Consider the following 57,128-nt stretch of genomic DNA (forward strand, 5'->3'; position numbering starts at 1 on the left):
GCGCCGAGACCGGCGGTGGGGCCGGTCGCCTCGGGGCGGGCGGGGTGCCGGCACTGCCGGGCCCGGGTGGCGGTGGCGCGGACCGGGGCGGCACGGACGGCGGTGGCGGCGCACCGGATCCGGGCTGGGCCGCCGACCGGAGCCGGGTGGTCGAGCAACTGGTCTACACGCTGATCGAGACCGGCCGCTTCGACCGCGCCCGCACGCTGGCCGAGGGCCTGCCGATGGCCGGCCCCGGCGCGCTCGGCCCGGCCCGCACCGCCGCCCTGCACACCCGGCTCGCCTGGGCCGCCGTCACCGCCCTGCGCTTCGAGGACGCCGCCGCCCAGGTCGGCTACGTGCGCCGGCTGCTGGGCCGGTTCGACTCGGCCGCGCACACCCCGGCAATCGACGTGGTCGAGGCCCACCTGGTGCTGGCCGCCAGCGGGCCCACCGGACTGGAACGCACCGCCGAGGCCGAGCAGTTGCTGCGCCGGGCCGCGGACACCGCCGAGCGCGCCCAGCTGCCCGAAATAGCCTGCCAGGCCTGGCAGATGCTCGCCCTGCTGGAGCGCCGGCACGGCTTCGACCGGGCCGACGCCTGCCTGGAGCGCGGCCTGGCGCTGGCCACCGAGCACCGGCTGACCACCTGGCAGGTCAGCACCCTGGTGCGGCTGGGCGCCAACGACTTCCTGCGCAGCGGCGCCTCGGCCCGTCTGGAACGCGCCCACCAGGCCGCGCTCGCGCTGGGCGCCCTGGTGCTGATGCACACCGCCGAGGCGTCGATGGCGATGCAGGCGGTGCTGCGCGGCGAGTACCCCACCGCCCGCGAGCTCACCGACCGCAGCGTGCAGGCCACCGCCCGGCTGCGCAACGTCGACAACCACCAGGCCGTCCTGCTGGCCCGGGCCGCGCTCGCCGCGCACCAGGGGCGGCGCCGGGAGATGGAGCAGGAGCTGGCCGAGTTCCGGCGCTGGGACGGTGACCGGTCGCTGCAGCTGCCGGTGGTCTTCGGCAACCGGGCGGTCTGCGCGCTGCTGGAGGAGGCCCGCGAGGAGGCCCTGGAGGAGCTCGACCAGGCGGTCGGCTGGGAGCAGCAGAACCCCACCGTCTTCTACCTCAACGGCCGCTACGGGCTGCGCCCGCTGCTGCGCGCGCTGGCCGGCCACGGCGACCTCGCCGAGCACGAGGGGGTGGCCGCCGACGACGCGGCCCAACTCCCCTGGAACCGGCAGTTCGAACGCCTGGGGTACGCCGTCCACCAGGGACGGGCCGGCCGGGTGGCCCAGGCGCTGGACGCGGTGGCGGCGGCCCAGGAGGCGGCCGGGCCCTTCCTGATGGCCCGCCACCTGGGGCTGCGGCTGGTCGCCGAGGCGGCGCTGGCGGACGGCTGGGGCGACCCGGTGAGCTGGCTGCGGACCGCCGAGGAGTACTTCCACGGCGCCGCCGTGCCCGCGGTGGCCAGCGCCTGCCGGGACCTGCTGCGGCGCGCCGGGGCGAGCGTGCCGCAGCGCCGCACCGGTTCCGCGGCGGTGCCCGCCGAACTGCGCCGCCAGGGGCTGACGGTCCGCGAGTACGAGGTCTTCCTGCTGCTGGTGGCCCGGCTGGGCAACCAGGAGATCGCCGAACGGCTCTTCATCTCCCCGCGCACGGTGGAGAAGCACGTGGCGAGCCTGCTGGCCAAGACCGGGCGGGCGCACCGCGCGGCGCTGTGCGACTACGCGGCCGAGTCGACCGCGTAGTCGCGAGCGCCGTGCGGGCTCAGCCCTGCGGGAGGGCGGCGAGCTGGGCGGTGATCCGGACGATGTCGGCCTCGGCGGCCTGCTGACGGGCCCGGATCTTGACCACCACGTCGTCCGGCGCCTTGGCCAGGAAGCCCTCGTTGCCGAGCTTGGCGGCGGTCTGCGTCTTCTCCTTCTCGGCCACCGCGAGGTCCTTCTGCAGCCGCTTGCGCTCGGCGCCCACGTCGATGGTCCCGGACAGGTCCAGGGCCACCACGGCGCCGGCCACCGGCAGCGAGGCGGTGGGCGCGAAGCCCTCCTCGGGCAGCGTCAGGCGCAGCAGCGAGCGGATCGCGTCCTCGTGCGCCGCCAGCACGGTGGCGCCCAGCTCCAGGCTCGCCGGGACCTTCTGGCCGGGCTTGAGGCCCTGGTCGTTGCGGAACCGGCGGACCTCGGTGACCACCTGCTGGAGGGTGGCGATCTCGGCCTCGGCCGCCGCGTCGCGGAAGCCGCTGTCGGCCGGCCAGGCGGCGATCACCACGGACTCGGCGCCGGTCAGCGCCGTCCACAGCGCCTCGGTGACGAACGGGACCACCGGGTGCAGCAGACGCAGCGTCACGTCCAGCACCTCGCCGAGCACCCGGCGCGCGGCGTCGGCCTGCGCGCCGCCCTTGGCCAGCGTGGTCTTGGAGAGCTCGACGTACCAGTCGAAGACCTCGTCCCAGGCGAAGTGGAAGAGCGCGTCGGCGACCTTGGCGAACTGGTAGTCGTCGTAGAGCGCGTCGACCTCGGCCACGGTCGCGTTCAGCCGCGACAGGATCCAGCGGTCGGCCGCGGTGAGCTCCTCGGGCGCGGGCACCGGGCCGTCGACGGTGGCGCCGTTCATCAGCGCGAACCGGGTGGCGTTCCAGATCTTGTTGCAGAAGTTGCGCGAGCCCTGCACCCAGTCCTCGCCGATCGGCACGTCGGCGCCCGGGTTGGCACCGCGGGCCAGCGTGAAGCGCACCGCGTCCGCGCCGTAGGCGTCCATCCAGTCCAGCGGGTTGACCGCGTTGCCGAAGGACTTGGACATCTTCTTGCCGAACTGGTCACGGACCATGCCGTGCAGGGCGATGGTGTGGAACGGCGGGGTGCCGTCCATCGCGTACAGGCCGAACATCATCATCCGGGCGACCCAGAAGAAGAGGATGTCGTAGCCGGTGACCAGCACGGACGTCGGGTAGAACTTCTCCAGCGCGGCGGTCTGCTGCGGCCAGCCGAGCGTGGAGAAGGGCCACAGGCCCGAGGAGAACCAGGTGTCGAGGACGTCGTTGTCCTGGTGCCAGCCCTCGCCGGTCGGCGCCTGGTCGTCGGGACCGACGCAGACGACCTCGCCGTTGGGGCCGTACCAGACCGGGATGCGGTGGCCCCACCAGAGCTGGCGCGAGATGCACCAGTCGTGCAGGTTGTCGACCCAGCCGAAGTAGCGCGGCTCCATCTCCTTGGGGTGGATCGCCACCCGGCCGTCGCGCACCGCGTCACCGGCCGCCTGGGCGAGCGGGGCGACCTTGACCCACCACTGCAGCGAGAGGCGGGGCTCGATGGTGGTCTTGCAGCGCGAGCAGTGACCCACCGAGTGGGTGTACGGGCGCTTCTCGGCGACGATCCGGCCCTCGGCGCGCAGCGCGCCGACGATGGCCGAGCGGGCCTCGAGGCGGTCCAGGCCCTGGAAGGGGCCGTGCGCGGTGATCACCGCGTGCTCGTCCAGGACGGTGATGCTCGGCAGGTCGTGCCGCTGGCCGATCTCGAAGTCGTTGGGGTCGTGCGCCGGCGTCACCTTGACGGCGCCGGTGCCGAACTCCGGGTCGACGTGCGCGTCGGCGACGATCGGGATCCGGCGGCCGGTCAGCGGCAGCTCGATCTCGGTGCCGACCAGGTGCGCGTACCGCTCGTCCTCGGGGTGGACGGCGACGGCGGTGTCACCGAGCATCGTCTCGGCGCGCGTGGTGGCGACCACGATGGAGTTCTCGCCCTCGCCGTAGCGGATCGAGACCAGCTCGCCGTCGTCGTCGGAGTACTCCACCTCGATGTCGGAGATCGCGGTCAGGCAGCGCGGGCACCAGTTGATGATGCGCTCGGCGCGGTAGATCAGGCCCTCGTCGAAGAGCTTCTTGAAGATGGTCTGGACGGCCTGCGAGAGGCCCTCGTCCATGGTGAACCGCTCGCGCGACCAGTCCACGCCGTCGCCCAGGCGGCGCATCTGGCCGGAGATCTGGCCCCCCGACTCGGCCTTCCACTGCCAGACCCGCTCGACGAACTCGGTGCGGCCCAGGTCGTGGCGGGACTTGCCCTCCTTGGCGAGCTCGCGCTCGACCACGTTCTGGGTGGCGATGCCGGCGTGGTCCATGCCGGGCTGCCAGAGCACCTCGTAACCCTGCATCCGCTTACGGCGCGTCAGCGAGTCGATCAGGGTGTGCTCGAAGGCGTGGCCCAGGTGCAGGCTGCCGGTCACGTTCGGCGGGGGGATGACGATGGTGTACGGCGGCTTGTCGCTCTTCTCGTCGGCCGAGAAGTAGCCGCGCTCCACCCAGCGCTCGTACAGCTCACCCTCTACCTCGCCCGGGACGTAGGCGGTGGGAAGGGCGGCCACGTTGTCCCCGGACGCTCGGTCGTCGGTGGGGCGCTGGTTCGTCATGTCGGTCACGACACACAGTTTACGGAACGCCGGGCCCCACTCCTGACGTCCGCGGCGTACGGTAGCGTGCCGGATGCTCGTACGCACGGTCGGACGGGCCCGCCGGTCAGGCCGGCACCGACAACGGTTCGACGGGCCGCGCGCACGCGGCGGGGGAGCGACAGCAGATGTACGGCCAGAACCAGCCGCAGTATCCGCCGCAGGACGGTCCGGGGCCCTACGGCCAGCCCCCGCAGGCCCCGGCGTACGGCGCCCCGCAGCCCCCACAGTACGGCTACCCGCAGCAGGCCCCGGCACCCCAGTACGGCGCACCGCAGTACGGCGCGCCCCAGCAGCAGGGCTACGGCCAGCAGCCGCAGCCGGCGTACGGCGCCCCGCAGCCCGCGTACGGCCAGCAGCCCTACCCGCAGCAGGGCTACCCCCAGCAGCCCGCGCCGCAGCAGCCGTACGGCGGCTTCCAGCCGGCCCCGCGCAAGGGCAAGGGCGGCCTGGTGGCCGGCCTGGTGATCGGCGCCCTGGTGCTGGGCGGCGGCGGCTTCGCGGCCTGGAAGCTCATGGGCGGCGCCGCGGCCGGCAGCTACAAGTTGGCCGCCCCGCAGAGCCTGCCCGGCGGCTACACCCAGAAGAGCGTGAAGACCGCGCCGGTGGACGCCTCGAAGGCGAAGGACGCCGGCACCGACATCACCGCGCTGGCCGCCAGCTACGCGAACGGCACGGACGTGGGCGACACCCTGTCGGTCGGCGGCCACTACGGCAGTCTCAACAACCCCGGCAAGGCGATCGACGACTACGCCGCGCAGGTGACCGCCTCCGGCGCCTCCTGGACCACCCCGCTGACCGCCTACTCCGGCGGCAGCAACAAGGACGGCGCGACCCTCAAGTGCGGCGTCATGGGGATCAAGCTGGCGGGCATCCCGGACACCGCCGGCACGACCGTCTGCGTCTGGTCCAGCTCCTCGACCTTCGCCTCGGTCAGCTTCAGCAAGCTCAGCGGGACCAAGACGGTCGCCGTCCCGCCCGCCGAGGCCGCCAAGCAGGCCGAGGCGATCCACGACGCCATGGTGGTGGCGAAGTAGCCGGTGCTCCGGCCCCCGGCGGCGGTGGGCAGCAGCACCGCAGTTGTCGCGACGCGGTCGTCGTCGCGCGGTAGCAGTTCCGGAAAGGAACACCGATGTCCGAGCAGAACCCCTACAGCACCCCTCAGCAACCCATACCCTCCCCGGACCACGGCCAGGTCCCGCCGCAGAACGCCTTCGGCGCGCCGGGCGAGGTCCCGCCGCAGGAGGCGTTCGCCGCGCCGGGCCAGGTCCCGCCGCCCGGCTACGGCTACCCCGGCCAGCCGGCGCAGCCCGGCCAGCCCTGGCCCGGCGCCGCGTACGGCTACCCCGGCCCGCCGCCGAAGAAGTCCCGCAAGGGCCTGTGGATCACGCTCGGCTGCGTGGTCGGCGCCATCGTGATCGCCGGCGGCGTGCTGACGTACTACGTCGCCGACGTCGCCTCCAAGACCGGCACCCACAAGGTCGTCCTGCCGCAGACCTTCGAGCAGATGACGATGGACACCGACAACTCGGTCGCCAAGCAGCTGCAGGACGGCATGGAGCAGAGCTTCTCCAGCGGCGCCCACCCGTGGAAGGCCACCCCGGTCAGCGCGGTCTACCTGAACGACGACTCGGGCCGGATCGCCGTGGTCTTCGGCGCCTACGGTGACGTGGTGCTGCCCTCGACGCAGCTGAACGCGTTCTGGGACAGCTTCGAGAGCAGCGCCAAGTCGCAGGGCTCCACCTTCGAGGGCCGCGCGAGCTTCCCGGCCGGCCCGCTCGGCGGCTCGATGAGCTGCGAGCGGATGCACGCCAGCAGCGGCGAGGTCGACACCATCTGCGCCTGGGCGGACGGCAGTTCGCTGGTCGCCGTGATGGAGACCAACAAGAACGGCGGCGACGGCGACCTGTCCAAGGCCGCCTCCGACGCACTGGACATGCGCGCCGCCGCCGAGCTCCCCAAGTAGTCGACCCGACGGCAACGCGCAGGGGCCCCGCACCAGTTCCCGGTGCGGGGCCCCTGCGCGTGGCTCGGTCAGGCGCTCTTGTCGCGCCGCTCGCGCTTGATCATGTCGCGCGGCACCAGGGTCGGGATCGCGTGCTTGGAGACCACGTCACCGGTGACCACCACGCGGGCGACGTCCTGACGCGAGGGGACCTCGTACATCACCGACATCAGCACCTCCTCCATGATGGCCCGCAGTCCACGCGCGCCGGTGCCCCGCAGGATCGCCTGGTCGGCGATGGCCTCCAGCGCGTCCCGGCTGAACTCCAGCTCGACGCCGTCCAGTTCGAAGAGCTTGCGGTACTGCTTGACCAGCGCGTTCTTCGGCTCGGTGAGGATCTGCAGGAGCGCCTCACGGTCCAGGTTGTGCACGCTGGTGATCACCGGCAGCCGGCCGATGAACTCGGGGATCATCCCGAACTTGACCAGGTCCTCCGGCATCACCTGGCGGAAGTGGTCGCTGGCGTCCATCTCGCGCTTGGAGCGGATGGTCGCGCCGAAGCCGATGCCCTTGGCGCCCGAGCGCCCCTCGATGATCCGCTCCAGGCCGGAGAAGGCACCGCCCACGATGAACAGCACGTTCGTGGTGTCGATCTGGATGAACTCCTGGTGCGGGTGCTTGCGGCCGCCCTGCGGGGGGACCGAGGCGGTGGTGCCCTCCAGGATCTTCAGCAGGGCCTGCTGCACACCCTCGCCGGAGACGTCGCGGGTGATCGACGGGTTCTCGCTCTTGCGGGCGACCTTGTCGATCTCGTCGATGTAGATGATCCCCGTCTCGGCCTTCTTGACGTCGTAGTCGGCCGCCTGGATCAGCTTGAGCAGGATGTTCTCGACGTCCTCGCCGACGTAGCCGGCCTCGGTCAGCGCGGTGGCGTCCGCGATCGCGAAGGGGACGTTGAGCATCCGGGCCAGGGTCTGTGCGAGGAGCGTCTTGCCGGAGCCGGTCGGCCCGAGCAGCAGGATGTTGGACTTGGCCAGCTCGATGGCGTCCTCGCGGCCGTTGCCGCCGCTGCGCCCGGCCTCGCCGGCCTGAACCCGCTTGTAGTGGTTGTAGACGGCGACCGAGAGCGCCTTCTTGGCGGCGTCCTGGCCCACCACGTACTGGTCCAGGAACTCGTAGATCTCGCGCGGCTTCGGGAGCTCCTCGAAACGCACCTCGGAGGTCTCGGCGAGCTCCTCCTCGATGATCTCGTTGCAGAGGTCGATGCACTCGTCACAGATGTACACGCCTGGGCCGGCGATCAGCTTCTTCACCTGCTTCTGCGACTTGCCGCAGAACGAGCACTTGAGCAGGTCGCCACCGTCTCCGATGCGTGCCACGAGGTGCTTCCCCTTCGCCAGGGGCCCCGCGGGGGTCCGGGGCCTGGTGCTGTGGACCGCGGCCGCCACAGACGGCGGTCAGGTCCCGGTATCCGACGGTACTCTGCCAACCGGCAGATTCAGCCGACTTCGACAGCTCTGCCCTACGCCCTGGGCGAATTGATACCGAACAGAGGCCGTCGGTGGTTGGGCCGGAGCCCTCGGGCGGGGCGCACCCAACGGTACGCCCCGCCCGGATCGCAAGCGGACCTCAGTCGTTCAGCGAGGCCTTGCGCGAGGAGATGATCTGGTCGATCAGACCGTACTCCAGCGCCTCCTCGGCGGTGAGGATCTTGTCGCGCTCGATGTCGTCGCGGACCTGCTCGACCGGCTTCTTCGAGTGCTTGGAGAGCATCTCCTCGAGCTGCTCGCGCATCCGGAAGATCTCCTTGGCCTGGATCTCCAGGTCGGAGACCTGACCGCGGCCGGTCTCGGTGTAGGGCTGGTGGATCAGGATCCGGGCGTTCGGCAGCGCCATCCGCTTGCCGGGGGTGCCCGCGGCCAGCAGCACGGCGGCGGCCGAGGCGGCCTGGCCCATGCAGACCGTCTGGATGTCGGGCTTCACGAACTGCATGGTGTCGTAGATCGCGGTGAGCGCGGTGAACGAGCCACCGGGCGAGTTGATGTACATCTGGATCTCGCGGTCCGGGTCCATCGACTCGAGGCACAGCAGCTGCGCCATGATGTCGTTCGCCGAGACGTCGTCCACCTGGGAGCCCAGGAAGATGATCCGCTCCTCGAAGAGCTTGGCGTACGGGTCGTACTCGCGGATGCCCTGCGAGGTGCGCTCGACGAAGCGCGGGACGATGTAGCGGCCCTCGGCACGAGCGCCCTCGTACTCGCCGCGGGGGGTGGTGGAAAAGTTCATTGCGGTCTGTCCTCCGAAAGCGTGTGGCTGGGATGCGGGGTGCGGGCGCTCAGGCGCCGGTGCCGCCGCCGCCGGGGACGTCCGCGGCGCTGTGCATGATCGCGTCGATCAGGCCGTAGTCCTTGGCCTGCTCGGCGGTGAACCAGCGGTCCCGGTCGGAGTCCTTGGTGATCTGCTCGAAGGTCTGGCCGCTGTGGCTGGCGATCAGCTCGGACATCCGCTGCTTGGTGCGCAGCAGCTGCTCGGCCTGGATCCGGATGTCGGTGGCCGAGCCGCCGAGGCCGGCCGAGGGCTGGTGCATCAGGATGTTGGCGTTCGGCAGCGAGAACCGCTTGCCCGGGGTCCCGGCGGTGAGCAGGAACTGGCCCATCGAGGCCGCCATGCCCATCGCGATGGTGACCACGTCGTTCTTGATGTACTGCATGGTGTCGTAGATCGCCATGCCGGCCGTGATCGAGCCGCCCGGGGAGTTGATGTAGAGGTAGATGTCCTTGTCGGGCTCCGCGGCGAGCAGCAGCAGCTGTGCGGTGATCTTGTTGGCGATGTCGTCGTCGACCTGCTGGCCGAGGAAGATGATGCGCTCGTTGAGCAGCCGGTTGTAGACCTGGTCGCCCAGTCCCCCGAGCACGTCACCACCGGCGGCGCGCGGCGTCATCAGGCCAGGCATCTGCATCTGCGGGAACGTCACTTAGCCACCTGCTCAGTCGATTCGGACGGTCCGTCTTGTTCGACCGTCACTACGTCACATACGGGGCTCGGGCGGGCTTCCCGGGCTCGGCCCGCGTCGGGCCGCCCTGCCCGCGCTGTTGAAAGCTTGCTTTCGTTGACCCTAACGCGCAGGCCGGGCCCGACCATCCCCCACGCAGAACTGTTCGCTGTGAGCGCAGGGTGGCGCACGGTGCACCTGCACAGACGGGCGGGCCCGGGCGCCGCACTGGCGCCCGGGCCGCGGGGACCAGGACGGCGGGCAGCGCCGACACCGCCCCCCCCGGGCCCGCCCGGGATGCTGTTCCGACAGTCGCTCGGACCGCCGGGGTCGACCCGACCGGTCAGGCCTCGGTGGTCTCCGCGGCCTCGTCGGCGGCGGTCTCCTCGGCGGCGGCCTCGGCCGCGACCGTCTCGCCCGACTCGTCGGTCTCGTCCTCGTCGAAGTCGATGACCTCGCCGTTGGTGTCCTTGACCGTGGCGGCCTCGACGACGGCGGCCAGCGCCTTGCCGCGGGCCACCTCGCCGACCAGCAGCGGCACCTGGTTGCCCTGGACGATCTGCTGGGCGAACTGGTCCGGCGTCATGCCCGAGCCGGCGGCGCGGCGGATCAGGTGGTCGGTCAGCTCCTGCTGGTCGACGCCGATCTCCTCCTTGCCGACGATCTCGTCGAGCACGAACTGGGTCTTGATGCCCTTCTTGGCCTGCTCCTCGGTCTCCTTCTCGAAGTCCTCGACGGACTTGTCCTGGGAGGCGAGGTAGGTCTCGAGGGTCAGGCCGGCCGGCTCGAGCTGGTGGTGCTCGAGGTTGTGGCGACGGGTCTCGATCTCGTCCTTCAGCAGCTTCGCCGGGTACTCGATCTCGATCTTCGCCAGCAGGGCGTCCAGCACGCGCTCCTGGGCCTGGGTGGCCTGGTCGAACTCCTTCATGCGCTCGAGGCGCTTGCGGGAGTCGGCGCGCAGCTCGTCCAGGGTGTCGAACTCGCTGGCCAGCTGGGCGAACTCGTCGTCCAGCGCGGGCAGCTCCTTCTCCTGGACGGCGGTGACCGTGACGGTCACCTCGGAGCTCTTGCCGGCCTGGGTGCCGCCCTTGAGCTCGGTCTCGAAGGTCTTCGACTCGCCGGCCGACAGGCCGGTGACGGCCTCGTCGATGCCGTCGAGGAGGCGGCCGGAGCCGATCTCGTAGCTCACGCCGGACGCGGTGCCGTCCTCGGGGACCTCACCGTCGACCTTGGCCTCGAGGTCCACCACGACGATGTCGCCGGCGGCCGCGGCGCGCTCGACGTCCTTGACCGAGGAGAAGCGCTCGCGCAGCTGCTCCAGGGACTTGTCGATGTCGGCGTCCTCGACCACGATCGGGTCGACCTCGACCTCGATCTCGGCGAAGTCGGGCAGGGTGATCTCCGGGCGGATGTCGACCTCGGCGGTGAACTTGAGGTCACCACCGTCGGCGATCTTCTCGACACCCTCGATGTCGGTGATGTCGGGCTGGCCGAGGACCTCGATCTTGCCCTCGTCGACCGCCTGCGTGTAGAAGCGCGGCAGGGCGTCGTTCACGGCCTCTTCGAGCACCGCGGCACGGCCGAAGCGCTGGTCGATGACCTTGCTCGGGATCTTGCCCTTGCGGAAGCCCGGAACCGTGACCTGCTGGTTGATCTTCTTGTACGCCGCGTCGAGGCTGGGCTTGAGCTCCTCGAAGGGCACCTCGACGGTGAGTCGAACCCGGGTCGGGTTCAGAGTCTCGACGGCGCTCTTCACGGTTTGGTCTCCTATGGGGCTTGCGGTCGGCTTGTCTGACACCGGTCCACGTCCCTCGCGGGCCGCGGGCCGGGCAGACGGGTGATGAGCCACCTGATGCGGCATCTCCCGTAGTGGGGTGGACGGCGAGCGGCCCGTCCTCGACGGTGCGAGGCCGGGCGGGGGCTCTGTCACCCGGGCGATCGTCCTGTGTGTCGGCCTGTGTGCATGACACCGGGACCACCGCCAGCGGCCCATCCTACCGGTACCACGAAAGCCCTGATGGATATGGTCGGGGTGACCGGATTCGAACCGACGGCCTTCCGCTCCCAAAGCGGACGCGCTACCAAGCTGCGCCACACCCCGCACTTCGCGAGAGGAAGCGTACACGCCGCCCATCCCCGGCTCGCCGAAATTCGCCGGGACCCAAGCCATGTGCGAGGCGGGCACCCGACCAGGTACGCTGGTCCCCGTCCGCCCGGCCCGTGCCGGTCGGATCGCTGTTGCGGGCGTAGCTCAATGGTAGAGCCCTAGTCTTCCAAACTAGTCACGCGAGTTCGATTCTCGTCGCCCGCTCCGACGTCGTACGGCCCCGGCTCCCCGAGCCGGGGCCGTACGCGTGTCCGGCCCCGTGCCCGCCGACTGGCCCGGCGCCCGATCACCCCGATAACCTCGACAAACGTTCGAGGAGCGGTCGAGAAGCGGTCGAGCGAAGAGGGGAGGGGTCAGCGTGCGTTCGGAGCAGCGACTGGCGGTCATCCAGCGCGGCGTGGTCCGGGAAATGGCGCGTTACGGTCGGGAGTTCACCGTCGACGGCGCCGTCGTGCGCGGCCCCGGCAGCACCGCGGTGGCGGTCCGCGAGCACCCCGGCGAGGACGGCTCGGCCGGCCACGTGGACCTGGGCTTCGTGCTCGGGCTCGGCAGCGGCGACGCCCCGGTGCTCTGGGACTGCGCGGCGGGCCTGGGCACCACCGAGCAGGAGAAGCTCGACAGCGCGGTCCGGATGTGGGCCGACACCACCGCCGCGACCGTCTTCGAACTCCTCGAGCACCAGGGCCGCTACGGCGACCACCGCAGACCCGCGGGCCTGCCCGGCTGGCACGCGGTGCAGGGACCGGCCACCGTCTTCGGGCACGGCAGCGCGGAGCTCTCCGGCTGGTTGGCCCGCAACGAACTGCTGCCGGCGCTCTGCTCGGCACTGGCGACGGAGCTGGGCGATCCCCGCTTCAACGCCGTCAAGCTCTTCCTCGGCGGCCGGGCGGGCGACGAGGTGGCCGAGGTTCGGGTGAACGGCACGGTGGCGCCGGCCGCCTCCCGGGCGCTGGGCGCACTGGACTGGCCGCGCGGCGAACGGTTCTGCTGGGCGCGGCTGTTCGTGCTGCTGGCGGCCGACGGGAGCAGCCTGGAGGCCGCCAGGGCCGCGGAGCGCACACGGCCCGCGCCGGTGCCGGTGAGCACCACGGCGACCGCCTCGCCACTGCGGCGCGGAGCGCTCAGCCGGTGGTGGCAGGCCCGTCGGGCCGGTCACTGAGGCCGGCGGCGGCACGGGACGCGGGACGACGCCCCGACCGCTGCCCGGGCGTCAGTTGGTCAGGTTGGCCAGGGTCTTGGCCAACTGGGCGAGGAAGTCCTGGATCGGCTTGGCCGCGGTCGACTGGTTGAGCATGAAGCCGAAGAGCCCGGCCAGGATCGCGTGCGGGACCTTGATCTGCTTGTTGCGGATGAAGATGATCAGAATGATGCCGAACAGGACCAGCGCGGAGACGGAGAGTGCCACCCGGATTCACTTCCTCAAGTCATGGCGAAGCGGACCACGGCCTGCCCGACGGTCCCGAGGCGCAACCCGCCGACCACAGCGCAGCCGAGGAATCGTACGAACCGGCTTGCGAGAGCCTGCCGGTGTCGCACGCGACGTCCCCGTTCCCCCGAGTTCAGGCCAGTCCCGCCCCGACTCAGTGTGGTCGACCGTGCCGACTGCGTAAAGGACTTGCCGCTGACCCGTGCCGAACATCCTGCGATGTGAGACGAGTTTTCGCCGACCGAGACGATATCCCACCGGAGCTGACGGACCGTCGACGGGTTCGGCCCAGCGGGCCGTTCGTACACCGATCAGCAGTTGTCCGGGGCCGGTCGAAATGGCCGAAGATCGCCATCTCGCCTTGACAGGCGGCTACTCGCGCCAGAGCAGCAGGACCGCGCGGTCGTCGTTGATGTCCTTGGCCACCGTCTCGATCAGCCGCACCGCCGCTCCCCCGGTGCTGCTGCCGAGCTGGGCGCCGGCCACCAGCCGGTCGGCCTCGCCCATCAGCCGGTCCATCCCCTCCGAGAGGTCCCGGCCGGGCGCCTCGACCATGCCGTCGGTGCAGAGCAGCAGCACGTCCCCGCGGCCCAACCGGCCGCGCACGCCCTCGAACTTGGCGCCGTCGTAGAGTCCGAGCAGCGGCCCCTCGGTGGCCTCCTTGACCTCCCAGCGGCCCGCGCCGGCCAGCCGCTGCATGCCGGGCAGGTGACCGGCCGACAGCAGCTCGTACTCGCCGGTGTCCAGGTCGAGCGCGAGGTGCACGGCGCTGGCGAAGCCCTCGTCCCAGTCCTGGCGCAGCAGGTAGCCGTTGGCCGCGGGCAGGAACTCGTGCGGGGAGAGCGAGCCGAGCAGGCCACCGAAGGCCCCGGAGAGCAGCAGCGCCCGCGAGCCGGCGTCCATCCCCTTGCCCGAGACGTCGGCCAGCACGACTTCCAGCATCCGCCGGCCGGGACCGGTGCGGGCGGCCACCACGAAGTCGCCCGAGAACGACTGGCCGCCGGCCGGGCGCAGCGCCATGTCCGCGTGCCAGCCCTCGGGCAGCCGCGGCACCCGGCTCTGCACCTTGAGCCGCTCGCGCAGGTCGAAGAGCATCGAGCCGCCGCCGCGCCAGGGCACCCCGACCCGGCTGCGGAACTGGGCCAGCAGCAGCCCCGCCACGCCCACCGCGCCGACCACCAGGGCGGCGCCCGGGGTGACCCCGAAGACGTACTCCTCCGGGCGGGCGCTGGCCACCCGCTCGCCGGTGTGGATCACCGACTCGGTGGACAGGCCCAGCGCGGCGGTGGCGTAGAGCAGGACCAGCGAGACCGGGCGCAGCAGCAGCGAGCCCGCCAGGATCGGCAGGACCAGCGCGGTGGGCGGCACCCAGGCCGGGATCCACACGTTGAGCGCCACCAGCACGGGCACCAGCAGGAGCAGCACCGCGAAGGCGAGCCAGTCGGCGGCGTCCCCGCGGAAGTAGTCCACCCCGGTCCGGCGCAGCGTTCGGCGAGCCCGGTAGAGGCGCTTGCGCAACCGGGTCGTCAGGGGGTCCGCTGCCGCGCCGGCGGCGGTTCCCCTCGCAGTCGTCTGGGGCGGTGTGCCCGGCGTGCTGCCAGCCATGGGGCTTGACCCTATCCACCGGGAGCGGCCCGCGTCGACGGGCGTTCACCGACGCTCTGTGCGGTCGGCCGGTTTCGGCCGGGCGCCGGGCCCCTCCCGGGAGCGCTCGGAACGGTCGGTGAAGCGGGTCGCAGCGCATGCCGGGGGCGCACGCGGGGGGATCGGGCCGTGCGCCGGGGCGCACGGGCAGGGGCCGCGACCGGGCGCCACGATCGGCGCGCGGGCGGCGCGGGTGGTAGCTGTGGCGTATGACACAGAAGCGCCGCACCCCCGAGGCCCTCGCGCTGCGCGAGCTGGACGGCTCGCGGTGGGACGACTGGTACCGGACGCTGGAGGTCGCCTTCGGCGGCCAGGCCGGCTCGCCGGAGCGCCGGGAGCTGTGGCGGGCCCTGACCGAGGTGGACCGCTCGCTGGCGGTCTGGGACGGCACCGACCTGGTCGGCGCGGCCGGCGCCTTCTCGTTCGCGATGGCGGTGCCGGGCGGTGCGGTGCTGCCCACCGCCGGGGTGACCATGGTCGGGGTGCTGCCCACCCACCGGCGGCGGGGCGTGCTCACCGCCCTGATGCGCCACCAGCTGGACGAGATCCACGAACGCGGCGAGTCGCTCGCCGCGCTGACCGCCTCCGAGCCGGCCATCTACGGGCGCTACGGCTACGGGCTGGCCAGCTGGCGCCTGGCCGTGCGGATCGCCCGGGCCCGGGTGACGGTGGCCGCCCCGGCGCCGCAGGCCGCGCCGGCGGTGCGGCTGCGGCTGGCCGACCCGGCGGCGAGCCTGGCCGCCTGCGAGGAGCTGTACGCCGCCCGGGTGCCGCTGCGCCCCGGCATGCTGGCCCGGCGGCCGGGCTGGGAGCGGGCGGCACTGCTGGACCCGCCCGAGGAGCGCGAGGGCCACTCCGCGCTGCAGTGCGTGCTGGCCGAGGACCGGGCCGGCGGCGGGCTGCTGGGGTACGCGCGCTACGCGGTGCGGGTCGAGTGGCAGCACGCGGGGGCGGCGGGGGCGGTCAGGGTGCGGGAGGTGACGGCCGCCGACCCGCGGGCGCACGCGGCGCTCTGGGCCTTCCTGCTCGACCTGGACCTCACCGACACCGTGCGGGCCGAGAACCTGCCGGTGGACGACCCGCTGCTGCACCTGGTCTCCGACCCGCGCCGGCTGCGCCCGCACCTGCACGACGCGCTCTTCGTGCGGCTGGTGGAGGTCGGCGACGCGCTCAGCTCGCGCCGGTACGCGGCGCCGCTGGACGTGGTGCTGGAGGTGACGGACGCGTTCTGCCCGTGGAACGCCGGGCGCTGGCACCTGCGCAGCGCCGGCCGGGAGCTCGGCGCGCTGTGCGAGCCCACCGAGGCGCCGGCCGACCTCGCGCTCGACGTGCGGGAGCTGGGCTCGGCCTACCTGGGCGGGCGCTGGCGGCGCTGGCCGGGGCCGGGCTGGTGCGGGAGCTGCGCCCGGGGGCGCTGGCCGAGGCCTCGGCGGCCTTCGGCTGGGGCCTCGCGCCCTGGCTGCCGCACGGCTTCTGAGCCGCGGCCGGCAGGGCGCCGAGCCGGTGGACCGGCCGGGGGCCGGACCGGGAGGGTCAGGCCTGCTGCGGGTGGTGGGCCGGGATCGGCGGGAGCTCGCCGGTGGCCTCGTAGGCGCTGAGCATCTCGATCCGGCGGGTGTGCCGCGGCTCGCCGCTGTACGGGGTGGCGAGGAAGATCTCCACGAACTTCGTGGCCTCCTCCTCGGTGTGCAGCCGGCCGCCGATGCTGATCACGTTGGCGTTGTTGTGCTCGCGGCCCAGCGCGGCGGTCTGCTCGCTCCACGCCAGCGCGGCCCGCACGCCCTTGACCTTGTTGGCGGCGATCTGCTCGCCGTTGCCCGAGCCGCCGATCACGATGCCGAGCGCCTCGGCGTCGGCGGCGGTGCGCTCGGCGGCGCGCAGGCAGAACGGCGGGTAGTCGTCCTCGGCGTCGTAGATGTGCGGCCCACAGTCGACCGGCTCGTGGCCGGCCTCCTTCAGCCACTCGACGAGGTGGTTCTTCAGTTCGTATCCGGCATGGTCGGAGCCCAGGTAGACGCGCATGGACAGAAGTGTGGCACGCGTCTCCACCTGCGTCGTTGCAGGGCCCACGGGGCCGCGCCGGGTCACGGCCGGCGGGGCTCGCCGAGCAGCTTCCAGGCCAGCGGCAGGGCGCCGATCGCCAGCAGTGCCTTGAGGGCGTCGCCGAGCAGGTAGGGGTAGAGGCCCAGTTCGGCGGCGCGGGCCGGCGGGACGTGCAGCGCCAGGGCCAGGTAGGGCACGCCGACCGCGTAGATCGCCAGGTTGCCCACCACCATCGCCACCGCCGTGCGCAGCGGGCTGCGGTCGGCGCCGGCGCGGGCCAGGCGGCCGGTCAGCGCGGCGGCCAGCACCAGGCCGATCAGGTAGCCGAGGGTGGGCATCGCCCAGCCCGAGGCGCCGTCGGCGAACCAGGGCAGCCCGGCGGCGCCGGCGAGCAGGTACAGGCCGAGCGCGCCGGCCCCGCGGCGGGCGCCGAGCGCGGTGCCGACCAGCAGCGCGGCGAAGGTCTGGCCGGTGACCGGGACCGGCGAGCCGGGCACCGGGAGGGACAGCTGCGCGGCCAGCCCGGTCAGCGCGGCGTCGCCGGCCAGCAGCGCCAGCTCGCGGGCGACGGCGCCGGCCCGGCTGCCGGCGGCGGGCAGCAGGTCGGCCAGGACGGGGCGGGGCGCGGTCGGCGCGGCGAAGGCCATGGGGGCTCTCCAGAGTCGTCGGGACGTCGGTGGAACGTCGCCGGAACGGGAAGATCACGGACGTTCGTGAACCTACGCTTCCCGGCCACGGGTTTCGACGAGGTGATCGACAAAGCCTCTCCACCTTCGTTTGTGGGGTTCGACCGGCGGATTTCGGCCTAGAGCAGCGATCCGGTCACGGAACGTGGTCGGGCGGTCCGGATCGTGAGCCCGGCCGCCGATTCTTTGGCGTCTCGCCAGGTGACCCGGATAGTGAGACGGATAGTCCGCTGACCGAACGTCTGGATCCACCCATGGCCCCCACCACCGCTCCCTGGGCACCCTCGAAGCCCGTCGCGGGATCCGCCCCCGCGCCGGGCGCACCGCAGCTGGCGCACGGCCTCAAGCCGCGGCACCTGTCGATGATCGCGCTGGGCGGGGTGATCGGCGCCGGTCTCTTCGTCGGCTCGGGTGCCGGCATCGCCGCCGCCGGACCCGGCATCATCCTGGCCTTCACGCTCTCCGGCCTGCTGGTCATGCTGGTCATGCGGATGCTCGGCGAGATGTCCGCCGCGCACCCGGCCTCGGGCTCGTTCTCGGTGCACGCCGAGCGCGAGATCGGCCCGTGGGCCGGGGTGACGGCCGGCTGGATGTACTGGGTGATGCTCTGCTGCGGCGTGGCCGCCGAGGCCACCGCGGCCGGTTCGATCATGAACTCCTGGCTGCCCGGGGTGCCCGGCTGGGCCTGGGTCGGCGTCTTCATGGCGTTCTTCTGCGCCAGCAACCTGACCGCGGTGAAGAACTTCGGCGAGTTCGAGTTCTGGTTCGCCGCGATCAAGATCACCGCGATCGTCGCCTTCCTGGTCCTCGGCACGCTCGGCGTCTGCGGGGTGCTGGGTGCGGGCGGCGCCCCCGGCACCGGCAACCTGACCGGTCACGGCGGCTTCCTGCCGCACGGCGGCACCGGCCTGGTCGCCGGCCTGCTGGCCTCGGTCTTCGCCTACGGCGGCCTGGAGACGGTGACCATCGCCGCCGCCGAGTCCGCCGACCCGCGGCGCAACGTGGCCCGCGCGGTGCGCACCGCGGTCTGGCGGATCGCGCTCTTCTACATCGGCTCGATGGCGCTGGTGGTCACCCTGGTGCCGTGGAACGACGCCAGGGTGGTCACCGAGGGCCCGTACGTGACGGTCCTGCAGTACCTGAACGTGCCGGGCGCCGCCGTGGTGATGAAGGCCGTGGTGCTGATCGCCCTGCTGAGCGCGATGAACGCCAACATCTACGGCTCCTCCCGGATGGCCTTCTCGCTGGTCGCCCGCGGCCAGGGCCCGCGGGCGCTGGCCAAGGTCGGCGGCGGGGTGCCGCGCCGGGCGGTGCTGGCCTCCTGCGCCTTCGGCTTCGCCGCGGTGCTGGCCGGCTACTGGTGGCCGGACACCGTCTTCACCTGGCTGATGAACACCACCGGTGTCACCGTCCTGGTGGTCTGGCTCTTCATCGGCGCCGCCCAGCTGCGGATGCGCCGGCGCCTGGAGCGCGAGGCGCCCGAGCTGCTCACCGTGCGGATGTGGGCCTACCCGTACCTGACCTGGGTCGCGCTGGCCGGTGTGCTGGGCATCCTGGCGCTGATGACCACCACCGCCGGCGACCGCGAACAGCTGTACGCGGCCGGCGTGCTGGTCGCGCTGCTGAGCGCGGCCGGCTACTGGCACCAGCGCCGCGGCGCGGCGCGCGGCTGACCCCCCGCGCCCCGCCCGCCGGTCCGGGCGCGGGGGCACGCCCCGGGTACGGCTCGGGTACGACGGACCGGTACAGGTGTACGGGCCCGGCCCGGGGTGCGCGTGAAAGGATGCCCCGGGGCAGGACCTGCCCCCCACAGCACAGCACCGTGCGAGCCGGACAAAGGAGTACCGCAGTGCCGGGCAAGAACCTCAGCCGGGACGAAGCGCAACAGCGCGCCGGCATCCTCAGCGTCGACGGCTACGAGGTACACCTCGACGTCACCAGCGCTCCGGACGCCTCCGCGGCGACCTTCCGTTCCCTCACCACCATCCGCTTCCGCTGCGCCGAGGTGGGCGCCGCGAGCTTCGCGGACCTGGTGGCCCCCGCCGTGCGCGCCGTCACCCTGAACGGGCGGGCGCTGGACCCCGGCGCGGTCTTCGACGGCGCCCGGGTGCGCCTGGAGGACCTGGCCGCCGAGAACGTCCTGGTGGTGGACGCCGACTGCGCCTACAGCCGCACCGGCGAGGGCCTGCACCGCTTCGTCGACCCGGTGGACGGCGAGACCTACCTCTACACCCACTTCGAGCCCGCCGAGGCCCGCCGGGTGTTCGCCAACTTCGAGCAGCCGGACCTGAAGGCGCCCTACGTCTTCACCGTCACCGCCCCGGCCGCCTGGGACGTCTACGCCAACTCGGCCGCCGAGCGGGTCGAGGAGCAGGCCGGCGACGGCGCCGCCCGCACCTGGCACTTCCTGGCGACCCGGCCGATCTCCACCTACCTGACCGCGGTGGTGGCCGGCCCGTACCACGTCGAGCGCGACCACTGGAGCCGCGAACTGCCCGACGGCAGCACGCTGGAGATCCCGCTGGCCGCCACCTGCCGCAAGTCGCTGGCGCGGTACTTCGACGCCGCGGAGATCTTCACGGTCACCAAGCAGGGTCTGGACTTCTTCCACGAGGAGTTCGACTACCCGTACCCGTTCGGCAAGTACGACCAGTGCTTCGTGCCCGAGTACAACATCGGCGCGATGGAGAACCCGGGCTGCGTGACCTTCCGCGAGGAGTACGTCTTCCGCTCCAAGGTCACCGAGGCCGCCTACGAGGCCCGGGCCAACGTCATCCTGCACGAGATGGCGCACATGTGGTTCGGCGACCTGGTCACCATGAAGTGGTGGGACGACCTGTGGCTGAAGGAGTCGTTCGCCGACTTCATGGGCCACTTCGCCCAGCAGGAGGCGACCAAGTACCAGGCGTCCTGGGTGACCTTCGCCAACCAGCGCAAGGGCTGGGCGTACCGGCAGGACCAGTACCCCACCACCCACCCGATCACCGCGGACATCCGCGACGTCGAGGACGCCAAGCTCAACTTCGACGGCATCACGTACGCCAAGGGCGCCTCGGTGCTCAAGCAGCTGGTCGCCTACGCCGGCCGGGACGCCTTCTTCGAGGGCGCCCGCCGCTACTTCCAGCAGCACGCCTACGGCAACACCGTGCTCGGCGACCTGCTGGAGGTGCTCGCGGTCACCTCCGGGCGCGGCGAGCGGGCGATGGCCGACTGGTCGGCCGCCTGGCTGCAGACCGCCGGCGTCAACGCGCTCACCCCGCAGCTGACCGTCGACGCCGAGGGCCGGATCACCGAGTTCGCCGTGCTCCAGGACGCCGCCGAGGACCACCCCTCGCTGCGCCCGCACCGGATCGCGATCGGCCTCTACGACCGCGAGGCGGACGGCGCGCTGCTGCGCACCGCCCGCGTCGAGCTGGACGTCACCGGTGCGCGCACCGTGGTCGAGGAGCTCGCCGGCCGTCCGCGCCCGGCGCTGGTGCTGGTCAACGACGACGACCTGACGTACTGCAAGATCCGCTTCGACACCCACTCGCTGGTGACCCTGCGCACCGCGCTCGGCGAGATCCGCGAGCCGCTGGCCCGCGCGCTCACCTGGTCGGCCTGCTGGAACCTGACCCGCGACGGGCTGATGCCGGCGCGCGACTACGTCGCCCTGGTGCTGCGCTTCGCCGGCCAGGAGTCCGACATCGGCGTCCTGCAGTCACTGCACAGCCAGGCCAAGGTCGCCGTCGAGTCGCTCGCCGACCCGGCCTGGCGGGCCGAGGGCGGCCGACTGCTGGCCGAGGGGGCCCTGCACGAGCTGCGGCTGGCCGCCCCGGGCAGCGACCACCAGCTCGCCTGGGCCCGCTTCCTGGCCTCCACCGCCCGGGCCGAGGAGGAGCTGCGCCTGCTGGAGGGCCTGCTGGCCGGCAGCGCGCGGATCGACGGCCTGGAGGTGGACCAGGACCTGCGCTGGTCGCTGTGGATCGCGCTGGCCGCGGCCGGCCGGGCCACCGTGGAGCAGCTGGACGCCGAGCTCAAGCGCGACAACACCGCCAGCGGCCACCAGAAGGCCGTCCAGGCGATGGCCGCCCGGCCCACCGCCGAGGCCAAGGCGGCGGCCTGGTCGGCGGTGGTCGACTCCGACCAACTGCCCAACGCCATGGTCGGCGCGCAGACCGCGGGCTTCGCCCAGGCCGGCCAGCTGGAGCTGACCGCGCCCTACACCGCGCGCTACTTCGAGCAGTTGGAGCGCGTCTGGGCCGAGCGCAGCATCGAGATCGCGATGCGCTTCGTCGGCGGGTTCTTCCCGCGGCTGCACACCGACGAGGCGACGCTGGCGGCCACCGACGGCTGGCTGACCGGCCACCCGCAGGCCGCCCCGGCGCTGCGCCGGCTGGTGCTGGAGTGCCGCGACGAGCTGGCCCGCGCGCTGCGCGCCCAGGCCGCCGACCGGGCCTGACCGGCCCGCTCCATGCCGAAGGGGCGCGCGCCGCCGCAGCTGCGGCGGGCGCCCCTTCGGCATGGCGGGACGGCTACTTGAGGGTGGCCGAGGTGAGACCGGCCTGCACCTGCTTCTGGAAGGAGAGGTACACCACCAGCACCGGGAGCATGGCGATCGTCATACCGGCGAACAGGCCGGGGAAGTCGGCCGCGTAGTTCTGCGCCTGGGCGAGGTTCACCAGGCCCTGGGCGAGCATCGAGTGGTCCTTGTCGGTCCCGCTCTGCGGCTGCATCAGGGTGACCGGCAGGATGTACTGGTTCCACTGGCCCAGCACGTTGAAGATCCCGACGCTGACCAGGCCGGACTTGGCCATCGGCAGCATCACCTGGAAGAACGCCCGGGCGTGCGAGCAGCCGTCGATCATCGCGGCCTCGTGCACGGCGGTGGGCATGGTGCGGAAGAACGAGTAGAGGAAGAAGACGGTGAACGGCAGCGAGTACGCCACGTACACCAGGATCAGGCCGAGGTAGCTGTTCAGGCCCAGCAGCGGGGATATCTGGCCGAGGTTCTTGATCATGAAGAACAGCGGCACCAGCGCCAGGTAGACCGGGAACATCGCGCCGGCCACGAAGCTGAAGTAGATCACCCGGTTGCCGCGGAACTCGTAGCGGGCCAGGACGTAGGCCGCCATCGAGCCGAGCAGCATGGTCAGCGTGAGCGAACCCGCCAGCACGATCACGGTGTTGGTGAAGTAGTCGGCGATGCCCTTGTCCCAGGCCCGGCTGAAGGCGTCGAAGCTCCAGTGCGTCGGCCAGGACCAGGCGCTGGCGCCGATCTGGTTGTCGGTCTTGAAGGAGCCGAGGATGATCCAGCCGACCGGCAGGATGATCATGATCGCCCAGATCGCCAGGAACCCGTGCGAGAAGACGTTCAGCACGCCCCCGCCGTCGGCGAACCGTTGCTGCTTGGGGACGGGCCGCGCGGTGCGCTCGCTCGGCTGGGCGGGGATCTTCGCCACGGCGTCGGTCTTGGTGCTCATAACAGGCCTCAGTACTCGATCCGCTCGCGCCGGGTGACCCGCAGCGAGACGACGGACAGGACGAGGGTGATGAAGAAGATCACCACACCCATGGCGCAGGCGTAGCCGGCCTTGCCCAGCGGCAGGAAGTTGCGCATCAGATAGGTGGCGATCACCTCGCTGCGGTGGTTGGGGCCGCCACCGTAGAGCCCCGCGGGCGGGGTCATCGAGGAGACCAGCGCGAAGGCGTCCATCGCGGCGATGGCCAGGAAGACCCAGGCGGTCTGGATGGTCTCCCAGAGCAGCGGGATGGTGATCTTGAGGAAGGTCTGCGCCCGGCCGGAGCCGTCCAGCAGCGCCGCCTCGTAGATGTCCTTGGGGATCGACTGCATGGCCGCCGAGAAGAGCACCAGGTAGAAGCCGACGCCGGCCCAGATCAGCACCGCCAGGATGCACCAGAAGACGGTGTCCGGGTCGGAGAGCCACTCGATGGGGTGCTGCGGGTTCTCCAGGCCGAGCTTGACCAGCACGCCGTTGAGCAGGCCGCCGGGGTCGGAGCGGTAGACGCCCTCGAAGAGGACCACCAGGATCGCCACCGAGAAGACCTGCGGCAGGAAGAAGACCACCTTGTAGAAGGCGGCGCCGCGTACCCCCTGGATGCCGGTGGTCCCGCCGCGCCCGCCGACGTTGAGCATGAAGGCGAAGAAGAGCGCCAGCAGGATGGTGAGCGTGGGCAGCAGCACCAGCAGCAGCAGGTTGTGCCCGATCGCCGTCATGAAGACGTCGTCGTGCAGCAGGTCGGTGTAGTTCTTCAGCCCGACGAAGTTCATCGAGGGCGAGAAGCCGGACCAGTCGGTCAGTGAGTACCCGAAGGTCTGGAGGTAGGGCCAGATCACCAGCACCGCGTAGAGCAGTACCGGGACGAAGAGGAATCCGAAGATGAATCGGCTTTGACGATGACGCATAGCAGGAACTCCCTGTCCGCCACAGCCTGCGCGGGACAGGCCTGGTCTTGCGGTCGCGTCCCACCCGGGCGGGACGCTCGGGCACCGGAGCCCGCGGTGCGGGCTCCGGTGTCCGGTTGACTACTGCCGTCTGCCGATCAGGCGGGCTTGACCTTCGCGGCCGCGGCCTTGACGGTCTTGATCCAGCCGGCCGGGTCGGTCCGCTTGGCGCACAGGTCGGCCGTGGCGGCCTCCAGCGCGGTCTCGAAGTCCGTCTGCAGGTCCTGGATCGTGTAGTAGAAGGTGTTGCTGCCCGCGGCGGTGAGCGCCGTGGAGGAGGACTTGGTGCCCGGCTTGAGCACCACGTCGGCGCCGACGCCGTCCTTCAGCACGCTCAGCGAGTTGGCCGCGGCGGCGAACTTGCCGGAGGCCTCCTTGGTGAGCATGATCCGCAGGAACTCCAGGCCACCGGCGGCGTTCTTCGCCTTGGCCGGCACGATGAACGGCTCACCGGCGCCCGCGCGCAGGGCGGTGGCCGGCATCTTGTCGCCCGGCAGCGAGGGGATCGGCAGGAAGGCCATGTCGAAGTCGGCCGGGGTCACCTTCAGCATCTCGTTCTCCAGCCAGGAGCCGGAGGGGATGAAGGCGGCCTTGCCGTTGCACCAGGCGGTCTGCGACTCGGTGTGGGTCATGCCGTTGGTACCCGGGAGCAGGTAGTCCTTGTCCATGATCTGGTAGAACGCGTTGACGCCGGCCAGCACCGCCGGGTCGTCGTAGGCGGTGGGGTCACAGTTGTTCAGCTTGGTGAACAGGTCCGTGCCGCCCTGCTTGGCGATCAGGTCGAAGAGCACGTAGTTCGCGTAGTAGGGGTACTTGCCCTGGTGCGCGAAGGGGGCGATCCCGGCGGCCTTGATGGTGCCGCACAGGGTGATGAAGTCGTCCCAGGTCTTCGGCGGGGTCCAGCCCTTGTCCTTGAAGAGCTTCGCCGAGTACCACAGGCCGTAGACGGTGTAGACGTAGTTCAGCGACCACACCTTGCCGTCGATGGTGCCCGACTCGATGGTGCCCGGCAGCAGGACGTCGCGGATCTTCTTGGTCGGGTCGTCCAGGTAGGGCGCGTCCAGCAGCGGGGTCAGCTCGGTGAGCTGGCCGGCCTTCGCCAGCACGTCCTGCTTCATCTGCTGGGCGCCGGAGTTGTCGACCACGTCCGGCGGGGTGTTCGAGTTGAAGCGGGGCTGCAGCTTGCCGCTGATCTCGGTGGTGCCCAGGTGGCTGACGTTGGCGCCGCTGTACTTGCCCTTGTAGATGTCCTCGAAGGCCTTGGCGTAGTCGTCGCCGTAACCACCCTTGAAGATGACCACGTCGAGCGGGTCGCTCGCCTTGACGCCGAACGGGTTGCTCGCGCTGCCGCCACCGGTCGGCGCGGAGCTCTTGTTGTCCGTGCTGCTACCGGTGCCGCCGGCGCAGGCCGCGAGCAGCGAGCCGCCGCCGGCCGCCATGACGGTGATGGCGGCCGCGCGCTTGAAGATGTCGCGGCGGTTGTACTCCGTTGCAGAGCCCATGAGTGCCCTAACCCCTCAGTGTCCAGGTGTTGCAGAGGTGCTGGTGAACTCCGCGCCGGGCTGTGGGTGCCCGCGCGGGTGACAGAGTGCTGGATCGACCGACGGCCGCCGGGACATGTCCGACGTTCCGTCAATTACCGCTGATCAACCGTGCCTTAACCGTGCCTCGCGGCGAAGGTGCCGGTCAGAGGCGGTTTCGTCGATGGGCAAAGGTATAGTCCACTGTTCATTCGGCGGCAATAGTCTCTCCGTCGGTTACGGCCCGCAGCACTCAAAGCGTTGTCGGCGGTGCAGCATGTGCAATGTGCAGGAAGCCTGCATATTTGCCGGGTTTGCCTGGACGTCGCCTGTGTGTGGAGTGGGCGACGCCCGCGCGTGGAGAATCTAGCGCGCTTCTGCATTTTTGAACATACAAATGAGCAGCTTTGCGCAGCCGGTGACGGCTGCGCAAAGCTGCTCGGTGGCACGGGTCTCCGGGCGCAGTCTCAGCCCTGGCGCAGCCCCTTGTCGAGGGCGGTCACCAGGGTGCCCTGGGCGTCGTCGTTGTCCAGCGACCAGGCCATCACCCCGGCCAGCCCGTTGTCACTGGCGTAGGCCGCCTTGCGGGTCAGCAGCTGCGGGGTGTCGTAGGTCCAGAAGTCGTTGCCGTCGTACTTCCAGGTCGCACCGTGCGCGCGGTCGTAGAAGACCTGGCCCGGCAGGTCCTTGATCTGGTTGTAGGGCAGGTTGCCGCCGCTCGCCAGGCCGGTGGCGCCCTGGTACAGCCCGTTCTTGGCGCCGGCCGGCACACCGGTCCAGCCGTAGCCGTAGAACGGCACCCCGAGCACCAGGTGGTCGGCGGGCACCCCGCGGTCCAGGTAGTCCCGCACCACCCGGTCGACGCTGTAGCCCTTGTTGTCGGCGGCGGCGTCGGCCCTGTCGCTGAAGAGGTTGGCGTTGTGGTCGGTGGGGCCCTGCGCCTCCCAGGAACCGTGGAAGTCGTAGGTCATCAGGTTGAGCCAGTCCACCGACCTGGCGACCTTGTGGACGTCCAGCTGCTGCTGCTTGGCCTCGCCGGAGGGCACCGCGGCGGTCAGCAGGTAGTGGGTGTGCGCCTGGCGGCCCAGCGCGTCCAGCTGGCGGCGGAACTCCTGCATCAGCAGGGTGTAGTTGCGGCCGTCCTCGGGGCGCACCACGTTGCCGGCGTCACCGCCCCCGCCGGGGTACTCCCAGTCGATGTCGATGCCGTCGAAGACGCCCGCACCGGAGCCGGCGCCGCCCTCCGGCGAGCCGATCTGCGGCAGGTTGCCGCGCAGGTACAGGTCGAGGCAGGAGGCCACGAACTTCTGGCGCGAGGCGTCGGTGGCCGCGGCGTCGGAGAAGTACTTCGACCAGGACCAGCCACCCAGCGAGACGACCGCCTTGAGCTGCGGGTTGGCCGCCTTGAGCTTGCGCAGCTGGTTGAAGTTGCCCTTCAGCGGCTGCGCCGCGGTGTCGGCCACGCCGTCCACCGACTCGTCGGCGGCCACCGGACGCTGGTAGTCGGCCCAGGCGTCACCGACGCCGGCCGCGTTGGCCTCGAAGCAGGTGCCGTCGGCGGAGACGTTGCCGAAGGCGTAGTTGAGGACGGTGAGCTTGCTCGCCTGCCCGGAGGTCTGCACCTTCTTGGCGGAGAAGCCGCTGTAGATGCCCCACTGGGTGAAGTAGCCGACCCGCTGCCCGGGCAGCCGGTGCGGGGAGTGGGCCTGGGCGGCGGGAGCGGCGGCCAGGGTGGCCAGCACGGTGGCGGCCAGGACGGCCGAGGTACGACGGGGGATGCGCATGCGGGAGACCTGTGGCTCTCTCTGAGACAGCGTCAATTGGTCTGGACCAAGCTGAAACAGAGGTTTAGTCCACAAAGGTGCCCCCGCACAAGGGGTCGGTCCCGGCGGACCGGATCCGCTCAGTGGCCGGCGCCCCGGTCGGTCCGCCCGGTCAGCGTCTCCAGGCCCTCGCCCTCCAGCGCGGCCAGTCCCGCCGGGCGGCCGGTGATCACCAGCAGCAGGTCCAGCATCGGGCCGCTGACCTCGGGCCCCTCCCCCGCCGACCAGTCGACGTCGCTCGCGCTCAGCCGCAGCCCGGCCGTGCGGCGCTTGCCACCGATCAGGAGGTTGGAGCCGCGGTAGAAGTCGGCGCAGCGGGTGAGCGCCTCGTCCGGGTAGCGGTGTTCGATGCCCAGCGGGCGGCGGATGTCCTCGGCGTGCACCACCGTCTCGCCCAGCCAGCTCTCCAGCGGGCCGGGCGGGTGCTCGGTGGAGTCCACCTGCGCGGCGAAGGCGGCGACCGTGGCGGAGGGGCGCCCGCGGGTCAGCGCGTGGATCTCGCGGTCGGTCATCACGCCGAAGCGGAAGCGGGCCCGGGCCAGCTTGCCGAAGAAGCCGGCGGGGGTCATCCGGGCGGTGGCGGTCATGTGCGCCAGGGTGTCGCGGACCGTGCGTCCCGCGCAGAGCGAGAAGACGGTCCACTGTTCGGGGGCCAGCTGTCGCACGTCGTCGAGCAGTGCGCGCCGCTCGGCGTGGATCAGCGGCCACGGATCGGATGGCGTCGCCATGCTTCCGTGGTACTACGACGACGGGCGGGCCGCACCCCCACAGGGGTGCGGCCCGGCCGGTGCGGTGCCCGGATCAGCCGATCAGGCTGCGCAGCACGTACTGCAGGATGCCGCCGTTGCGGTAGTAGTCCGCCTCGCCGGGGGTGTCGATGCGCACGACCGCGTCGAAGGTGACCTCGCCCGCGGTGACCCTGACGGTCTTGGGGGTGCGGCCCTCGTTGAGCTCGGTCACGCCGGTGAAGGAGAAGGTCTCCTCGCCGGTCAGGCCCAGCGACTCGGCGCTCTCGCCGGCCGGGTACTGCAGCGGCAGGACGCCCATGCCGATCAGGTTCGAGCGGTGGATGCGCTCGTAGGACTCGGCGATGACGGCCTTGACGCCCAGCAGCGCGGTGCCCTTGGCGGCCCAGTCGCGCGAGGAGCCGGAGCCGTACTCCTTGCCGGCCAGCACCACCAGCGGGACGCCGGCGGCCTGGTAGTTCTGCGAGGCGTCGTAGATGAACGCCACCGGCGCGTCGGCCTGGGTGAAGTCGCGGGTGTAGCCGCCCTCGGTGCCCGGCGCGATCTGGTTGCGCAGGCGGATGTTGGCGAAGGTGCCGCGGATCATGACCTCGTGGTTGCCACGGCGCGAGCCGTAGGAGTTGAAGTCACGCTTCTCCACACCGTGCTCGGTGAGGTACTGCGCCGCCGGGGTGCCCGGCTTGATGTTGCCGGCCGGGGAGATGTGGTCGGTGGTGACCGAGTCGCCCAGCTTGGCCAGGACGCGGGCGCCGGCGATGTCGTTCACCGGGCTCGGGGTCTTGGCCATGCCCTCGAAGTACGGGGGCTTGCGGACGTAGGTGGACTCGGCGTCCCACTCGAAGGTGTTGCCGGTCGGCACGGGGAGCGACTGCCAGCGGTGGTCACCGGCGAAGACGTCCTGGTAGCCCTTGTCGAACATGGCCTCGTCGATGGAGCCGGCGACGGTGTCGGCGACCTCCTGCTCGGTGGGCCAGATGTCGGCGAGGAAGACGTCGTTGCCGTCGGCGTCCTGGCCCAGCGCGTCGCGGGTGATGTCGATGTTCATGTTGCCGGCCAGGGCGTAGGCGACCACCAGCGGCGGGGAGGCCAGGTAGTTCATCTTGACGTCCGGGTTGATCCGGCCCTCGAAGTTGCGGTTGCCCGAGAGCACCGAGACGACCGCCAGGTCGGCCTCGTTGACGGCGGCCGAGACCTCCTCGGGCAGCGGGCCCGAGTTGCCGATGCAGGTGACGCAGCCGTAGCCCACCAGGTTGAAGCCCAGCTTCTCCATGTACGGCAGGAGGCCGGCCTTCTCGTAGTAGTCCATGACGACCTTGGAGCCGGGCGCCAGGGTGGTCTTGACCCAGGGCTTGACGTGCAGGCCCTTCTCCACGGCCTTCTTCGCCAGCAGGGCGGCGCCCAGCATGACGGAGGGGTTGGAGGTGTTGGTGCAGGAGGTGATCGAGGCGATCACGACCGCGCCGTTGTCGATCTGGTACGAGGTGCCGTCGGGGGCGGTGACCGTGGTCGGCTTCGAGGCCTCGGCGGAGTAGGTCGGCAGCGCCTCGGCGAACTTCGCGGCGGCCTCGGCCAGGATCACGCGGTCCTGCGGGCGCTTGGGGCCGGAGATCGAGGGGACGACGGTGGAGACGTCCAGCTCCAGGTACTCGGAGTAGACCGGCTCGAGGGACGGGTCGTGCCAGAGACCCTGCTCCTTGGCGTACGCCTCGACCAGCGCGAGCTGCTGCTCGTCACGGCCGGTGAGCTTCAGGTAGTTGATGGTCTCGGCGTCGATCGGGAAGATCGCGCAGGTCGAGCCGAACTCCGGCGACATGTTGCCGATGGTGGCGCGGTTGGCGAGCGGGATCGAGGTGACGCCCTCGCCGTAGAACTCGACGAACTTGCCGACCACACCGTGCTTGCGCAGCATCTCGGTGATGGTGAGCACCAGGTCGGTGGCGGTGGTGCCGGCCGGCAGCTGGCCGTTGAGCTTGAAGCCCACCACGCGCGGGATCAGCATGGAGACCGGCTGGCCGAGCATGGCCGCCTCGGCCTCGATGCCGCCCACGCCCCAGCCCAGCACGCCCAGGCCGTTGACCATGGTGGTGTGCGAGTCGGTGCCCACGCAGGTGTCGGGGTAGGCCTGGCCGCCGCGGACCATGACGGTGCGGGCCAGGTGCTCGATGTTCACCTGGTGCACGATGCCGGTGCCCGGCGGGACGACCTTGAACTCGTCGAAGGCGGTCTGGCCCCAGCGCAGGAACTGGTAGCGCTCCTTGTTGCGGCCGTACTCGATCTCGACGTTCTGGGTGAAGGCGTCCTTGGTGCCGAACTTGTCGGCGATGACCGAGTGGTCGATGACCAGCTCGGCCGGGGCCAGCGGGTTGATCTTGGCCGGGTCGCCGCCGAGCTCCTTGACGGCCTCGCGCATGGTGGCGAGGTCGACCACGCAGGGCACGCCGGTGAAGTCCTGCATGATCACGCGGGCCGGCGTGAACTGGATCTCCTGGCTCGGCTCGGCGTTCTCGTCCCAGGAGCCGAGCGCGCGGATGTGGTCGGCGGTGATGTTCGCGCCGTCCTCGGTGCGGAGCAGGTTCTCCAGCAGCACCTTGAGGCTGTACGGCAGCCGCTCGGAACCCTCGACGGCGGAGAGCTTGAAGATCTCGTACGACTCGTCGCCCACCTGCAGCGAGCTGCGGGCGTCGAAGCTGTTCGCGGACACGACTGACTCCTTCTAGGTGCTTCGTGCGGTACGTCTGGGGCGTGGGGTTGGGTGGACCACACGATGAAGCGGACCCGGCCGGGCTCCGGTACTGGACTGCACTGGTAAGGTGAGCCTTAGTTAGGGTCACCTAAACACTGGCCCGTCCTGCCTGCCCCGGCGGCGGGTGCCTCTCGGCAAGTATCTTGATATCGAGATAAATCCTAGCGTGAAGTTATCTCGATGTCGAGATAAACCATAGTGCATGGCCGCGCGCGGAGTGACGTCAGGCACCTCCTGGCGCGTCCGGCGAGGCGCTACGGTGGCCCGCGTGATCGTCATCGATGCCTCCGCCCTGGTCCTCGCCCTCGCCGACCGGGGCGAGCGCGGCGAAGCCGCCCGCGCGGCGCTCGCCGCCGACCCCGAGTGGGCCGCGCCCGAGCACCTGCTGATCGAGGTGATGCAGTCGCTGCGCGGACGCTACCTCGCCAAGGAGAACACCGCCGAGCAGGTGGCCGCCGTCGCGGCCGAACTGCCGCGGATCGACTTCCGCAAGCTGGAGTTGGCACCGCTGCTGGAGCGGATCTGGGAGCTCAAGGACAACCTGACCCCGGACGACGCGGCCTACGTGGCGGTGGCCGAGCTGCTCGGCGCGCCGCTGGTCACCGCGGACCTGCGGCTGATGCGGGCCAGCGGGCCGCGCTGCGAGATCCGCGGCATCGGCGCGGGCCCGGCGACGGGCGGGGCTAAGGGCGGGGCGAAGGGCGGGGCGCTCCCGAACGGGTGACACCCCGCCGCGCCCCCGCGACCGGGGGCGCCGCGGGGCGGGACGGTGGAGCCGACCCGTCGTCACCGTCCGAAGGACCCGGCACCATGCGCACTCCCGCCTCCCCCTCCCACCCGACCGGCTCGACCCGCTCGACCCGCTCGACCGGCCGCACCGGCCGCACCGGCCGCCTGGCCGGTGCCGCGCCCGCCGGCTGCTGCGCGCTGCTCGCGGTTCTCGCCCCGGGCGTGGCCGGCGCCGCGTCGGCGAGCGGGCCGGCGAGCGGGCCGGCGAGCGGGCCGGCGAGCGGGCCCCGGTCGGTCTGGGAGGCCGGCGGGGACTTCTCGCCGCCCTCCGCCCTCGTGCCACCGACGGCCGTCAGCTTCGCGCCCGACCTGGTCCCCTACGGTGCGCGGGTGCGGGTGCGGACCTCGGTCGCCGAGGGGAGCACCACGGTCGCCGTCGCGGTCGAGGGCCTCGCGCCCGGGCACGCCTTCCCCGCACACGTGCACGCCCAGACCTGCGGCTCGACGCCGGCCGCCTCCGGAGCGCACTACCAGGACCGGGTGGACCCCGTGCAGCCGTCCACCGACCCGGCCTACGCGAACGATCGCAACGAGCTGCGGCTGCTGCTGGCGACCGACGGTGACGGGGCGGCGCAGGCGGCGACGACGGTGCCGTGGACCTTCCGGCCGGGCGGGGCGCACTCGCTGGTCCTGCACGCGGGCGCCGACGCCGGCACGCACGCCGCCGCCGAGCGGGTGGCCTGCGTCGACCTGCCGTTCTGACCGACCGCCGCACCGGGGCGGGCCCCGCGGCCGACCCGACACCGGGGCGGCGCGGGCGCGAGGGGCGCGGGCGGGCGCGGGCGGCGCGGGTCACCGGCGGGCGGTCAGCCGCCCAGGGTCGCGACCAGCACCGCCTTGATGGTGTGCAGCCGGTTCTCGGCCTGGTCGAAGACGATGGAGTGCGCCGACTCGAAGAGCTCGTCGGTGCACTCCAGCTCGGCCATGCCGGTGGCCGCGTGCAACTGGCGGCCGAGCTCGGTGCCCAGGTTGTGGAAGGCCGGCAGGCAGTGCAGGAACTTGACGCCGGGATTGCCGGTGGCCCGCACCGTGTCCATCGAGACCTGGTACGACTTCAGCAGGTCGATCCGCTCCGCCCAGACCTCCTTCGGCTCGCCCATCGAGACCCAGACGTCGGTGTAGAGGAAGTCCGCGCCCGCCACGCCCTCGGCGACGGACTCGGTCAGGGTGATCCGGGCACCGCTCACGGCGGCGAGCCGCTCGGCGGACTCGCGCACCTCCTCGGCCGGCCAGAGCTGCTCCGGTGCGACGATCCGCAGGTCCATGCCGAGCAGGGCGGCGGTGACCAGCAGCGAGTTGCCCATGTTGTTGCGGGCGTCGCCGAGGTAGGCCAGCGTGACCTCGGCCAGCGGCTTGTCGGCGTGCTCCTGGACGGTGAGCAGATCGGCCAGCATCTGGGTCGGGTGCCACTCGTCGGTCAGCCCGTTCCAGACCGGCACCCCCGCGTGGGCGGCCAGTTCCTCGATGATCTCCTGCCCGTGCCCGCGGTACTCGATGCCGTCGAACATCCGGCCGAGCACCCGGGCCGAGTCCTTGATGGACTCCTTGTGGCCGATCTGCGAGCCGGAGGGGTCGAGGTAGGTGGTGGTGGCGCCCTGGTCGTGCGCGGCCACCTCGAAGGCGCAGCGGGTGCGGGTCGAGGTCTTCTCGAAGATCAGCGCGATGTTCTTGCCGCGCAGCCGGGGCTGCTCGGTGCCGGCGTACTTGGCGGCCTTGAGCTGGGCGGCGAGGTCGAGCAGGAAGCGGAACTCCTGAGCCGTGAAGTCGAGCTCCTTGAGGAAGTGCCGGTTCCGGAGGTTCAAGGCCATGCCGGGCTCCTGGGGTGAACGGGGGCGAACAGGGGTGCGTGGCGCGCGGTGCGCGGCGGGGGCGTGCGGCGGCCCGGGTACGTCAGTAGGGGAATTGTATACGATGCTCGGAATTACTATGCAGCATGGTGCCGACAAGGGCCTGCCACCCAGGGTGGCAGCCCCTTGTTACGACCGGTCGTACGGCCGGGGACGCTACAGCCGGGGGTCCACCGGCTCCGACTCGAGGGCCAGGACGGCGAACACCGGCTCGTGCACCCGCCAGAGCGGCTCGCCGCCGGCCAGTCGGTCCAGCGCCTCGATGCCCAGCGCGTACTCGCGCAGGGCGAGCGACCGCTTGTGGCCCATGCTGCGCTGGCGCAACTGCCCGAGGTATTCGGTGTAGTCCGGTCCGTAGATGATCCGCAGGTACTCACGACCGCGGACCTTCAGGCCCGGCTGGACCAGGCCGCCGGGACGGCCCTGCCCCACCGTGCCGCGCACCGAGGAGGCCAGCGGCTTGACCACCATGCCCTCGCCGCCCGCGCCGGTGAGCTCCTCCCACCAGGCGGTGGCCGCGGCGATGGACGCCTCGTCGCCGGTGTCGACCAGCAGCCGCGCGGTGGACCGCAGCAGCGGCTGGGGACGGTCCGGCCCCGGGGCGGCCGCGCAGGCCGCCTCGTCGGCCGCCACCAGGCGGTCGATCCAGTCGAGGTGCTCGTCGTGCGGGCGCACCGCGAGGTTCGCCCCCTCGGCCGCGAGCACCTGGAAGGGTGCCAGCCGGATCCCCGACAGGCCCTCGGTGGGCCAGCAGTAGCGCCGGTAGGCCGCGGTGAACGCCTCGGCGTCCGACGAGCGGCGGCGCTGGCGCTCGGTCAGCTCGGCCAGTCCCTCGATCCCGCGGCCGCCGGCCGTGCTCAGCGCCCGCAGCACCTCGGGCAGCGCGGCGCGGGCCGCGGCGCCCACCGCCGCGTACTGGCGGCGCAGCAGGTCGCCCGCCTTCAACGACCAGGGCAGCAGTTCGGCGTCCAGCAGCAGCCAGTCGGTGGCCAGCTCGGTGAAGAGGCCGGCCTGCTCGGCGGCCGCCCGGAGCCGGTCCAGCAGCGCGTGCGTCAGCTCCCGGTCGCCCAGGAAGGCGCGACCGGTCCTGGTCCAGATCGCACCGGGCCCGGCCAGGCCGAAGCGGCGCTCCAGCGCGGCCGGCTCGCGGGCCACCAGGACCACGGCCCGCGAGCCCATGTGCTTCTCCTCGCAGAGCACCTCGCGCACCCCGTCCGCGCGGTAGGCGAAGAACGCCTCCTCGGGGTGCTCGAGGTAGCCCTCGCGGCGCGAGGTCGGGCTCGGCGCCATGGTCGGCGGCAGGTAGGCGAGCAGCCGCGGGTCCAGCGCGAAGCGGCTCATCACCTCCAGGGCCGCCGCCGCGTTCTCCTCGCGGACCGAGACCCGGCCGTGCAGCGTGGTCTCGACCACTCGGCGGCCGGCCACGTCGGCGAGGTCCAGCGGCCGGCCCTCGCGGGCGCCCGGCGCGTCGCTGATCACCGGGCGGACCGGCGCGTACCACTCCTGCTCGGCCTCGACGCCGACCAGTTCGCGCTCGGGGTAGCGCAGCGCGGTGAGGCTGCCGCCGAAGACGCAGCCGGTGTCCAGGCAGATGGTGTTGTTGAGGAAGGTCGCCACCGGCACCGGCGTGTGGCCGTAGACCACCAGCGCCTTGCCGCGGTACTCCTCCGCCCACGGGTAGCGCACCGGCAGGCCGTACTCGTCCGTCTCGCCGGTGGTCTCGCCGTAGAGCGCGTGCGAGCGGACCCGCCCGGAGTTGCGGCCGTGGTACTTCTCCGGCAGCCCGGCGTGGCAGACCACCAGGTTGCCGCCGTCCAGCAGGTAGTGGCTGACCAGGTCGCGCATGAAGGCGCGGACCTCGCTGCGGAACTCCTCCGGCTCGCCGGCCAGCTGGTCCAGCGACTCCTGCAGGCCGTGCGAGACGGTGACCTTGCGCCCGGCCATCGCCCGGCCGAGCTTGTTCTCGTGGTTGCCGGGCACGCAGAGCGCGTGGCCGGCGGCGACCATGCCCATCACCAGGCGCAGCACGCCGGGCGTGTCCGGCCCGCGGTCGACCAGGTCACCGACGAAGACCGCGGTACGGCCCTGCGGGTGCTCGGCGTCCACGGGACGGCCCTGCTCGTCACGGTGCACCTGGTAGCCGAGGCGGGCGAGCAGGGTCTCCAGCTCGGCGCGGCAGCCGTGGATGTCGCCGATGATGTCGAACGGACCGGTGCGGTCGCGCAGGTCGTTCCAGCGCTTCTCGGTGACGATCTCGGCCGCGTCCACCTCCTCGACCCCGCGCAGGTGGTGCACCTTGCGGAAGCCCTCGCGCTCCAGGGCGTTCACCGAGCGGCGCAGGTCGCGGTGCTGGCGCGGGATCACGTGCGCGCCGAAGTCGCGGTCGGGCCGGCCGCGGTTGCGCTCGGCGCAGACGCCCACCGGCACGTCCAGCACGATCGCGATCGGCAGCACGTCGTGCTCGCGGGCGATCGCGACCAGCTGCTTGCGGGCGGCCTGCTGCACGTTGGTGGCGTCGACCACGGTGAGCCGGCCGGCCGCGAGCCGCTTGCCCACGATGTAGTGGAGCAGCTCGAAGGCGTCCGCCGAGGCGGACTGGTCGTTCTCGTCGTCCGAGACCAGGCCCCGGCAGTAGTCCGAGGAGATCACCTGGGTCGGTGCGAAGTGCTTGCGGGCGAAGCTGGACTTGCCGGCGCCGCTGGTGCCGATCAGGACCACCAGCGAGAGGTCGGTGACGGGGAGCCGGCGCGGCTCGCGGATCTCGTCGGTCATCGGGTCACGCTCCTCTCGGTGCTGAGGTCGGTGGTGGCGGCGGCGACGGTGGTGGTGAGGGCATGGGCGGTGGCGGGGACCGAGGCGGTCGGGTCGCCGCCGAGGCGGAAGCGGGCGAGCTGGGTCGGCGGGCCCACCTCCGGGTCGTCCGGGCCCACCGGGTGGAAGTCCACCGTGTACCCGTAACGCGCTCCCACCAAGCCGGCCCAGGCCCGGAACTCGTCGCGGTCCCACTCGAAGCGGTGGTCGGCGTGCCGGCTGCGGCCGGCCGGCAGCGACTCCCAGCGCACGTTGTACTCCACGTTGGGGGTCGTGACGATCACGGTGCCGGGCCGCGCCGCGCCGAAGACCGCGTGCTCCAGGGCCGGGAGCCTGGGCAGGTCCAGGTGCTCGATCACCTCGCAGAGCACCGCGGCGTCGTACCCCTTGAGCCGCGCGTCGGTGTAGGTCAGCGCACCCTGGATCAGCCGCACCCGCGCCGCCTGCCGCTCGGGCAGCCGCTCCAGCCGCAGCCTGCGGGCCGCGATCGTCAGCGCGGTGGCGGAGACGTCGACACCGAGGATCTCGGTGAAGCGCCGGTCCTTGAGCAGCGCACCGACCAACTCGCCCTGCCCGCAGCCGAGGTCGAGCACCCGGGCGGCGCCGCCCGCCCGCAACAGGTCGAGGATCACCTCGCGGCGCTGCTGGGCCAACGGGACCGGCTTGGGCTCGTCCGGCTGCTCGGCGGGCTGCGCCGGCGCGGCCGCCGTGCCGGCGACGGCAGCACCGTCGGTGGCGGCGACGCCGACGGCAGCACCGTCGATGGTGGTGCCGGCGGTGTCGTCCGGGTCGGCGGTGTCGTGCTCGGCGGCGGGTACCGCGTTGTCCAGGTCCTCGGCCTCGCCGTCGTCCGCCTCCGCGAGGCGGGCCAGCTCGAGGCGGCGCAGCGCCTCGTTCGCCAGCGACCAGCGGCGCTGCAGGTAGCGCCGGATGATCAGCGAGCGCTCCGGGTGCTCCGCGAGCCAGCCCTCACCGGCGTCGAGCAGCTTGTCGACCTCGTCCGGCGCCACCCAGTAGTGCTTGGCGCCGTCCAGCACCGGCAGGAGCACGTACAGCTGCTGCAGGGCGTCGGCGAGCGGCAGGGTGCCGGCGAGCTCCAGGCGCAGGTAACGCGAGTCGCCCCACTGCGGGAAGGCCTCGTCCAGCGGGATGACCGTGGCGTCCACCTGCCAGCCGAGCGGCTCGAAGAGCCGGTTCACCAGCGGACGCTCGTCGTGGCCGGGCCCACCCGCGCCGCCGGCGAAGCGGCCGCCGCGCAGCTCACCGTCGCCCGCCGCCACCGCCGGCAGCCGCACGGTCAGCGGGCGCGGCCGCTGGGCCAGCCCGGGCCGCAGCTCGCAGACGCCCTTCATGGCCGTGCGGAAGACCGTGCGCAGTGCCACCGCGAGCAGCGAGGAGGCCGCGTAGGGACGGTCGTTGACGTACTGCGAGAGCGCGAAGTCGGGCGATGCGCCCCGACCGCCGCCCCGGCCACGCCGGACCAGCGCCACCGGGTCGATGTCCAGCAACAGCGCGGCCGTGCACAGTTGATCGCTCGCCTCGGGGTAGAAGACGTGCGCGTCGCCGTGGGACGTGCTGAAACGCTGTGCCTTCCCGGGGTGCTTGTGCAGCAGGAAGCCCAGGTCGGTGGCCGGATCGTCGGCGGTTCCCGTGGTGGAGATCGAAATGAACACCTGATCGAGTATCCACGGGTCGTTCGCCCCATCACACCTGGTTTTCAGCGGTGGGCCGGCCGCGGGCGGCCTCCTGCCCGGACCGTGCGACACGGTCCGTTCCCTGGTCGGCGGCGGCACTCCCGGCGGGAATTCGTTACCGTGCTCGATGTGACTGCTGAATCGACCTCCTCCGCACGTGGTGCCATCGCGACCGGCCTGGCCACCATCGCCGCCGACGGCACCGTCCTCGACACCTGGTACCCCGCCCCCGCCCTGGCCGCCGCGCCGGGCCCCTCGGGCACCGTCCGGCTGACCGCCGAGCAGGCCGAGGCCGAGCTCGGCGCCGGTGCGCCGGCCGCGCTGCGCGCCGACGCCCGCCGCGGGGTCGAGGTGGTCGCGGTGCGCACCACGATCGGCTCGCTCGACGAGAAGCCGCTGGACGCCCACGACGCCTACCTGCGCCTGCACCTGCTGAGCCACCGTCTGGTCCGGCCGCACGGGCAGAACCTGGACGGGATCTTCGGGCTGCTGGCGAACGTGGCCTGGACCAGCATCGGCCCGGTGCCGGTGGACCTGGTGGAGCGGGCCCGGCTCGCGGTGCGCGCCGAGGGCGGCCAGCTGGCCGTGTACGGGATCGACAAGTTCCCCCGGATGACGGACTACGTCGCGCCGTCCGGCGTCCGGATCGCGCACGCCGACCGGGTCCGCCTCGGTGCCCACCTCGCCGAGGGCACCACGGTGATGCACGAGGGCTTCGTGAACTTCAACGCCGGGACGCTGGGCACCTCGATGGTCGAGGGCCGGATCAGCGCGGGCGTGGTGGTCGGCGACCACAGCGACATCGGCGGCGGCTCCTCGATCATGGGCACCCTGTCGGGCGGCGGCAAGCAGGTCGTCTCGGTCGGCGAGCGCTGCCTGCTGGGCGCCAACGCCGGTATCGGCATCGCCCTGGGCAACGACTGCGTGGTCGAGGCCGGCCTCTACGTGACCGCCGGCACCCGGGTCACCCTGCCGGACGGCACCGTCGCCAAGGCGGTCGAGCTCTCCGGCCAGGACAACCTGCTCTTCCGCCGGAACTCGCAGTCCGGTGCCGTCGAGGTGATCGCCCGCTCCGGCTCCTGGGGCGGCCTGAACGCCGAGCTGCACGCGCACAACTGAGCGGTGGTCGGCCGGACCGCCGGCCGACCCGCCCCACCCGGACCCCGGCCGCGCACCCGCGCCGCCGGGGTCCGGCGCGTCCGGCCGCTGCACCGGGCGCGGGCCCCGGGGCAACCCGGCGTCACCCGCGGGGCTGACCCCGGTGACCAGGAGAACCGCATCGAGTGGTCCGCGGTGACCGGGTGACCACGGTCTCGTTGAACCGGCGGGCTCAACACCCCCGCGGCGCCGGCGCGACGACGGCGGCACCGCCGTCCGACGCGTCACCGCGCACCACCGAGTTGGAGGGGTCCCCTCATGTCCGAGCCCAGGTACGAGGTACCCGCCGCACCCCCGGTGAGCTCCGGCGCGCTCGCCGCGTCCGCCACGCCGCCCAAGGGTCTGCTGGAACAGATGCAGGAACTGCTCGCCTCGGTCAACGCCGACCTGGCCGCGCTGGCCGGTCTGGGCGCGGGCCTGGAGGCCTGCGGTGAGTCGGGCGCGGATCTGCCCGGCGCCCCGGAGGCCGCGACCGGCTCCGGCGCCCGGTAGCGCCGGGCGGGCGGCACGGCGCCGGTGGCCGGGTCGGTCACCGGCGGGGTCAGGGTGAGGACCAGGGTGGGCACCGCCTGCTCCAGCGCCCGGGCCAGCTCCAGCGCCAGGTCCCGGCACTCGGCGTAGGCGTCGATGCCGTCGATGGCCTGCCAGTAGACGCCCTGCGCCACGGTGCCGGTGGCGATCGCCACCAGCGCCTCGGTCACGTCCGCGAGCAGGCGGCGCAGGTGCTTCAGGGCGGGTCCGGGGGGACCGAGCCCGCCCAGTCGCGAGGCCCGGCCGGTCGGCGACCAGTCCCCGTACTCCGGCGGGTCCGCCGAGGCCTCCAGACAGCCGGCCGCATGGCCGGCGGCCTGTCCGAGCAGGTGGGCCAGCGCGGCCACCTCCCCGGACGGCTCCTCACCGAGCAGGGCGGCGACGGCCTCGGTGAGGGTCGCCGCCTGCCAGGCCTCCGACAGCACGTCGGGGACCGTCCTGGCCTCGGCGATCGCGTGCCGGGCCGTCCTGATCAGGCGCACAGCGTCCATACCCCACGACTCCCCTCCGGTCGGGCGAGAGCCGACCGTGCGGCCGGCCCGTCCACGGTGGACGGACCGTCATGAGCAGAGCGTGGCGCCGGATCCGAAAGCGCGCAGCCCCCGGTCGCAGAGCTGTGGACAACTCCGGGGGTGTGGATAACTCGCGGTCAGCCACCGGCCCGATCATCGGACGGACCGGTGCTCTCCTCGGCCCACCCACCGGCCGCCCGATCCGCCGCCGCATCCGCCACCGGGAAGCGCAGCTCGTTGCGGTCGATCTTCGCCGCCAGCGCGGTCAGCGGGTCCACGTCGACCACCGCGCAGAACTGCAGCAGGTAGGCCAGCACGTCGGCCACCTCGTCGCGGACCCGGTGCGCGCGCCCCGGGTCCGCCATCACGGCGGCGGCCTGCTCGGGGGTCAGCCACTGGAAGATCTCCAGCAGCTCGCCGGCCTCCACGCTCAGCGCCGCCGCCAGGTTCTTGGGCGTGTGGAACGGCTGCCAGTGCCGCGCCGCGGCGAAGTCCGCCAGCCGCCGCGAGAGACCGGCCAGCGTGGCCGGCGGACCGGCCGGCGTGGGCGGGTCGGACGGCGTGGGCGGGTCGGACGGCGTGGGCGGGTCGGACGGCGACGACGGCGCGCCGGGGGCCGGCGGCCGGTCCTCGGGCTGCGAATCGGTGGAGGTGGTGGGGGAAGCCGGGGCTTCGGGGTACTCGTTCACCGCTCCAGGTCTACCCCACCACTCGCCCCCGCCGGCTCACCGGCCGGCGCGTCCGGCCCGGGCTGCGCCGGTACCCGGGGCGCCTCCGGCCGCAGCACGCTGTGCCCGCTGAGCGGGTCCCGGCCGCACTCGACCAGCTCGATCCCGCCCACCTGCCGGGCCGGCGCCGGATCGTGCAGCGCGGCCAGCAGCCGCACGTGGTCCTTGTCGCACATCTCGCGCGCCAGCCGCAGCAGCGAGGCGGTCTGCTCGGCGCAGAGCCCGGCACCGAGGTCCTCGGCCAGCACCGTCAGCTGCCGGCGGGCCCAGGGGACCTCGGCGGCCGGGTCGACGTCCAGCACCCCGGCCCCGGTCAGCAGCACGGCGGCGAACGCGAGCAGCCGCAGCATCCCGTCGGCCGCCTGGTCGGCGCCGGTCCGGCCGAGCACGCCCTCGTCGAAGACCGCCATCAGCCGCTCGAGGTCCTGGCTGCCGCGCCGGGCCACGTCCAGGCCGAGCAGCGGGTGCGGCGCCGCCGCCTGGACCGCGCGCAGCAGGCGCCCGTAGCGGCGCGTGCACTCCCCCTGCAGCCGGGCGAGCACCGCCGAGAGGTTCGCGGCGGTGGGCAGCAGCCGGGCCTGCGGCTCGGGCCGGATCCAGCCGCGCATCAGCGCCGGCACGGGGTGCACCGGGAAGACCTCGCGCAGGGCGGTGAGCAGCTGCTCGGCGGCGGCCAGCACCTTGCGCTCGCCGGGCGAGGAGCCGGCCACCCGCAGCGGGATCTGGGTGGTGATCAGGCTGCCGCTGGGGAACGGGGCCCGGATGTCACCCTGCCGGGTGTCGTTGTGCCAGCTGACGTTGACCCGGCCGCCCGCCACGTCCTGCTCGCCGGTCTCCACCAGGGTCCGGCCCTGGCAGGCCAGCGACTCCCGGGCCACCCGGACGCGTCCGTCGGTGCGGATCACCAGCTCCAGGTGGATCGGGCCCGCGCAGGAGCGGACCGTGCAGCCCAGGATGATCGCGTTGCGCCCGTGCGGGACGCAGCCGAGCAGGCCGCCGCGCACCGGGACGGCCAGCGGTCCGCCCAGGCCGCCCATCCCGTCCAGCGAGGGGGCGATCTCCTCGCCGAGCGCCAGCCGGGAGAGCACCGCCAGCGCGTCCAGCGCGTTCGACTTGCCCGCGCCCGAGGGGCCGTGCAGCACGGTGAGCGGGGAGAGCGGCAGGACGGCGCGGCGGTAGGACTTGAACGAGGTGAGCCGCACCTCCTCGACGGTGGGCCGCAGGGCCGGGCGGGCCGGCTCCGGCCGGCCGGCGAGGGCCCGGACGGCCTGCGCGGTGCTGGGCCAGGCGGTGGTGGGGGCGGTCGCGGGGAGGGTGGTGGCGGGGCGCGGAACGACGTCGCTGGTCACTGAGCCGACCCTACTGACGCCCGTTCGGCCGCACGGTGGCAGAAACGTGCCTGCGCCAGCGGTTCACCCCTACGAGGGCTCAAGCCCCGGTGCGGCTCATCGAGAAGTCGGCCGGCTCGACGTCCGACGCCTCGCTCCCGACTCCGCGTCCGAGTACCGGTACTCCCCCACCGGTACTCCGCCGCCGGCCATCGGCTACCACCACTCCCCTACCGGTACTCCGCGATCCGCACCGACCCGGTCACCGCGACCGGCTCGGGCAGCTGCGCGAGCGCGCCCGCCACCGCCGCCGGGTCGGTGTGCCAGGCGTTCGGCCCCATCCCGACCACCGCGGCGGCGTCGCGGCGGCTGAGCCGCAGCTCGAACTCCACCTCGGTCCGCGGGCCCGGCGTGAACCATGGGCCGAGCTTCTCGTCGATCCGCCGCTCCTTCTCCTCGTCCACCACGAGCAGCCCCAGCGCGCCGACCAGTTCGCGCAGGTGGCGGGTGGTGGGCGAGGCGACCAGCAGACTGCCGCCCGGGCGCAGCACCCGGCGGATCTCGGCGCCGTTGCGCGGGGCGAAGACGTTCAGCACCAGGTCCGCGCAGGCGTCCGCGAGCGGCAGCGGACGCCAGGCGTCACAGGCCACCGCGCCGGCCCGCGGGTGCGCCCGGGCGGCCCGGCGCAGCGCGAACTTGGAGATGTCCAGCGCCGCACCGGCGGTGCCGTCGAGCGCGTCGAGCACCCGCGCCAGGTAGTAGCCGGTGCCCGTGCCGAGGTCGGCCACCAGGCCGCCGACGGCCGAACCCGCGCCGGTCGCGGCGGCGGCCGTGGCCAGCGCCTCGGCGATCGCGCGGTAGTGGCCGGCCTCGAGGAAGTCGGCCCGGGCCGCCACCATCTCGGCGGTGTCGCCGGTCCCGGTGTGCGCGTCGCCGGGCAGCAGGCTGACGTACCCCTGCTTGGCGATGTCGAAGCTGTGTCCGCCCGAGCAGCGCAGCGCCCGCCCGGTCGCGTCGAGGGCCAGGCCCAGTCGGCAGTGCGGGCAGGTCAGGTACCGCTCGATGTCCCGGAGCACCGCCCCACCCTAAACCGTCGGGTGGGCGCCGCAGCGGCGCCCACCAGCGGCTCACTCGGAGTCGGAGTCGTCCTCGCCGTCCTCGCCGGTGACGCCCTCGCCCTCGGCCGCGTCCACCACCCAGCTGCCCAGCCGTTCGGCGACCCCGTCCAGGCCCAGCCGCCCCTCCCGGATGGCCCGGGCCAGGCTGCGCACCTCGCGCGCGGTGGTGGCCACCTGGCAGCCGCTGGCGACCAGGTAGGCGTAGGCGACGGCGGTGGCGAAGAGCTCGTTGGTCCGTTCCAGGGCCGGCACCCGGATCAGCTGGTGCATCAGGGCGGCGGCCCGGTCCTGCGGCTCGGGGTAGACCGCGATGTCGAAGATCTCCGCGGTGTGCCGGGCGATCGCCGCGAGCAGCGAGCCGTAGTCGGTCACCTGGGGGTCCCCGGGGGTGTACTGCTCAGCGGTCATGAGCAGCCAGGAGAGGTCGACCTCCAGCTTCAACGACGCCCGCCCTGTCGGTCGTCCGCCGGAACGCGCTCGCCGAACTCGGCGAGGAACTCGCTCTCGAACTCCTTCATGAACTGGGCTGCCGCGTCCACGAAGGTCAGCCCGGCCTCGCCCATGTCCTGCTGGACGAGCCTCTCGATGTACTGGTTCATGCTGATCCCCTGCTGCTCGGCCCGCTCGCGGGCGATTTCAGCGGTGGTGGCGTCCACCCGCACGTTGAGTTGCTTCTTACCCATGTCCTCGAAGCTAGCGCCATAGTGCTAGCACCACAAGGGCGCGTACGGGGGGCGCGTAGTCCGTGCGTTCACGCCGTCGTCGCCCACCGGCAAGGTATCGATCACCGTGCCGGCCCCGGGCACGCGGAAGGCCGACGGCCCGGTGCGGGTGCACCGGGCCGTCCGCCTCAGGTCCTCAACGCGGGCGGCTCACTCGCCGGCCGGCTCCAGGATCGCCACGCACTCGAAGTGGTGGGTCATCGGGAACAGGTCGAAGGCCCGCAGGGAGACCGGCCGGTAGCCGCCCTCCGCGAAGAAGGCCAGGTCCCGGGCGAGCGCGGCCGGGTCGCAGGCCACGTACGCGATCCGGCGGGCGCCGAGCTTCGCCAGGTGGCCGACCGTCTCGCGCCCGGCCCCCGCGCGCGGCGGGTCGAGCACGATCAGGTCGGTGGACTCGATGCCGGTGCGCGGCAGCAGGCTCTCCACCTTGTCGCACTCGATCCGGACGTTCTCCAGCTCGGCCAGGTTGTGCCGGGCGTCGGCCACGGCCTGCTTGCCCGACTCGATGCCGAGCACCGCGCCGTCCTCGCCGACCCGGTCGGCCAGCGCGCCGGCGAACAGCCCGACCCCGCAGTAGAGGTCCAGCGCGTTCTCGCCCCACTGCGGGTCCAGGCCCTCCAGCACCGCGGCCACCAGGGTCTGCGGCGCCTCGGGGTGGATCTGCCAGAAGCCGCCGTTGCTGACCCGCCAGGTCCGTCCGGCCGCCCGCTCGCGGACGAAGTTCCGCCCGTGCACCCGGTGGAAGAGGTCCTGCTCGTCGATCCGCGAGATCGAGACCGGCTTGTCCAGCTCGACCAGCGGCAGCTGCTCACCCGGCAGCGGGCGCAGGATCAGCTGGCGGTCCGAGGACCCGCTGGCGGCGATCACGTCCACCGAGGCCAGACCGGTCCAGTCCCGCGACTCGATGCCGAGCTCGGTGACGCCCTCGGCGGCGATCAGGCAGCGGTCGATCGGCTGCACGTCGTGCGAGCGGTGCTTGCGCAGGCCCACCTCGCCGCTCTGCGGGTCGACCGCGTACTGCACCCGGGTGCGCCAGGCCGGCACCTCGCCGGCCGGCAGCTTGCCGCCCACCGGCTCGACGCTGCCGTCCCAGCCGGCCTGCGCCGGGGTCAGGCCGGCCAGCTGGGCCAGCTGCTCGGTGAGCACCTGGCCCTTGAGCTTGCGCTGGCCGCCCGGGCTGACGTGCTGCCAGTCGCAGCCGCCGCACAGGCCGGGGCCGGCGAAGCGGCAGGGCGCCTCGATCCGGTCCTTGGCGGCCTCCAGCACCTGCACCGCGTCGGCCCGCAGGAAGCGGGACTTGGTGGTGCCCTCGGTGACCTCGGCGATCACCCGCTCGCCCGGCAGGGCGTGCCGCACGAAGAGCACCCGGCCCTCGTGCCGCGCCACGCAGTGGCCGCCGCCGTGCGCGACCGCGCCGACCTCGACCTCGTAGCGCTCGCCGACCAGCGGATCGCCGCCGGGGCCCCGGGGGGCGGGGGCGGCCTTGGGCGCGCGCGGCGGGCGCGGCGCCTTGGCCGACCCCGCACCACCCCGGCCCGCGCCGTGCGCCGCCCGGGGCGCGGAGCCGCCCTTGGGGGCGCCACCGGCGCCCTTCGCGCCGCCGGCCCTGCCGCCACCGGCGCCCTTGGCACCGGCGGCGCCCTTGGCCGCCGCCTTGCCGGCCGAGGGCTCGGCCGCCACCGGCGGCTCACCCGGGGCCAGCGGGGCGGTCTGCGCCGTGAAGCCGTCCCGGTCGGTGGCGGCCGGGCGGGCCGGCTTGGCCGACCAGCGCGGCCGGGCGACCTGCCCGACCTTGCCGGACTTCCCGGGCTGCGCTCCCTTGCGGGACGCTCCGGCCTTGGGCTTACCGGGCTGTCCCGAGGAACGGGGCGGGGTGTTGCGACTCACGAAGTGGTGTCCTTGCTGGCATCGGCGTTGGCATCGGCGCGGTTCTCGACGGAACCCGACGGTACCGTGCGCCGGCGCGGTTCGCCGCGTCGGACGTCACCGGGGGCCGACCAGGCCCGCTGGCTCTTGCGCCGTTCCGAGGACTCCAGCTGCCAGGGCACCGAGGTCACCATGACCCCGGGCTTGAAGAGCAGGCGTCCCTTGAGCCGCAGCGCGCTCTGGTTGTGCAGCAGGTGCTCGTACCAGTGACCGACCACGTACTCGGGGATGTAGACGCTGACCACGTCGCGCGGGGTCGAGCGGCGCAGGTTCTTGACGTACTCGAGCACCGGGCCGGTGATGTCGCGGTAGGGCGAGTCCAGCACCTTGAGCGGCACCCCGATGTCGCGGGTGTCCCACTCCTCCTGGAGCGCCCGGGTGTCGCCCGGGTCCACGTTGACGGTGACCGCCTCCAGCGTGTGCGCCCGGGCCAGCTGCGCGTAGGCCAGCGCCCGCAGGGCCGGCTTGTGCAGCTTGGAGACCAGCACGATGGCGTGCATCCGGGTCGGCAGCACGGTGTCGTCGGGCTCCTCGGCCGCGGTGAGCTCCGTGGAGACCCGGTCGTAGTGCCGGCGGATCGCCTTCATCATCACGAAGAGCACGCACATGGTGGCGATCGCGATCCAGGCGTGGCCGATCTTGGTGACCAGCACGACGATCAGCACGGCCGCGGTCATCACCAGGCCGAAGGCGTTGATCGCCCGCGAGCGCTGCATCCGGCGGCGCTCCTTGCCGTCCGTCTCGCTGCGCAGCAGCCGGGTCCAGTGCCGGATCATGCCGGACTGGCTCATGTTGAAGGAGACGAAGACGCCGACGATGTAGAGCTGGATCAGCCGGTTCGGGTCGGCGTCGAAGGCCATGATGAAGATCACCGCGACGCCGGCCAGCAGGATGATGCCGTTGGAGAAGGCCAGCCGGTCGCCGCGGGTGTGCAGTTGGCGGGGCAGGTAGCGGTCCTGGGCCAGGATCGAGCCGAGCACCGGGAAGCCGTTGAAGGCGGTGTTGGCCGCCAGCACCAGGATCAGGCCGGTCACCGCGGCGATGAAGTAGAAGCCCGGGGTGAAGTTGGAGAAGACGGCCTCGCTGATCTGGGCCAGCGCGGTCTTCTGGTGGTAGCCGGCCGGCGCGCCGGCGAGCTGCTGGGCCGGGTTCTCCGCCATCTGCGTGCCCGTCAGATGGGCGAGGTAGATGATGCCCATGAACATGGTCACCGCGATGGTGGCCATCAGCAGCAGGGTCGTCGCGGCGTTCTTGCTCTTCGGCTTGCGGAAGGCCGGCACGCCGTTGCTGATCGCCTCGACGCCGGTGAGCGCCGCGCAGCCCGAGGAGAACGCCTTGAGCAGCAGGAAGACCAGCGCGAAGCCGGTCACCGCCTCGTTGCCGGGGGTCGGCTGGAGGTGGAAGCCGGCGCTCTCGGCGTGCATGGCGGTGCCGAAGACCAGGTTGCGGACCAGGCCGTAGAGCACCATGCCTATGACGCCGGCCATGAAGGCGTAGGTCGGGATCGCGAAGGCGCTGCCGGACTCGCGCACCCCGCGCAGGTTCATGCCCATCAGGACGAGCACCAGCGTGACGCTCAGCGCCATCTCGTGGCCGCGCAGCATCGGCACGGCCGAGACCACGTTCGCGACACCCGAGGTGGTGGAGACCGCCACCGTGAGCACGTAGTCGACCATCAGCGCGCTGGCGACCACCAGGCCCGACTTCGGCCCGTGGTTGACGGTGGCGACCTCGTAGTCGCCGCCGCCGCTGGGGTAGGCGTGCACGTTCTGGCGGTAGGAGGCGACCACGGCCAGCATCACGACGGCGACCACGACGCCGATCTGCCAGGAGAAGTGGATCGCGGACACCCCGGCCAGCGAGAGGGTCAGGAGGATCTCCTCCGGGGCGTAGGCCACCGAGGAGAGCGCGTCGGAGGCGAACACCGGGAGCGCGATGCGCTTGGGCAGCAGCGTCTCGCCGAGCTTGTCGCTCTGCAGGGCGCGGCCGATCAGGATGCGTTTGGGTACGTCGGTCAGATTGGGCACGTTAAGGAATCGTAGGGGCTCTTGCTTTCGGGGCCATCGCCAGTGCGTCAGTTCGTCGAGACCGTGTTCTACAGACCGGCTAGCGTGTCGGATGATGAGCTTGCGGGCAACACTTGGTTGCCGAGTCGCCCCCGCCCCGGGGAGCGGCGCGAACGAGCCCCGCGCAGTGCGGGGACGGAAGGATGATGAGCGGTGTTTGCGCAGGTCAAGAACCCAACGGCCAGGGTGAGGTAGCGGCACCGTGCACATCGTCATCATGGGCTGCGGACGCGTAGGATCCGCCCTCGCCAGAGCCCTGGAGAAGCAGGGCCACTCGGTGGCCGTCGTCGACCAGGACCCGACGGCCTTCCGCCGGCTCGGCGCCGGCTTCAACGGGCGCCGGGTCACCGGCGTCGGTTTCGACCAGGACACCCTGCGCGAGGCCGGCATCGAGGAGGCGGGCGCCTTCGCCGCCGTCAGCAGCGGCGACAACTCGAACATCATCGCGGCCCGGGTCGCCCGGGAGAACTTCGGCGTCCAGCACGTCGCGGCCCGCATCTACGACCCCCGCCGCGCCGAGGTCTACCAGCGCCTGGGCATCCCGACGGTCGCCACCGTGCGGTGGACCGCCGACCAGATGCTGCGCCGGCTGCTGCCCAGCGGCTCCGAGCCGCTCTGGCAGGACCCGAGCGGGACCATCCAGCTGGCCGAGGTGCCGTTCGCGGCGGCCTGGGTCGGACACCGGGTCTCGGCCCTGGAGGAGGCGGCCAACGCCCGGGTGGCCTTCATCACCCGATTGGGTGAAGGCGTGCTGCCCACCGCGCAGACGGTGGTGCAGGAGGGCGACCTGGTCCAGGTGATGGTGCGCCGATCGGATCTGGCAGCGGTCGAGGCGGCGTTCGCCAAGGGCCCGGAGGAGGGTCACTGATGCGGGTAGCGATTGCGGGAGCGGGTGCGGTCGGTCGGTCGATCGCCGCCGAGTTGCTGGAGAACGGCCACGAGGTCCTGCTCGTGGACAAGAACCCGGGCTCCATCTCGGTGGAGCGGGTACCGATGGCGGAGTGGCTGCTGGCCGACGCCTGCGAGATCACCTCGCTGGACGAGGCGGCGCTGCAGCGCTGCCACGTGGTGATCGCCGCGACCGGCGACGACAAGGTCAACCTGGTGGTCTCGCTGCTGGCGAAGACCGAGTACGGCGTGCCGCGGGTGGTCGCCCGGGTCAACAACCCCAGGAACGAGTGGCTCTTCAACGAGTCCTGGGGCGTGGACGTGGCCGTCTCCACGCCGCGCCTGATGTCCGCGCTGGTCGAGGAGGCGGTGAGCGTCGGCGACCTGGTGCGCCTGATGCGCTTCAGCCAGGGCAACGCCAACCTGGTGGAGCTCACGCTGGCCGCCGACGCCGAACTGGTCGGCACCCGGGTCGGCGACGTCAGCTGGCCGGTGGACACCGCCCTGGTGACCATCATCCGCGAGGGCCGGGTGCTGGTGCCGGGCAAGGACGACACCCTGGAGGGCGGTGACGAGCTGCTCTTCGTGGCCGCGCAGGAGCGCGAGGAGGAGCTCGAGGACCTGCTCTCGGCGGGCGGCGGCGCCCAGTAGGCGCGGCAGGCACGGCGAACGCGACCGGGCCCGCACTCCCCGAGGGGGGTGCGGGCCCTGTCGCCTGTCGCGTCGCCGGTGGGCCCGGCCGCCGGGGTCAGTCGGCGGCCTGCTCCGGCTCCTCCGCCTTGATGGGCGGCGGCGCGGTGAGCAGGATCCGCCAGGTGACGTACATCGCCAGCAGCATCGGCGGGATGCCCAGCGCGACCTTCAGCCAGCCCAGCAGGTTGACGTTGCCGGTGAAGTAGAGCGGGAAGAGGATCACCGGCTTGATGCCCATGATCACCACCCAGGCCCAGGTCGCCTTGGTGTACGCGGCCAGCCGGCCGGGGTTGCGGGTGCGCCAGGTGAACATCTCGCCCGTCACCGGGCCGAGCGTCAGACCGATCAGCGGCCAGCGGACCAGCGCGGAGACGGCCAGCGCCAGCGCGTAACCGACGTTCCAGAGCAGGCCGGGCAGGTAGAAGTTCTCCGCCTTGCCGGTCTTGGTGGAGATCCAGGCGCCGATCGCCACCCCGAAGACGCCGCTGAAGGCGTGCTGGATGGTCTCGCCGCGCAGCAGCCGCAGGATCACGAAGAGCCCGCTGAGCCCCAGCGCCCCCCACGCGGCCGGAGCCACCTGGTGGGTGATGTTGAAGGTGACGATGAAGACCAGGCCCGGCAGGGTCATGTCGATCATGCCGCGGACCCCGCCGAAGGCCTGCAGCACCGAGTCGGCGGCCTCCTTGGCGGCGGCCGCCTCGCGGGCCGCGACCTGCTCGGGGGTCTCCTCGACGGCCTGCGGCACGCCGAAGGCCCCCTCGGGCGACGCGGGTGGAACGGTTCCGGTGATCAGTACGGGCGGGGCGGCGTGTTCGCCGCCGAGCGGATTGGTCACTGGTGATCGCTCCCCTGTCCCACGGACTGTCCCACCGGCCGCAGCTCGTAGCGGGGGTTGAAGAGCACGCGACGCCCGCGTGCGTGGCTGAGCCGGCCGCTGGCGATCAGCCGGCGCCCGGGCTCGATCCCGGCGATCGAGCGGCGGCCGAGCCAGACCACGTCCAGCGCGTCCGTACCGTCGAAGAGCTCGGCCTCCAGCGCCGGCACGCCGGCCCTGGGCCGGAGCGTGACGGTGCGCAGCGTGCCGGAGACGGTGACGACCTCGCGGTCGCCGGCCTCGGCTATCGTCGTGCAGCCCGCACCCACCGTGTCCTGGCGCAGCTCCTCGGCCTGGAGCTCCTCCGGGCTGGAGGTGAGCCGGCTGAACATCCGGCGCAGGCGTCCCTGCGGCTGGTCGCTGCTGTTACCACTCATGCCGGAAGGGTACCGGTTCGGCCCCCTGCGGTGGCGTGCTCCGCGAGGACCTGCTCAGGCCTCGAAGCGGTACCCCATCCCCGGTTCGGTGATGAAGTGGCGCGGGTGCGAGGGGTCGGCCTCCAGCTTGCGGCGCAGCTGCGCCAGGTAGACCCGCAGGTAGTTGGTCTCGGTGCGGTAGGCCGGGCCCCAGACCTCCTGCAGCAGCTGGGTCTGGCTGACCAGCCGGCCGGCGTTGCGCACCAGCACCTCCAGCAGGTGCCACTCGGTGGGCGTGAGGCGGACGTCGGCACCGTTGCGGTTGACCTTCTTGGCGGCCAGGTCGACCGTGAACGCCTCGGTGACCACCAGGGAGTCGTCCTCGCCGGCCACCGGCTCGGCCCGGCGGACCGCCGCGCGCATCCGGGCCAGCAGCTCGTCCATGCCGAAGGGCTTGGTGACGTAGTCGTCGGCGCCGGCGTCCAGCGCCTCGACCTTCTCGTCCGAGGCGTGCCGGGCGGAGAGCACGATGATCGGCACCCGGGTCCAGCCGCGCAGGCCCTTGATCACCTCCACGCCGTCCATGTCGGGCAGGCCGAGGTCGAGGACCACCACGTCCGGGTGGCGGGCGGCGGCCAGTTCCAGCGCGCTCGCGCCGTCGTGGGCGGCGTCCACCTCGTACTTGCGGGCCTTGAGGTTGATCACCAGGGCGCGGACGATCTGCGGTTCGTCGTCCACGACGAGGACCCGGGTCATGCGGGCTCCGCCTTTCGGGGGGCGAGGGGGGTGGTCGGCTGGGGTGACTCTGCGTGGTGTGCGGGGTCGTCCGGCGGCGCGAGGCCGGTGTCGTGCGCGGGGCCGGCTGTGTGCGCGGGGTGCGCGGGATCGGCGGCGTGCGCGGGGTCGTCCGGCGCAGCGGGGTCGGGCCGGCGCTCGGCCACCGGCAGCGAGACGACCATGGTCAGGCCGCCGCCGGGGGTGTCCTCGGCGGCCAGCGTGCCGCCCATCGCCTCGACGAAACCGCGGGCCACCGCCAGGCCCAGCCCCACCCCGGCGCCGCGCGGCGCGTCGCCGTAGCGCTGGAAGGGCGCGAAGATCCGCTCCCGGGCCTCCTCCGGCACCCCCGGACCGCGGTCGACCACCCGCAGCTCGACCCGGCCGCCGCCGGCCGCCGGCTCCAGCGCGTCCGCCTGCACCAGCACCCGCACGCCGGGCGGGCTGTACTTGACGGCGTTCTCGATCAGGTTGGCCAGCGCCCGCTCCAGCAGCCCGGCGTCGGCCGGCACCATCGGCAGGTGCTCCGGCACGTCCAGGTGGACCGACTCCAGCGGCACCCCGCCGAGCGCGATCGGCACCACCTCGTCCAGGTCCACCTCGCGGATCAGCGGGGTGACCGTGCCGGTCTGCAGCCGGCTCATGTCCAGCAGGTTGTTGATCAGGTGGTCGAGCCGGTCGGCGCCGGCCTCGATGCCGGCCAGCAGCTCCGCCTCGTCCGCCGGGTCCCACTCGACGTCCTCGGCGCGCAGCGAGGAGACGGCGGCCTTGATCCCGGCCAGGGGGGTGCGCAGGTCGTGCGAGACCGCGGCCAGCAGGGCGGTGCGGATCCGGTTGCCCTCGACCTGCCGACGGGCCGCGGCGGCCTCCTTGGCCAGCCGGCGGCGCTCCAGCAGCACGGCCGCCTGGGCGGCGAAGGCGCCCAGCAGCCGGCGGTCGGCCGCCGGCAGCACCCGGCCGCGCAGCACCAGCGCGAGGTTCTCGCCGACCGGCACGTCCACGTCCGCCTGCTCCGGGCGGCCCGGCGGGTTCGGGCCGCTGGCCGCCACGCAGCCCCACGGCGCGTGCTCGTCCGCCCGCTCCAGCAGAGCGGTGGACTCCTGCTGGAACACCTCCCGGACCTGGTCCAGCAGCGCGGTCAGCACCCCCTCGCCGGTCGCCGCGCCGCGCAGCACCGTCCCGGCCAGCGCGCTCAGGGTCTGCGCCTCGGCCTGGCTGCGGGCCGCCTCGTGCGAGCGCCGGGCGGCCACGTCGACCACGGTCGCCACCGCGATGCCCACCGCGGTGAAGATCGCCACCGCCAGGATGTTCTGCGGATCGTTGATGGTCAGGGTGTGCGTCGGCGGGGTGAAGTAGTAGTTCAGCGCGGTGGAGCCGACCAGGGCCGAGGCGATCGCCGGGAAGAGCCCGCCGACCAGCGCCGCGCAGACGGTCACCGAGAAGAAGAGCAGCATGTCGGTCGGCAGGCCGGTGCTGCGCAGGTGGGTGAGGACCAGGCTCAGCAGCAGCGGCCCGGCCACCCCGATCAGCCAGCCGCCGATCGCGCGCGGCCGGCCCAGGTCGGTCACCTTGCGGATCGGGATCCGCCCGCGCCCGTGCGCCGCGTGCTCGTGGGTGACGATGTGCACGTCGATGTCGCCCGAGTCGCGCGCCACCGTGGAGCCGACGCCGGGGCCGTAGATGTACTGCCAGGCCTTGCGGCGGCTGGAGCCGAGCACGATCTGGGTGGCGTTCACGCCGCGCGCGAAGTCCAGCAGCGCCTGCGAGGGGTCGTCGCCGAGCACGGTGTGGAAGCTGCCGCTCAGGCTCTCCACCAGCGCCCGCTGCTCGATCAGCGCCTGCGGGGAGCCGCCGGTGGCCAGGCCGTCGGAGCGCGAGATGTGCACCGCGAGCAGCTCGCTGCCCGACCCCTTGGCCGCGATCCTGGCCGCCCGCCGGATCAGCGTGGCCCCCTCCGGGCCGCCGGTCAGGCCCACCACGATCCGCTCGCGGGCCTGCCAGGTGCTGTCGATGCCCTGCTCGGCTCGGTAGGTCTGCAGGTACTCGTCGACCCGGTCGGCCGTCCAGAGCAGCGCCAGCTCGCGCAGCGCCGTCAGGTTGCCGGGACGGAAGTAGTTGGAGAGCGCCGCGTTGATCTTCTCCGGCGCGTAGACGTTGCCGTGCGCGAGTCGGCGGCGCAGGGCCTGTGGCGACATGTCGACCAGCTCGATCTGGTCGGCCCGGCGCACCACCTCGTCCGGCACGGTCTCGCGCTGGCGCACCCCGGTGATGCCCTCGACCACGTCGCCCAGCGACTCCAGGTGCTGGATGTTGACGGTGGAGATCACGTCGACGCCGGCCGCCAGCAGCTCCTCGACGTCCTGCCAGCGCTTGGCGTTGCGGCTGCCCGGGACGTTGGTGTGCGCCAGCTCGTCCACCAGGGCGACCTGCGGGCGGCGGGCCAGCAGCGCGTCCAGGTCCAGCTCGGTGAACTCGGCCCCGCGGTGCTCCATGGTCCGGCGCGGCACCGCCTCCAGGCCGTGCAGCAGCTCCGCGGTGTTGGAACGGTTGTGGTGCTCGACGAAGCCGATCACCACGTCGGTGCCGCGGGCGAGGCGCCGGTGGGCCTCGCAGAGCATGGCGTACGTCTTCCCGACCCCGGGGGCGGCCCCGAGGTAGATCCGCAGCCTTCCGCGCGCCATGCGTCCCATTCTTGATCGAGTCGGCCCGGGGGACCATCCCCGGACACCTGTTCGCGCTCCCGAGACTACGGGGTGAGCGCGTGTTCGCCTTCGATCTGGCTGGTCGGAGGGCAGATTTAGCGGCATCTTGACGGCGTGGCGCGGCCGATCGGGCGGCGGAGCCAAGGGGGCGGGAACGCCGCTGCCGGGCCACCCGGGTGGGGGCCCGGCAGCGGGGCGCGCCAGGGGAGCCTGTCTGGGGGTGGGATCCGTGAGCCCGTCAGGAGGGCGGCAGGATCCGTGGGCCCGTCAGGAGGCGGCGGGGTCCGCCTCCTCCACGATGTGGCCGTCCCTCAGCTCGACCACCCGGTCGGCGAGTTCCATCAGCTGCGGATCGTGGGTGGCCACCAGCACCGTGACGCCCTCGCTGCGCACCACCGCCCGCAGGAGTTCCATGACCGAACGTCCGGTCTCCGAGTCGAGCTGGCCCGTCGGCTCGTCGGCGATGATCAGTGCGGGCTCGTTGGCCAGCGCGCGGGCGATCGCCACCCGCTGCTGCTGCCCGCCGGAGAGCTCGGTGGGCCGCTGCTCGGCGTGGTCCGCGAGGCCGACCAGCGCCAGCAGCGTCTCGATCCGCTGCTCGCGCTGCTCCGCGGGCACCTTGCGCAGGCGCATCGGAACCCCGACGTTCTCCGCCGCCGAGAGGATCGGGATCAGGCCGAAGGACTGGAAGACGAAGCCGATCCGGTCGCGGCGCATCGCCAGCCGCCCGGCCTCGTCCAGACCGGCCAGGTCGGACCCGTCCAGGCTGATCCGGCCCGAGGTGGGCGCGTCCAGACCGCCGACCAGGTTGAGCAGGGTGGTCTTGCCCGAGCCGGACCGGCCGCGCAACGCGGTCAGCTCACCACGCCGGATGCTGAACGACACCCCGCGCAGCGCGTGCACGGCGGTCGAGCCGCTGCCGAAGCTTCGCCAGACGTCCTCCACCTCGACCATGGGCGCCAGCGTGGTGCCGGTTCGCTGCTGACTCATAGAGCTTTCCCCTCCGGTCGGCCGCTGACCGGCCTGACTCCGATGTCGTTCGTTCGCTGTCTGCACCACTCACGCGCGGCACGGAGCGAAGGTTGCATCGAAGCACGAACCGGTCAGCCGGTCTGCAGCCGGTCCGCCAGCTCCGCGGCGGCGGCGGCGAAGTGGCTGTCCAGGGCGGGCACCCGGCCGAAGCCCGGCTCGCCCGGACGGTAGACCCGCCGTACCCCGAGGACACCGACCCGCACTCCGCGCACCTCCACGGTGAACTCCTCCACCGAGGTCACCGGCTGGTCCGACGGATCGAGGTAGTCGTCCCGCAGGACCGTCAGCTCGCCGTCGCTCGCCACCTTGGCGAGACTCCCGTGGCCGCCCTTGCAGCCGTACGAGCCGGCGAGCACCCGGCCCGCCCGGGCCGCGGCCGAGGCGTCCGCGAAACTGAGCACGAGCTGGTAGGCCTGGGCCGGGCCGGCCTGGCGCGAACCGTCGGACCGGCCGCCGTCCTCGACGTAGTCCTGCCCGCCCACCGACACGGCGTTCAGGGCCGCCACCGGGCCGGCCAGGCAGGCCGGCTGGTCCGTGTCCAGCGCCGGCGCGGCCGGGTGCCCGTCCTCCCGCAGGACCGGGAGCCAGGGACCGTACGCCTGCTGGAGCACCGGCAGCTGCGCCGTCTCCAGCGGGAGCGCGCCGCTGTCCCACTCATGGGTGGCCTGGCTCACCGGCAGCGAGGGCGTGGAGTCCGGCCAGCCGAGCCGCACCTCGCCGGTCTGGTCGGGCTGGCCGACCTGCGAGTAGCCCCCCGGCACCAGCAGGTGCGGAGCCGCCGCGAAGAGCGCCAGCGCCAGGGCGCCCGCGCCGGCCGCCCCCAGCGCGCGCCGCCGGCGTCGGCGGCGCACCGCCGAGCGGACCACGGCGGTGGTCGGCGGTGCCTGCAGACCGGCGGACAGCTGGCTCCGCAGCTGGGCGAAGCGGGCATCGAGCTCGGTCGGTGCCATCGACACCCGCCCGGGTGTCCCACGGCCCGGCGCAAGCGTCCGCCCGGACCCGAAGGTCGGGGAGGCGTCATCACGCTCGTGGTCAGACACGGCTCTTCGCCTTCCTCTTCGTCATCCGATCCGACGCGGCGTCAGCCGCCTGGAGCTGCGGGTGTTCCGGCTGAGGGTGTTCCGGTGCTCGGGAGTGCGGTACGGCGGGCGGGGCGGCCGGGGTCGGCGGGGCGGCCGGGGTGGGCGGCGTGCTCGCCGGGCCGGTCGGGCCCGCGGTCCGCCGGTCCGGCTCCTCCGCGGCCCTGGATCCCGCCTTCGGCCGGGCCTTCACGGTCCGCGCCGGGTCCTCCGCGAGCGGGGTGTGCGGCTCGGTGTCCTCCGCGCCGGTCTCCCCCAGCAGCCCGGCCAGCGCCGTCCGGCCGCGGTGCAGCCGCGCCTTGATCGTGCCGAGCGGGACCTCCTCCTCGGCCGCGATCTCCGCCACCGACAGCCCGCCCATGTGGTGCAGCACCACGGCCCGCCGCTGCGCCTCGGGCAGCAGGCGGAGTGCGGCCACCAGGGCCACCGACTCGGGGCCCGGTCCCGGGGTCGGGTTGGCCGGGCCGTGCCGGGTCCAGCTGCGCAGGGCCGTGCGGGCCCGCCGCCACCGACTGATCGCGATCCGTTGACCCGTCAACCGCACCCAGGCCACCGGGTTCTCGTAGCCGCTCAGGCGTGGCCAGTGGTTCCAGGCCCGGACGAAGGCCTCCTGGGCGGCGTCCTGAGCCTCCCCCAGATCCCCGGTCAGGGCGTAGAGATGCGCCACGAGCTGGCCGTACGCCGACTCGTAGAACTTCTGGAACCCCTCGTCCGCCGCCGGCTCACTGGGCGGGCCGAGCTCACCAGGTACCTGGCCCCGGGGACTCTTCGCCACACCCCACCTCCCCAGGCCGGCTCAGGTACATCGTCCGGCAAGTGTTCCCGACCGTCCGCGCCTACCGCAAGGGTCCCGCCGGGGCAAGGAGGACGGCGAAAACGCGGTGGCCCCGAAACGCGAAGAAGCCCCCACCGATAAACGGTGGGGGCTTCTCCTGAATGATTGTTCGGCGGTGTCCTACTCTCCCAC

At 72.6% G+C, this 57,128-nt stretch carries 44 protein-coding genes, 2 tRNA genes and 1 pseudogene; 13 read left to right on the forward strand and 34 right to left on the reverse strand.

Annotated elements, in window-relative coordinates; translation table 11 throughout:
• Positions 1 to 1,721 (forward strand): helix-turn-helix transcriptional regulator (locus ABD323_RS11770; protein WP_344441304.1); only part of this gene is annotated, 1,721 nt, incomplete at its 5' end.
• Positions 1,722 to 1,740: 19 nt separating this feature from the next.
• On the opposite strand, the gene ABD323_RS11775 is transcribed toward ABD323_RS11770, so the two are convergent.
• Complete coding sequence (locus tag ABD323_RS11775) at positions 1,741 to 4,374, reverse strand: valine--tRNA ligase (protein ID WP_344441349.1); 2,634 nt, start codon at positions 4,372 to 4,374, stop codon at positions 1,741 to 1,743.
• Between the two features lie 167 nt (positions 4,375 to 4,541).
• On the opposite strand from ABD323_RS11775, the gene ABD323_RS11780 reads away from it, so the two are divergent.
• Entirely contained in the window at positions 4,542 to 5,450 is a 909-nt protein-coding gene (locus ABD323_RS11780; protein WP_344441305.1) for a hypothetical protein, read from the forward strand.
• Positions 5,451 to 5,545: 95 nt separating this feature from the next.
• Positions 5,546 to 6,379 carry a hypothetical protein gene (locus ABD323_RS11785; RefSeq protein ID WP_344441306.1) on the forward strand — a complete coding sequence of 278 codons (834 nt, stop codon included), beginning with the start codon at positions 5,546 to 5,548 and terminating at the stop codon, positions 6,377 to 6,379.
• 68 nt (positions 6,380 to 6,447) lie between these two features.
• On the opposite strand, the gene clpX is transcribed toward ABD323_RS11785, so the two are convergent.
• The 5 genes from clpX to ABD323_RS11810 all read right to left on the reverse strand — a co-directional run bounded on the left by clpX (position 6,448) and on the right by ABD323_RS11810 (position 11,451).
• On the reverse strand, positions 6,448 to 7,737 hold the full coding sequence (gene clpX / locus ABD323_RS11790) for an ATP-dependent Clp protease ATP-binding subunit ClpX (protein WP_344441307.1): 1,290 nt from the start codon (positions 7,735 to 7,737) through the stop codon (positions 6,448 to 6,450).
• Positions 7,738 to 7,987: 250 nt separating this feature from the next.
• A complete protein-coding gene (locus ABD323_RS11795) occupies positions 7,988 to 8,644 on the reverse strand; it encodes an ATP-dependent Clp protease proteolytic subunit (protein WP_344441308.1) in 657 nt (218 codons plus the stop codon).
• 49 nt (positions 8,645 to 8,693) lie between these two features.
• Positions 8,694 to 9,311 carry an ATP-dependent Clp protease proteolytic subunit gene (locus tag ABD323_RS11800; protein WP_425555964.1) on the reverse strand — a complete coding sequence of 206 codons (618 nt, stop codon included), beginning with the start codon at positions 9,309 to 9,311 and terminating at the stop codon, positions 8,694 to 8,696.
• 382 nt (positions 9,312 to 9,693) lie between these two features.
• Positions 9,694 to 11,106 (reverse strand): trigger factor, encoded by a 1,413-nt coding sequence (gene tig / locus ABD323_RS11805; protein WP_344441309.1) that lies wholly within the window; start codon positions 11,104 to 11,106, stop codon positions 9,694 to 9,696.
• Positions 11,107 to 11,374: 268 nt separating this feature from the next.
• Positions 11,375 to 11,451: transfer RNA gene (locus tag ABD323_RS11810), tRNA-Pro, on the reverse strand.
• 139 nt (positions 11,452 to 11,590) lie between these two features.
• On the opposite strand from ABD323_RS11810, the gene ABD323_RS11815 reads away from it, so the two are divergent.
• Positions 11,591 to 11,661, forward strand: a tRNA-Gly gene (locus ABD323_RS11815).
• Positions 11,662 to 11,815: 154 nt separating this feature from the next.
• Positions 11,816 to 12,616 carry a DUF6348 family protein gene (locus ABD323_RS11820; protein WP_344441310.1) on the forward strand — a complete coding sequence of 267 codons (801 nt, stop codon included), beginning with the start codon at positions 11,816 to 11,818 and terminating at the stop codon, positions 12,614 to 12,616.
• Between the two features lie 51 nt (positions 12,617 to 12,667).
• On the opposite strand, the gene ABD323_RS11825 is transcribed toward ABD323_RS11820, so the two are convergent.
• Together ABD323_RS11825 and ABD323_RS11830 are read right to left on the reverse strand one after the other, a co-directional pair.
• Positions 12,668 to 12,862 (reverse strand): hypothetical protein, encoded by a 195-nt coding sequence (locus ABD323_RS11825; RefSeq protein ID WP_344441311.1) that lies wholly within the window; start codon positions 12,860 to 12,862, stop codon positions 12,668 to 12,670.
• Between the two features lie 393 nt (positions 12,863 to 13,255).
• Positions 13,256 to 14,488 (reverse strand): SpoIIE family protein phosphatase, encoded by a 1,233-nt coding sequence (locus tag ABD323_RS11830; RefSeq protein WP_344441312.1) that lies wholly within the window; start codon positions 14,486 to 14,488, stop codon positions 13,256 to 13,258.
• 248 nt (positions 14,489 to 14,736) lie between these two features.
• On the opposite strand from ABD323_RS11830, the pseudogene ABD323_RS11835 reads away from it, so the two are divergent.
• Positions 14,737 to 16,004: pseudogene (locus ABD323_RS11835) on the forward strand (GNAT family N-acetyltransferase).
• 56 nt (positions 16,005 to 16,060) lie between these two features.
• On the opposite strand, the gene ABD323_RS11840 reads toward ABD323_RS11835, so the two are convergent.
• Positions 16,061 to 16,549 (reverse strand): ribose-5-phosphate isomerase, encoded by a 489-nt coding sequence (locus ABD323_RS11840; protein ID WP_344441314.1) that lies wholly within the window; start codon positions 16,547 to 16,549, stop codon positions 16,061 to 16,063.
• A gap of 62 nt (positions 16,550 to 16,611) precedes the next feature.
• A complete protein-coding gene (locus ABD323_RS11845) occupies positions 16,612 to 17,217 on the reverse strand; it encodes a biotin transporter BioY (protein WP_344441316.1) in 606 nt (201 codons plus the stop codon).
• Positions 17,218 to 17,510: 293 nt separating this feature from the next.
• Here ABD323_RS11845 and ABD323_RS11850 point away from each other — a divergent pair, with 293 nt between their 5' ends.
• Positions 17,511 to 18,929, forward strand: coding sequence for an amino acid permease (locus ABD323_RS11850; RefSeq protein ID WP_344441317.1), 1,419 nt, complete (start codon positions 17,511 to 17,513; stop codon positions 18,927 to 18,929).
• A gap of 176 nt (positions 18,930 to 19,105) precedes the next feature.
• Positions 19,106 to 21,697: an aminopeptidase N gene (gene pepN / locus ABD323_RS11855; protein WP_344441319.1), complete on the forward strand. Its 2,592-nt coding sequence runs from the start codon at positions 19,106 to 19,108 to the stop codon at positions 21,695 to 21,697.
• Between the two features lie 73 nt (positions 21,698 to 21,770).
• Here the strand turns inward: pepN and ABD323_RS11860 are convergent, their stop codons facing one another.
• The 6 genes from ABD323_RS11860 to acnA all read right to left on the reverse strand — a co-directional run bounded on the left by ABD323_RS11860 (position 21,771) and on the right by acnA (position 30,491).
• Positions 21,771 to 22,718 carry a carbohydrate ABC transporter permease gene (locus ABD323_RS11860; RefSeq protein WP_344441320.1) on the reverse strand — a complete coding sequence of 316 codons (948 nt, stop codon included), beginning with the start codon at positions 22,716 to 22,718 and terminating at the stop codon, positions 21,771 to 21,773.
• Between the two features lie 8 nt (positions 22,719 to 22,726).
• Positions 22,727 to 23,662, reverse strand: a complete 936-nt coding sequence (locus ABD323_RS11865; protein ID WP_344441321.1) for a carbohydrate ABC transporter permease — start codon at positions 23,660 to 23,662, stop codon at positions 22,727 to 22,729.
• Between the two features lie 137 nt (positions 23,663 to 23,799).
• Positions 23,800 to 25,203, reverse strand: a complete 1,404-nt coding sequence (gene ngcE / locus ABD323_RS11870; protein WP_344441322.1) for an N-acetylglucosamine/diacetylchitobiose ABC transporter substrate-binding protein — start codon at positions 25,201 to 25,203, stop codon at positions 23,800 to 23,802.
• A 485-nt stretch (positions 25,204 to 25,688) separates the two neighbouring features.
• The gene (locus ABD323_RS11875) at positions 25,689 to 27,005 is read right to left on the reverse strand and encodes a glycoside hydrolase family 18 protein (protein WP_425555963.1); all 1,317 of its coding nucleotides are present in this window, start codon (positions 27,003 to 27,005) and stop codon (positions 25,689 to 25,691) included.
• A 119-nt stretch (positions 27,006 to 27,124) separates the two neighbouring features.
• Positions 27,125 to 27,772 (reverse strand): maleylpyruvate isomerase family mycothiol-dependent enzyme, encoded by a 648-nt coding sequence (locus ABD323_RS11880; RefSeq protein WP_344441323.1) that lies wholly within the window; start codon positions 27,770 to 27,772, stop codon positions 27,125 to 27,127.
• Between the two features lie 73 nt (positions 27,773 to 27,845).
• Positions 27,846 to 30,491 carry an aconitate hydratase AcnA gene (gene acnA / locus ABD323_RS11885; protein WP_344441324.1) on the reverse strand — a complete coding sequence of 882 codons (2,646 nt, stop codon included), beginning with the start codon at positions 30,489 to 30,491 and terminating at the stop codon, positions 27,846 to 27,848.
• A 310-nt stretch (positions 30,492 to 30,801) separates the two neighbouring features.
• Here acnA and ABD323_RS11890 point away from each other — a divergent pair, with 310 nt between their 5' ends.
• Both ABD323_RS11890 and ABD323_RS11895 read left to right on the forward strand, forming a co-directional pair.
• Positions 30,802 to 31,257 (forward strand): type II toxin-antitoxin system VapC family toxin, encoded by a 456-nt coding sequence (locus ABD323_RS11890; protein ID WP_344441325.1) that lies wholly within the window; start codon positions 30,802 to 30,804, stop codon positions 31,255 to 31,257.
• Between the two features lie 86 nt (positions 31,258 to 31,343).
• Positions 31,344 to 32,024 carry a superoxide dismutase family protein gene (locus ABD323_RS11895; protein ID WP_344441326.1) on the forward strand — a complete coding sequence of 227 codons (681 nt, stop codon included), beginning with the start codon at positions 31,344 to 31,346 and terminating at the stop codon, positions 32,022 to 32,024.
• A 104-nt stretch (positions 32,025 to 32,128) separates the two neighbouring features.
• Here the strand turns inward: ABD323_RS11895 and argF are convergent, their stop codons facing one another.
• From argF to ABD323_RS11910, 3 genes are all read right to left on the reverse strand, one after another.
• Positions 32,129 to 33,130 carry an ornithine carbamoyltransferase gene (gene argF / locus ABD323_RS11900; protein ID WP_344441328.1) on the reverse strand — a complete coding sequence of 334 codons (1,002 nt, stop codon included), beginning with the start codon at positions 33,128 to 33,130 and terminating at the stop codon, positions 32,129 to 32,131.
• A 195-nt stretch (positions 33,131 to 33,325) separates the two neighbouring features.
• Positions 33,326 to 35,941, reverse strand: coding sequence for a polynucleotide kinase-phosphatase (locus tag ABD323_RS11905; RefSeq protein ID WP_344441329.1), 2,616 nt, complete (start codon positions 35,939 to 35,941; stop codon positions 33,326 to 33,328).
• Positions 35,938 to 37,653, reverse strand: coding sequence for a 3' terminal RNA ribose 2'-O-methyltransferase Hen1 (locus tag ABD323_RS11910; RefSeq protein WP_344441330.1), 1,716 nt, complete (start codon positions 37,651 to 37,653; stop codon positions 35,938 to 35,940). The genes ABD323_RS11905 and ABD323_RS11910 overlap by 4 nt, the downstream gene beginning before the upstream one ends.
• 150 nt (positions 37,654 to 37,803) lie before the next feature.
• On the opposite strand from ABD323_RS11910, the gene dapD reads away from it, so the two are divergent.
• A complete protein-coding gene (gene dapD / locus ABD323_RS11915) occupies positions 37,804 to 38,793 on the forward strand; it encodes a 2,3,4,5-tetrahydropyridine-2,6-dicarboxylate N-succinyltransferase (protein WP_344441331.1) in 990 nt (329 codons plus the stop codon).
• 263 nt (positions 38,794 to 39,056) lie between these two features.
• On the opposite strand, the gene ABD323_RS11920 is transcribed toward dapD, so the two are convergent.
• From ABD323_RS11920 to ABD323_RS11955, 8 genes are all read right to left on the reverse strand, one after another.
• On the reverse strand, positions 39,057 to 39,854 hold the full coding sequence (locus ABD323_RS11920; RefSeq protein WP_344441332.1) for a DUF6099 family protein: 798 nt from the start codon (positions 39,852 to 39,854) through the stop codon (positions 39,057 to 39,059).
• A 158-nt stretch (positions 39,855 to 40,012) separates the two neighbouring features.
• Positions 40,013 to 40,396, reverse strand: coding sequence for a nucleotide pyrophosphohydrolase (locus tag ABD323_RS11925; RefSeq protein ID WP_344441352.1), 384 nt, complete (start codon positions 40,394 to 40,396; stop codon positions 40,013 to 40,015).
• A 164-nt stretch (positions 40,397 to 40,560) separates the two neighbouring features.
• The gene (locus tag ABD323_RS11930) at positions 40,561 to 41,952 is read right to left on the reverse strand and encodes an AAA family ATPase (RefSeq protein ID WP_344441333.1); all 1,392 of its coding nucleotides are present in this window, start codon (positions 41,950 to 41,952) and stop codon (positions 40,561 to 40,563) included.
• Between the two features lie 209 nt (positions 41,953 to 42,161).
• Positions 42,162 to 43,007, reverse strand: coding sequence for a putative RNA methyltransferase (locus ABD323_RS11935; RefSeq protein WP_344441334.1), 846 nt, complete (start codon positions 43,005 to 43,007; stop codon positions 42,162 to 42,164).
• A gap of 51 nt (positions 43,008 to 43,058) precedes the next feature.
• Entirely contained in the window at positions 43,059 to 43,490 is a 432-nt protein-coding gene (locus ABD323_RS11940; protein WP_344441335.1) for a fic family toxin-antitoxin system, toxin component, read from the reverse strand.
• The gene (locus tag ABD323_RS11945; RefSeq protein ID WP_344441336.1) at positions 43,487 to 43,732 is read right to left on the reverse strand and encodes a toxin-antitoxin system HicB family antitoxin; all 246 of its coding nucleotides are present in this window, start codon (positions 43,730 to 43,732) and stop codon (positions 43,487 to 43,489) included. The genes ABD323_RS11940 and ABD323_RS11945 overlap by 4 nt, the downstream gene beginning before the upstream one ends.
• Before the next feature lie 189 nt (positions 43,733 to 43,921).
• On the reverse strand, positions 43,922 to 45,217 hold the full coding sequence (locus ABD323_RS11950; RefSeq protein ID WP_344441354.1) for a class I SAM-dependent RNA methyltransferase: 1,296 nt from the start codon (positions 45,215 to 45,217) through the stop codon (positions 43,922 to 43,924).
• Between the two features lie 437 nt (positions 45,218 to 45,654).
• Positions 45,655 to 47,724 (reverse strand): APC family permease, encoded by a 2,070-nt coding sequence (locus ABD323_RS11955; RefSeq protein ID WP_344441338.1) that lies wholly within the window; start codon positions 47,722 to 47,724, stop codon positions 45,655 to 45,657.
• A 241-nt stretch (positions 47,725 to 47,965) separates the two neighbouring features.
• Between ABD323_RS11955 and ABD323_RS11960 the strand changes: the two genes are divergently transcribed.
• Positions 47,966 to 48,631 (forward strand): potassium channel family protein, encoded by a 666-nt coding sequence (locus tag ABD323_RS11960; RefSeq protein WP_344441339.1) that lies wholly within the window; start codon positions 47,966 to 47,968, stop codon positions 48,629 to 48,631.
• Positions 48,631 to 49,302, forward strand: coding sequence for a potassium channel family protein (locus tag ABD323_RS11965; RefSeq protein ID WP_344441340.1), 672 nt, complete (start codon positions 48,631 to 48,633; stop codon positions 49,300 to 49,302). The genes ABD323_RS11960 and ABD323_RS11965 overlap by 1 nt, the downstream gene beginning before the upstream one ends.
• A 97-nt stretch (positions 49,303 to 49,399) precedes the next feature.
• Here ABD323_RS11965 and ABD323_RS11970 read toward each other — a convergent pair whose 3' ends face one another.
• The 7 genes from ABD323_RS11970 to ABD323_RS12000 form a co-directional block, all read right to left on the reverse strand.
• Positions 49,400 to 50,179, reverse strand: coding sequence for a DUF3159 domain-containing protein (locus ABD323_RS11970; RefSeq protein ID WP_344441341.1), 780 nt, complete (start codon positions 50,177 to 50,179; stop codon positions 49,400 to 49,402).
• Positions 50,176 to 50,595, reverse strand: a complete 420-nt coding sequence (locus tag ABD323_RS11975; RefSeq protein WP_344441342.1) for an OB-fold nucleic acid binding domain-containing protein — start codon at positions 50,593 to 50,595, stop codon at positions 50,176 to 50,178. Before ABD323_RS11975 ends, ABD323_RS11970 begins: the two co-directional genes overlap by 4 nt.
• Positions 50,596 to 50,649: 54 nt before the next feature.
• Complete coding sequence (locus ABD323_RS11980; RefSeq protein WP_344441343.1) at positions 50,650 to 51,330, reverse strand: response regulator; 681 nt, start codon at positions 51,328 to 51,330, stop codon at positions 50,650 to 50,652.
• Entirely contained in the window at positions 51,327 to 54,029 is a 2,703-nt protein-coding gene (locus ABD323_RS11985) for an ATP-binding protein (RefSeq protein ID WP_344441344.1), read from the reverse strand. Before ABD323_RS11985 ends, ABD323_RS11980 begins: the two co-directional genes overlap by 4 nt.
• A 288-nt stretch (positions 54,030 to 54,317) precedes the next feature.
• Entirely contained in the window at positions 54,318 to 55,040 is a 723-nt protein-coding gene (locus ABD323_RS11990; protein WP_344441345.1) for an ABC transporter ATP-binding protein, read from the reverse strand.
• Between the two features lie 113 nt (positions 55,041 to 55,153).
• Positions 55,154 to 56,032: a hypothetical protein gene (locus ABD323_RS11995; RefSeq protein ID WP_344441347.1), complete on the reverse strand. Its 879-nt coding sequence runs from the start codon at positions 56,030 to 56,032 to the stop codon at positions 55,154 to 55,156.
• A gap of 82 nt (positions 56,033 to 56,114) precedes the next feature.
• Positions 56,115 to 56,936, reverse strand: a complete 822-nt coding sequence (locus ABD323_RS12000; protein WP_344441348.1) for an RNA polymerase sigma factor — start codon at positions 56,934 to 56,936, stop codon at positions 56,115 to 56,117.
• Positions 56,937 to 57,128: the final 192 nt, after the last annotated feature.

Origin of the sequence: Kitasatospora nipponensis (genome assembly GCF_039528135.1) — a bacterium.
Taxonomy (GTDB): Bacteria; Actinomycetota; Actinomycetes; order Streptomycetales; family Streptomycetaceae; genus Kitasatospora; species Kitasatospora nipponensis.

What these genes read in the sequence shown, in the direction of transcription:
- ABD323_RS11895 (WP_344441326.1), top strand. Translation starts at nt 31,344, where the DNA reads ATGCGCACTCCCGCCTCCCCCTCCCACCCGACCGGCTCGACCCGCTCG.
- ABD323_RS11865 (WP_344441321.1), bottom strand. Translation starts at nt 23,662, where the DNA reads ATGCGTCATCGTCAAAGCCGATTCATCTTCGGATTCCTCTTCGTCCCG.
- ABD323_RS11995 (WP_344441347.1), bottom strand. Translation starts at nt 56,032, where the DNA reads ATGGCACCGACCGAGCTCGATGCCCGCTTCGCCCAGCTGCGGAGCCAG.
- ABD323_RS11850 (WP_344441317.1), top strand. Translation starts at nt 17,511, where the DNA reads ATGGCCCCCACCACCGCTCCCTGGGCACCCTCGAAGCCCGTCGCGGGA.
- argF (WP_344441328.1), bottom strand. Translation starts at nt 33,130, where the DNA reads ATGGCCTTGAACCTCCGGAACCGGCACTTCCTCAAGGAGCTCGACTTC.
- ABD323_RS11800 (WP_425555964.1), bottom strand. Translation starts at nt 9,311, where the DNA reads ATGCCTGGCCTGATGACGCCGCGCGCCGCCGGTGGTGACGTGCTCGGG.
- ABD323_RS11775 (WP_344441349.1), bottom strand. Translation starts at nt 4,374, where the DNA reads ATGACGAACCAGCGCCCCACCGACGACCGAGCGTCCGGGGACAACGTG.
- ABD323_RS11795 (WP_344441308.1), bottom strand. Translation starts at nt 8,644, where the DNA reads ATGAACTTTTCCACCACCCCCCGCGGCGAGTACGAGGGCGCTCGTGCC.
- ngcE (WP_344441322.1), bottom strand. Translation starts at nt 25,203, where the DNA reads ATGGGCTCTGCAACGGAGTACAACCGCCGCGACATCTTCAAGCGCGCG.
- ABD323_RS11830 (WP_344441312.1), bottom strand. Translation starts at nt 14,488, where the DNA reads ATGGCTGGCAGCACGCCGGGCACACCGCCCCAGACGACTGCGAGGGGA.
- ABD323_RS11840 (WP_344441314.1), bottom strand. Translation starts at nt 16,549, where the DNA reads ATGCGCGTCTACCTGGGCTCCGACCATGCCGGATACGAACTGAAGAAC.
- ABD323_RS11780 (WP_344441305.1), top strand. Translation starts at nt 4,542, where the DNA reads ATGTACGGCCAGAACCAGCCGCAGTATCCGCCGCAGGACGGTCCGGGG.
- ABD323_RS11860 (WP_344441320.1), bottom strand. Translation starts at nt 22,718, where the DNA reads ATGAGCACCAAGACCGACGCCGTGGCGAAGATCCCCGCCCAGCCGAGC.
- ABD323_RS11785 (WP_344441306.1), top strand. Translation starts at nt 5,546, where the DNA reads ATGTCCGAGCAGAACCCCTACAGCACCCCTCAGCAACCCATACCCTCC.
- ABD323_RS11985 (WP_344441344.1), bottom strand. Translation starts at nt 54,029, where the DNA reads ATGGCGCGCGGAAGGCTGCGGATCTACCTCGGGGCCGCCCCCGGGGTC.
- ABD323_RS11975 (WP_344441342.1), bottom strand. Translation starts at nt 50,595, where the DNA reads ATGAGTGGTAACAGCAGCGACCAGCCGCAGGGACGCCTGCGCCGGATG.
- ABD323_RS11980 (WP_344441343.1), bottom strand. Translation starts at nt 51,330, where the DNA reads ATGACCCGGGTCCTCGTCGTGGACGACGAACCGCAGATCGTCCGCGCC.
- ABD323_RS11845 (WP_344441316.1), bottom strand. Translation starts at nt 17,217, where the DNA reads ATGGCCTTCGCCGCGCCGACCGCGCCCCGCCCCGTCCTGGCCGACCTG.
- ABD323_RS11990 (WP_344441345.1), bottom strand. Translation starts at nt 55,040, where the DNA reads ATGAGTCAGCAGCGAACCGGCACCACGCTGGCGCCCATGGTCGAGGTG.
- ABD323_RS11880 (WP_344441323.1), bottom strand. Translation starts at nt 27,772, where the DNA reads ATGGCGACGCCATCCGATCCGTGGCCGCTGATCCACGCCGAGCGGCGC.
- ABD323_RS11920 (WP_344441332.1), bottom strand. Translation starts at nt 39,854, where the DNA reads ATGGACGCTGTGCGCCTGATCAGGACGGCCCGGCACGCGATCGCCGAG.
- ABD323_RS11905 (WP_344441329.1), bottom strand. Translation starts at nt 35,941, where the DNA reads ATGACCGACGAGATCCGCGAGCCGCGCCGGCTCCCCGTCACCGACCTC.
- ABD323_RS11875 (WP_425555963.1), bottom strand. Translation starts at nt 27,005, where the DNA reads ATGCGCATCCCCCGTCGTACCTCGGCCGTCCTGGCCGCCACCGTGCTG.
- ABD323_RS11965 (WP_344441340.1), top strand. Translation starts at nt 48,631, where the DNA reads ATGCGGGTAGCGATTGCGGGAGCGGGTGCGGTCGGTCGGTCGATCGCC.
- ABD323_RS11945 (WP_344441336.1), bottom strand. Translation starts at nt 43,732, where the DNA reads ATGGGTAAGAAGCAACTCAACGTGCGGGTGGACGCCACCACCGCTGAA.